Below are 54,873 nucleotides of genomic sequence, written 5' to 3'. Positions count from 1 at the left end.
GGCCCACGGTGAGGGTGGTGTTGGACACCCGCGCCTTGACGTTGCCCAGGCCCATCTTGCTCCACTGGCCGATCACATCGCCGTCGCTGTGGGTGAGCGTGCGGTTGTTGGGCCCGGCTACGGCGGCGCGGCCGCGTTCAAGGGCAATGGCGTTGTAGGCGGCGGCCTCGACGGCGAAGCCCACGGTGCCTTCGGTAAAGCCCGAACTGTAGTTGAGGATGGTGCCTTGCAGCCAGTTGTTGCGGCTGTGGGTGTCGTGGCGGCTGCCGTCGCTCTTGGAGTAGGACCACAGTGGGGCGCGGGTGGCGCGTTCGTGGGCATACCAGTTGCGGGTGCTGCCGGACAGGCTCTGGCCTTCGATGAAGCCCTTGGCCTCGGCTTGTTCACTACTGGACTTGAGCGTGGTTGGGACAAAGTCCTGGCTCATCGGTTCGGCCTGGGCCAGGGCGCAGAAGGCGCCGACGGACAAGGCCAGTGCGGTTTTCATGGTGTGTTTCAAGTGCAAAGCTCCCTTTCTATTCTTTTAGTTATCACCCGGGCCTTGTGGGCCGGGCCTGCAACGGTGACGCGGTACTGCAGGTATTCACCTGGGGTCGCCAGGTAAATCCGGGCTGCACGCGGCCGCGGGAGTGGGGTGCACTCCCGGCCAGACGATGCAGGGGTCAATCGATACTGACGCCGGAGAAAACGTTGCGTCCGAAGGGGCTGACCTTGAAATCCTTGACGTTGCTGCTCAGGGGCTGATTGACCGTGGAGTGGGCCACGGGCGTGATCGGTACCTGCTGCTTGAGGCGTTGCTGGGCTTGCTGGTAGAGGGCGCTGCGTTGTTCGCGGTCGGTGACCTGCTTGGCTTGCTTGACCAGGGCGTCGTACTGCGTGTCGCACCACAGCGAGTAGTTGTTGCTGCCGATGGCGTCGCAGCTGTAGAGGGTGCCCAGCCAGTTGTCGGGGTCGCCGTTGTCGCCGGTCCAGCCGATCAGGGCGATATCGTGTTCACCGCTTTTCATGCGCTTGAGGTATTCACCCCACTCGTAGCTGACGATGCGCACCTTGAAACCGAGCTTGCTCCAGTCGGCCTGGAGCATTTCGGCCATGAGCTTGGCGTTGGGGTTGTAGGGACGCTGCACGGGCATGGCCCAGAGGGTGATCTCGGTGCCTTCCTTGACCCCGGCCTGCTTGAGCAGGGCCTTGGCCTTTTGCGGGTCGAACGGTGCGTCCATGAGGGATTCGTCGTAGGACCACTGGGTGGGCGGCATGGCGTTGACCGCACGTTGCCCGGCGTCCTGGTAGACGGCCTGGATGATTGCCTGCTTGTTCACCGCCATGTCCATGGCCTGGCGTACTTCGAGGCGGTCGAAGGGCGGGTGCTGGGTGTTGTAGGCGATGTAGCCGAGGTTGAAGCCAGGCTGCTGCAGCACCTGCAGCTTGCCATCCTGCCTGAGTGCGGGCAGGTCGGCCGGGCGCGGGTGCAGGGTGATCTGGCATTCGTTGCGGCGCAGCTTCTGGATACGTACCGACGGGTCGATGTTGATGGAGAACACCAGGTTGTCGAGCTTCACCTGATCGGGCGCCCAATAGTCCTTGTTGCCCTTGTAGCGGATCTGCGCATCCTTCTGGTAGCGCTGGAACACGAACGGGCCGGTGCCGATCGGTTTCTGGTTGATGTCGCTCGGCCTGCCCTCGGCCAGCAGGTGTTCGGCGTATTCGGCGGAAAGGATCGCGGCGAACGCCATGGCGAGGTTCTGGATGAACGCGGCATCGACCTTGTTGAGGGTGAACACCACGGTCAGCGGTGCGGTCTTCTCGACCTTGGCGATGTTCTTGTCCAGCCCCATGCTGACGAAGTAGGGGAATTCGGTGGGGTAGGCCTTACGGAAAGGTTGTTCCCTGTCGAGCATGCGGTTGAAGGTGAACAGCACGTCGTCGGCGTTTAAATCGCGGGTGGGCTTGAAGGCCTTGTTACCGTGGAACTTCACCCCGGGCCGCAGGTGGAAGGTGTAGCGCAGGCCGTCGTCGGAGACCTGCCAGTCGGTGGCCAGGGCAGGATGCACGGCGGTGCCGCCGCGCTCGAACTCGACCAGGCGGTTGTAGATCGGTTCGGCGGCATCGTTGTCGGTGGCCGAGGTGTACTGGGCGGTGTCGAAGCCTGCCGGGCTGCCTTCGGAGCAGAACACCAGGTTGTTGGCCAGTGTCAACGGCGCGTGGCTCAGCAGGCCGAGTGCAAAGAGGGTGGAGCACAGCGTGGTAGTGCGCATGGCAATTCCTTTGTCCTGGTCTTTTCTGGCCGCGACAGGCAAAGCGCGGCGATGACATCCCGGCCCTGACGATAGAGTCGTCAAGGCGTGGGAGCCATGGTTCAGAAACTGATATGGGAGCGGGAGCATTCCGGCGACTGCGCTAGAAAAGTCCTACGCAACGCCCGGTCATGTAGTCGCCCCGCCGCAGACCTTGCGGACGGGGCGGTCATGGCCGTTACTTGTCCACGCTTACCCCATAGAAGGAGTTCAGGCCGAAGGGGCTGATCTTGAAGTCCTTCACGGACGTGCTCATGGGCTGATACACGGTGGAGTGGGCGATCGGGGTGATCGGCACCTGTTCCTTGAGGATGTGTTGCGCCTGCTTGTACAGCTCGGTGCGCTTGGCCTGGTCGGGGGTGGCCTTGGCCTGCTTGATCAGGTCGTCGTACGGCTTGTAGCACCACTTGGAGAAGTTGTTGCCGTCCATGGCGTCGCAGCCATAGAGGGTGCCCAGCCAGTTGTCCGGGTCACCGTTGTCGCCGCTCCAGCCAATCAGCATGGCACCCTGCTCGCCGCCCTTGGAGCGCTTGATGTACTCACCCCATTCGTAGCTGACGATCTTGGCCTTGATGCCGATCTTGGCCCAGTCGGATTGCAGCATCTCGGCCATCAGCTTGGCGTTGGGGTTGTAGGGGCGTTGCACCGGCATGGCCCACAGGGTGATCTCGGTGCCTTCCTTGATGCCGGCCTCCTTGAGCAGCTGCTTGGCCTTTTCGGGGTCGTACTTGGCATCCTTGATGGTGGTGTCATAGGACCACTGCGTTGGCGGCATGGCGTTGACCGCCAGCTGGCCGGCGCCCTGATAGACCGACTCGATGATCTGCTGCTTGTTCACCGCCATGTCCAGGGCTTCGCGCACCTTGAGTTGCGACAGCGGGTTGGGCTCGTTGCTGCCCTTGATCTTGTCCATCACGTTGTAGGCGATGTAGCCGAGGTTGAAGCCGGCCTGGTCGGGCATCTTCAGCTTCGGGTCCTGCTTCAACGGCTGGATATCGGCCGGGCGGGGGAACAGGGTGACCTGGCACTCGTTCTTCTTGAGCTTCTGCATGCGTACCGAGGCGTCGGTGCTGATGGCGAAGATCAGGTTGTCGATCTTCACGTCCTCGGGCTTCCAGTAGTCCTTGTTGCCCTTGTAGCGGATCTGCGCGTCCTTCTGGTACTTGCTGAACACGAACGGGCCGGTGCCGATGGGCTTCTGGTTGATATCGGCGGGCTTGCCTTGCTTGAGCAGCTGGTCGGCGTACTCGGCCGACTGGATCGAGGCGAAGCTCATGGCCAGGTTCTGGATGAACGCGGCGTCGACTTCGTTGAGGGTGAACTTCACGGTGTGGTCATCGACCTTCTCGACCTTGGCGATGTTCTTGTCCATGCCCATGTCGGTGAAGTACGGGAATTCAGTGGGGTAGGCCTTGCGGAACGGCTGGTCCTTGTCGAGCATGCGGTTGAAGGTGAACAGCACGTCGTCGGCGTTGAATTCGCGGGTCGGCTTGAAGTAGTCGGTGGTGTGGAACTTGACGCCTTCGCGCAGGTGGAAGACGTAGCTCTTGCCGTCGTCGGAAACATCCCACTTGGTGGCCAGGCCCGGAATCACCGCGGTGCCGCCACGCTCGAATTGCGTAAGCCGGTTGAAGATGGTTTCGGCGGAGGCGTCGAAGTCGGTTCCGGTGGTGTACTGGCCAGGGTCGAAACCGGCCGGGCTGCCTTCGGAGCAGAACACCAGGTTGGTCGCGGCGAGGGCGGAAGGAGCGCCGGCTAGCAAGCCTGCGCCGACCAGGAACGGAATGACTGCGTGTTTAAGCATGGTGGCCTCATTGTTGTCATTTTTTGAGTGAGGCGGCCTCGTGAGCCGACCTGCGGATACTTATGCAGGGGCTATTCCCAATGCAACACTCAGCAGAGTGGTTGGCGGCAAAACGTGGGACGGTCGTACATGGATGTCGCATTCATATAAGTTTGGCGAATGTTGATCGTTTGCGCGGTCTAAAAGGGCAAGAATTTCAAGATGTTTCGCACTTTTGGTGACAAGCGGATGCACCTGACTGGTGCGTAGGAATAGTCGGAAAGTGCTGTCCGTGGCGGATTTCATCGCCACGGACATCCACTTGGAGGGCTCAGGGCACCTGGACTTCGATCAGGCCATCGGCGCTCATGCTGACTTCGCTGGTACCGGCTTCGATATCCGGCGCTGGCGCCGCGGCTTCATCGGCCGCCTTGGCCATCATCGCCATCGGTGCGCTACGCAGGTACGGGCGTGGGTAGCCGCTGCTGTTGAGGTTCAGGCTGACCACCTTGTAGCCCTTGCCGCCGAGCGCTTCGGTGGCCAGCTGGGCACGGGCCTTGAACGCGGCCACGGCATCCTTGAGCAGCTCGTCTTCGCTGGTCTTGCGGGTGGCCGGGGCGATGGAGAAGTCCATGCCGCCCATCTTCAGGTCCTGCAGCAGTTCGCCGGTGAGCTTGGACAGGGCCGGGAAATCGGCACTTTCCAGGCGCAGCTCGGCGCGCTCACGCCAGCCGGTGATCTTCTGGCCCTTGGTGTCGTAGATCGGGTAGCTGTTGCGGCTGCCCTGGCTGATCTTCACGTCCTTCACGTCACGGGCCTGCTGCACGGCCTTGTTCATGGTTTCGGTGATCTGCTTGGCGAGCTTGCCCGGGTCGCTGTTCTGCGCTTCGCTGTACAGCGTCACGACCATCAGGTCGCGGGCGACTTCCTTGCTGACTTCGGCGCGCAGCGACACCTGGTTGTAGCGGGGCTCGTCGGCGGCCACGGCAGGCAGGCTGGCAAGCAGGCCGCAGGACAGGGCGAAGGCGGCTCCGCGACGGGAAATGTGCATGTGTAGCTCCTTGGCAATGAAAAGCGTGGCTGGAACGTTCGTGCCACGCATGGCCGATCAGACCGGGGACAGTGTAGTGGGTTCAAAAATGCCATCATGAATCTGTGACAAAGTGTGGCGCTTTGCCGCATCGCTGCAGCGAGGCGCCTGGCTTCGGTATACTCCAGCCGATTTTCCTGGAGCCTCATCGGGAGAGCTCATGCTCGCCGCCGCACATCCGCTGTCCGCTACACGCCAGAACCTCTGGCGCCTGACCTTCATCCGCATCCTCGTCCTGGCTGCCCAGGCCGGTTCCGTGGGCGTGGCCTACTGGACCGAGTTGCTGCCGCTGCCATGGTTCTCGCTGGTGGTCACCCTGGCCCTGTCGTCGCTGCTGTGCGCGTTCACCGCCGTGCGCTTGCGCCTGTCGCTGCCGGTCACCGAACTCGAGTACGCGCTGCAGCTGGCCTGCGACCTGCTGATCCACAGCGCGCTGCTGTACTACTCCGGTGGTTCGACCAACCCCTTCGTCTCTTATTACCTGGTACCGCTGGCGATCGCCGCCGTGACGCTACCGTGGATCTACTCGCTGGTGCTGTCGGGCATTGCCCTGGTGGCCTACAGCCTGCTGTTGGTGCAGTTCTACCCGCTGGAGACGTTGCCGCAGTCGCGCGACACCATGCAGGTCTACGGCATGTGGCTGAGCATCGCCCTGGCCGCCGCGGTGATCACCTTCTTCGCCGCACGCATGGCCGAGGAGTTGCGCCGCCAGGAGCACCTGCGCGCCGAGCGCCGTGAAGAGAGCCTGCGCGACGAACAACTACTGGCGGTGGCCACTCAGGCCGCCGGCGCAGCCCATGAGCTGGGCACGCCGCTGGCGACCATGAGCGTGCTGCTCAACGAGATGCGCCAGGACCACACCGATCCGCTGCTGCAGGAAGACCTGCAGATCCTTCAGGACCAGGTCAAGCTGTGCAAGGAGACGCTGCAGCAACTGGTGCGCGCCGCCGAGGCCAACCGCCGTCTGGCCATCGTCGAGCAGGACGTCACGGCCTGGCTCGACGAAGCGCTCAACCGCTGGCACCTGATGCGCCCGGAAGCCAGCTACCGTTTCCAGCGCCTGCGTGATGGCCAGGTACCACGGCTGGCGCCGCCGCCCGACCTGACCCAGGCCCTTTTGAACCTGCTGAACAATGCCGCCGATGCCTGCCCGGACGACCTGGAGGTGCGCCTGGACTGGGACGCCCAGGACATCGTCATCAGCATCCGCGACCATGGCCCCGGCATGCCGCCGGCCATTGCCGAAGCGATCGGCAAACCCTTTATTACCACCAAGGGCAAAGGCTTCGGCCTGGGCCTGTTCTTGAGCAAGGCCAGCGTGACGCGTGCGGGCGGTTCGGTGAAACTCTATAGTCATGAGCAGGGTGGCACCCTGACCGAATTGCGCCTGCCCCATGGCAAGCGAGGAGATGAATGATGAGCGAAGAAATCCAGGTCGAAGGCGAAGAACTGCCGCACCTGCTGCTGGTGGATGACGATGCCACCTTTACCCGGGTCATGGCGCGGGCCATGAGCCGCCGCGGTTTCCGCGTGAGTACCGCAAGCTCTGCCGAGGAGGGCCTGAAGCTGGCCGAGCAGGACCTGCCGGACTACGCCACGCTGGACCTGAAGATGGAAGGCGATTCGGGCCTGGTGCTGCTGCCCAAGCTGCTGGAGCTGGACCCGGAGATGCGCGTGGTGATCCTGACCGGTTACTCGAGCATCGCCACTGCGGTCGAAGCGGTAAAGCGCGGTGCCTGCAACTACCTGTGCAAGCCTGCCGACGCCGACGATGTGCTGGCTGCGCTGCTGTCGGAGCATACCGACCTGGATACCCTGGTGCCGGAAAACCCGATGTCGGTGGATCGCCTGCAGTGGGAGCACATCCAGCGCGTGCTGGGCGAGCACGAAGGCAATATCTCCGCCACCGCGCGGGCGCTGGGCATGCACCGGCGCACCTTGCAGCGCAAACTGCAGAAGCGCCCGGTCCGGCGATGACAGGGCATCAGAGGTATCGCGGGGCAAGTCGCGGCCGTACGCCGCTGCGACTTGCCCCGCGATCGTTCTACAAGGCTCTTACCCCCGAGCGGTCAACCCGCAGCGCCAGTTGCCCTGCACCAGCAGGCGCCTCGAACGTCACCAGCCCTCCCGTCGGCACCTTGGCCCGGCCAATGACCTTGCCATCACGCAGCAACTCCAGCGGCATGCCTGCCAGCGACTGACCCGAAGCCAGCTCCAGTTTGATCCTGATGTTCATCGGTGACCTCCTTGTCACGCATTGCGATCGATGTAAGTGGTTGCCACGCCGTCCAGGCTGGCGATCAGCTCCGGCGAGCCGCCGCGGAACTGGCGGAACAGGTTGCGCCCGCGCTGCTTACCGTCCAGTGGCACCTGTACGGTCGGGTGGAACTGTTTGCCCAGTTCGGCATAGGCGCTCCACGGCCCGATATAGGACTCGTTGAACTGCTCGCTCACGCTGAAGGCGTAACGCACCGAGTTGCCCCGCTGCCAGTTGAGGCCATCCGGCTCGGTGCTCTGCCAGCCGATGATGGCCGGTGATGCGCCCGGTGCCGCGATGAAACCGGTGGGCGTATTGGGCTTGTAGTCCTTGAGCAGCAGGTAGGTGCTCCAGCCCCACCAGTCGGCGATGCGCTCACGGTCGTTGAGGTTGTTGACGTCCTTGCGCCGCAACACGGTCTTGCCGTCCTGAAAATACAGCGGGGCAAAGTTGCCCGGCACCAGGTCCTGTTCGGCGGCGTGCAGATCCGGCGCCAGGCGCAGGGCTGCATAGTCCTTGGCCAGCGGCAGGCGGCCATCGACGAAGGCCTGGAACACCTCGTCGGCCGAGCGCTGCACGGCCCGGCCGACCTGGCGACGGTTGGCCACATCGACGCTGTCGAAGTAGCGCTTGTCGCCATAGGCGCGCCATTGCTCGCCTTCGGCGTTGCGCACCAGCAGGCCGTACTTGCTGTCTTCGTCGTGCATGAAGCGCGAAATCAGCGAGCCGACATCGCTCGGGGTGACGCTGTCGGCCAGTGCCTTGCGCGGCACCCGCACATGGCCGGCAGAGAACAGGTCGGTGAGGAAGTGATCGGCAAAGGCATTCATGGCGTAGGCCAGTTGCAGGTCACGTTCTTCACCGCTGGCATGGGCCTTCACGGCCTGCTGCAAGGCGGCGGCGTGGCCGGCCTGGTAGGCCAGCAATGCCCAGGGGCCGAAATGGTCCCAGTTGCTGGCGGCCAGCTTCAGGTAGCGGCCAAGCGGGAACAGGTCGGAAGCGAAACTGCCGCCGCCGGTGATGCGGTTCCAGCGCGCCGACAGGCTGTCGCCCAGGGCGTCGTAGGCTTCATGGGGCTGGCGGCCATCCTTGATGGCCTGGTTGGCGGCGGCGATTTCTTCCTGCATCACGGCAAGGATCTGCCCGGCCTCTTCCTTGGCCGCCGGCAGGCGGGCCAGGGAGTCGAAGGCCTGAGTGAAGCGTGTGATGCGTTCGGCTTCGCTGGCGCCATCGGCGATGGGCCGTTCGGGTACGCCATAGAAGTCGCCGCCCAGGGCGATGACCTGGCCGTAGGTCAGGCTCAGGCCGTTGGGCAGCGGCAGGGGCGACTGGTGGGCGGGGATGCCTGGCTGGCCAGCTTCATAACGCAGCAGGGTGTTGTCACCGATGGCGGTGTGCTCACCGCCTTCGAAGAACAGCTCGGGTTTGCCTTTGGGCGCTTGGCCTGTGCCTTGTGGCACGGCGAAGCGATGGTACTTGAGGGTGTGGTGGCCGTGCATGACCAGCATCAGTTGGCTGTCCTGGCCGGGGAGGGCGATACCCTGCGGGTCGAACAGTTGATCGAGGTCGGCAACGACCTGTTTGGCCTGGGCTTGGTTGGCCACGGGCGCGGTTTGCATTCCTGACATGATCAGCTCCTTGCGATGTCGGGATAATCCATTTTTAACTGTATGCATATACAGTATTTACCATCATATTCGGGAAATTTCCTACGTCAAGCTCAGTTTGTGTCGCCAACTGGCACCTTCGGTGGGCGCAAGGCCCTGGCACTGACGTATGATTAGCCCCCTAACGGCAACTCCCAGGATCAGGCTGCATGCTCGCCCTTCTTATCCAGACACTGAACATCACGGCGCCCGTGTTCGCCATGCTGTTCATGGGCGTGCTGCTCAAGCGCATCCGCGTGATCGACGACAACTTCAGCAAGGTCGCGTCATCGCTGGTGTTCAACGTGTGCATGCCGGCGCTGCTGTTCCTGGGCATCTACCACGCCGACCTGGCCACGGCGGTCAAGCCTGGGGTCATCCTCTACTTCATCGTTGCCACACTGGTGGGGTTCGGCCTGGCCTGGGGCCTGGCGATCTGGCGCTGCCCGCTGGCGGACCGCGGCATCTACACCCAGGGCGCATTTCGCGGCAACAATGGCGTGATCGGCCTGGCGCTGGCCGCCAGCCTGTATGGCGACTACGGCATCTCCCTCGGCGCGGTGCTGGCCGGGCTGGTCATCCTCATGTACAACTCGCTGTCGGCGGTGGTGCTGGCGGTGTACAGCCCGGACCTGAAGTCCGACCCGTGGAGCATCTGCAAGAGCATCCTCAGCAACCCGTTGATCATCAGCGTGCTGGTCGCAACGCCCATGGCCTATGGCCAGGTGCCGCTGCCCAACTGGCTGCTGACGTCTGCCGACTACCTGGCGCAGATGACCCTGCCGCTGGCGCTGATCTGCATCGGTGGCACCTTGTCGCTGGCGGCGCTGCGCGACAGTGGCAGGTTGGCGTTCGATGTGAGCCTGGTGAAGATGGTCTGGCTGCCGCTGCTGGGTACCCTGGGCGCCTGGCTGTGCGGTTTGCGCGGGGCCGAGCTGGGCATCCTGTTCCTCTACATCGGCAGCCCCACCGCAGCAGCGAGCTATGTAATGGCGCGGGCGGCCAACGGCAATCACGAACTGGCGGCCTCGATCATCGTGATCACTACACTGATGGCGGCCATCACGACCAATATCGGCATTTTCGTCTTGCAGTGGGGCGGCTGGATCTAGCGCTTCACTGCACATAAAACCAACAACACGGCCTCACCTAAAGGACACTTCATGCAAGACCAGAGCACGCCCGAGCGCTTGCAGCGCGGGCTGAAGAATCGCCATATCCAGCTGATTGCGCTGGGCGGTGCCATCGGCACCGGGCTGTTCCTGGGCATCGCCCAGACCATCCAGCTGGCCGGCCCCTCCGTGCTGCTGGGTTATGCCGTCGCCGGCCTGATGGCCTTCCTGATCATGCGCCAGCTTGGCGAGATGGTGGTCGAGGAGCCGGTGGCCGGCAGCTTCAGCCACTTCGCCCACCATTACTGGAGCGAGTTCGCAGGCTTCGTCTCGGGCTGGAACTACTGGGTGGTGTACGTGCTGGTCGGCATGGCCGAGCTCACTGCCGTGGGTATCTACGTGCAGTACTGGTGGCCGGACTTCCCCACCTGGGCCACGGCGGCGATCTTCTTCGTGGCCATCAACGCTATCAACCTGACCCAGGTGAAGGTGTATGGCGAGATGGAGTTCTGGTTCGCCCTGATCAAGGTGGTGGCCATCGTCAGCATGATCGGCTTTGGCGCCTGGCTGCTGGGCAGCGGCCACGGCGGGCCGGATGCCAGCGTCGCCAACCTGTGGCAATACGGTGGCTTCTTCCCCAATGGCGTGACCGGGCTGATCATGGCGCTGGCGGTGATCATGTTCTCCTTCGGCGGCCTGGAACTGGTCGGCATCACTGCCGCCGAAGCCGAAAACCCGCGCCAGAGCATCCCCAAAGCCACCAACCAGGTGGTGTATCGCATCCTGATCTTCTACATCGGTGCCCTGGCGGTGCTGCTGTCGCTGTACCCGTGGCAGAAGGTGGTGCAGGGCGGCAGCCCGTTCGTGATGATCTTCCACGAGCTGGACAGTGACCTGGTGGCGACCATCCTCAACGTGGTGGTGCTGACCGCCGCGCTGTCGGTGTACAACAGCTGTGTCTATGCCAACAGCCGCATGCTGTTCGGCCTGGCCTCCCAGGGTGATGCGCCGCGCCAGCTGCTCAAGGTCAGCCGCCGTGGCGTGCCGCTCACCGCATTGGGTGTGTCGGCGTTCGCCACGGGGATGTGCGTGCTGATCAACTACCTGATGCCCGGTGAAGCCTTCGGCCTGCTGATGGCCCTGGCCGTTTCGGCGCTGGTGATCAACTGGGCGAGCATCAGCATCACCCACCTGAAGTTCCGCAAGGCCAAGCTGGCCGCCGGCATCTCGCCGTTCTACCGCAGCTGGGGGCACCCGGTGAGCAACTACCTGTGCCTGGCGTTCATCGTGCTGATTCTGGTGGTGATGTACCTGACGCCACCGATCCGTATCTCGGTGATGCTGATCCCGGCGTGGATCCTGGTGCTGTGGGTGGCGTTCCGCATGAAGAAGGCCCGTCAGGCCAAGGCCTGACCTCACGTACCGCGTTGCTTGCTTCGCGGGTAAACCCGCTCCCACAGGGATGTGCAAAGCCTGTGGGAGCGGGTTTACCCGCGAAGAGGGCTATGGGTCCTCAGCTCTGGTAGCTGTCGATCACTTCCTGCGCCGCCCGGAATGCATCAATGGCCGCCGGCACGCCGGCATACACTGCGCAATGCAGTAACGCCTCGCGAATTTCCTCCACCGTGCAGCCATTGTTCAACGCCCCACGCACATGCCCTTTGAGCTCCTGCGGGCACTTGAGCGCGGTCAGTGTGGCCAGGGTGATCAGGCTGCGGGTTTTCAGCGGTAGCCCTTCACGTGTCCACACGCCACCCCAGGCATGTTCGTTGACGAAGTCCTGCAGCGGTTGGGTGAACTCGGTCGCATTGCCCAGGGCGCGGTCGACGAAGGCGTCGCCCATTACCTGGCGGCGAATGCTTTCGCCGGTCTGTTTCGCATCAGCCATGTTGTTTTCCTTAGTGTTGGCGGCGCCATGCGCGTAGCGTCGTATACAGCAACACGACGCCGAGCGCTGGCAGAACGTAGAACAGCATCAGGTTTTCCAGGCGCCCGGCCAAGGGCAGCCCGGTGGTGAAGGTCACCACGTGCAGGCCGTAGGCCAGGTACAGGCAGAGGAACACCAGGCCCTCGGCGCGGGTCACCCGAAAGCCCGAATAGAACACCGGCAGGCACAGCGCCGCGACGCCGAGCATCACCGGCAGGTCGAAGTCCAGGGCGTTGGGCGAAATCGACAGCGGTTCGGGCGCAACCACGGCAGTCAGCCCCAGCACCGCCAGCAGGTTGAACAGGTTGCTGCCGATCACCGTGCCCACCGCAACGTCGCGCTCGCCACGCAGTGCGGCAATCAGGGCGGCGGCCAACTCCGGCAGTGAAGTGCACACCGCGACCACGGTCAGGCCGATGACCCGTTCGGACAGCCCCAGGTCGGTGGCGACCTCGACGGCGGCCTGCAGCAGCAGGTGCCCAGCCAGGCTCAGCAGGCCGAGGCCCAGGAAGACCTGCAGCAATACGCCGCTCCAGAAGCGTCCGGCGCCTGGGGCCGGCGTATTGGCTGCCGGATAGGTGCGCGCATGGTGGCGCGACTGGTGCCAGAGCATCAGCAGGTAGCCGAGCAGGCCGAGCAACAACAGCGCACCTTCGACGCGGCCCAGCAGCCCATTGCCGGCCAGCAAATACACCAGGCCGCTGGCGGCGATCATCAAGGGAATGTCCAGGCGCACCAGCTGGCGCGACACGCGCAGCGGAATGATCAGCGCGGCCAGGCCGAGAATCACCAGCACGTTGAAGATATTGCTGCCGATTACGCTGCCCACTGCAACGTCAGGCGCGCCTTGATAGGCAGCCTGCAGGCTCACGGTGAGTTGCGGCGCGGTGCTGCCGAACGCCACCAGGCTCAGGCCGATGATCAGCGGGCGCACATGCAGCCGGGTGGCCAGGCGCAGCGCCGCGCGTACCAGCAGCTCGGCGCCGAGGATCAGCAGCAACAAGCCCAGGCCCAGTTGCAGCAGGCTGAAGGTGGGGAGGGTGGCCAGGTCGAAAATGGCGAGGGCTCCAGTCAGGTCAATCGCTCAGACCTTGTACCCGGACTCGCGCCGTTCCGCTACGGAGCATGCCGATTTTTTCCGCCGCGGCGCGTGACAGGTCGATCAGCCGGCCGCGTGTGTGCGGGCCGCGATCGTTGATGCGTACCACCACGCTGCGCTGGTTGGCGAGGTTGGTCACCAGCACCCGGCTGCCGAAGGGCAGGCTGCGGTGGGCGGCGGTGAGGCCGTGCTGGTTGAAGGGCTCGCCACTGGCGGTGCGTTTGCCGTGGTGGCGGCTGCCGTAATAGGAGGCGGTGCCGGTTTCGTTGTAACCGCGGGGGTCGATGTCGTGGCTGGCGCAGCCGGCCAGCAGGGAGAAGAGGGTGAGGGTGGTGAGGGATCGCTTCAGCAAATGGGATGCTCCGCTGTTGAGGCCGCTTTGCGGCCCTTTCGCGGCACGAGGCCGCTCCTACAGGGAAATGTGTAGCCTGTAGAAGCGGCCTTGTGCCGCGAACGAGGGCGAAGCCCTCGCCGCGCTTTCAGGTCACCCTTCGAGCTTGGCTTTGAGCAATTGGTTCACTTGCCCCGGGTTTGCCTTGCCCTTCGAGGCCTTCATCGCCTGGCCGACGAAGAAGCCGAACATCTTGCCGCGCTTGGCCTCATCGGCGGCGCGGTACTGTTCGACCTGTTCAGCGTTGGCGGCCAGCATCTCGTCGAGCACCTTCTCGATGGCGCCGGTGTCGGTCACCTGCTTGAGACCGTTGGCTTCGATCACCTCGTCGGCATTGCCTTCGCCTGCAGCCATCTTCTCGAACACGGTCTTGGCGATCTTGCCGCTGATGGTGTTGTCACGGATGCGCAGCAGCATGCCGCCCAGTTGCTCGGCGCTGACCGGCGACTGGTCGATCTCCAGGCCCAGCTTGTTCAGCAGGCTGCCCAGCTCGACCATGACCCAGTTGGCGGCCAGCTTGGCGTCGCCGCCAATCTTCACCACCTGCTCGAAGTAATCGGCCTGCTCGCGGCTGGAGGCCAGCACGTTGGCGTCGTAGGCCGACAGGCCGTACTGGCTCTGGAAGCGCTCGACCTTTTGCGGTGGCAGCTCCGGCAGGCCGGCGCGCACGCTGTCGAGGAACGCGGGCTCGATGACCACCGGCAGCAGGTCCGGGTCGGGGAAGTAACGGTAGTCGTTGGCTTCCTCCTTGCTGCGCATGGAGCGGGTCTCGTCCTTGTTCGGGTCGTACAGGCGGGTTTCCTGCACCACCTTGCCGCCGTCTTCGATCAGGTCGATCTGGCGCTGGATTTCGCTGTTGATCGCGCGCTCGATGAAGCGGAACGAGTTGACGTTCTTGATCTCGCAGCGGGTGCCGAACTCAACCTGGCCTTTCGGCCGGATCGACACGTTGCAGTCGCAGCGCAGCGAGCCTTCGGCCATGTTGCCGTCGCAGATGCCCAGGTAGCGCACCAGGGCATGGATTGCCTTGACGTAGGCCACGGCCTCTTTGGCGCTGCGCATGTCCGGCTCGGAGACGATCTCCAGCAGCGGCGTGCCGGCGCGGTTCAGGTCGATGCCGGTGGCGCCGTTGAAGTCTTCGTGCAGGCTTTTGCCGGCGTCTTCTTCAAGGTGTGCGCGGGTCACGCCAATGCGTTTGACGGTGCCGTCTTCCAGGGCGATGTCGAGGTGGCCCTTGCCGACGATCGGCAGGTCCATCTGGCTGATCTGGTAGCCCTTGGGCAGGTCAGGGTAGAAGTAGTTCTTGCGCGCGAACACGTTGCGCGGGCCGATTTCGGCATCGATCGCCAGGCCGAACATGCACGCCATGCGCACGGCTTCCTGGTTGAGCACCGGCAGTACGCCGGGCATGCCCAGATCGACCAGGCTGGCCTGGGTGTTCGGCTCGGAACCGAAGGTGGTGGCGCTGCCGGAGAAAATCTTCGACTGGGTGGCAAGCTGGGTATGAATTTCCAGCCCGATCACAACTTCCCATTGCATGTGTGAATTCCTCAGAAGCCGTTGGGGGCGCGGGTGTGCCAGTCGGTGACTTGCTGGTAACGGTGCGCGATGTTGAGCAGGCGGCCTTCCTGGAAATACGGGGCCAGCAGCTGCACGCCCACCGGCAGGCCATCGACGAAGCCGGCCGGCATCGACAGGCCCGGCAGGCCCGCGAGGTTGGCGGTGATGGTGTAGAAGTCTTCCAGGTAGGCGGCGACCGGGTCGTTGCTCTTGGCGCCGAGCTTCCAGGCCGGGTTTGGCGTGGTCGGGCCGAGGATCACGTCGACGTCGTGGAAGGCGGCCACGAAGTCGTTCTTGATCAGGCGGCGGATCTGCTGCGCCTTGACGTAGTAGGCATCGTAGTAGCCGGCCGACAGGGCGTAGGTGCCGACCATGATCCGGCGCTGCACTTCGGTGCCGAAGCCTTCACCGCGCGAGCGCTTGTACAGGTCGGTGAGGTCCTTGGGGTTTTCGCAGCGGTAGCCGAAGCGCACGCCGTCGAAACGCGACAGGTTGGAGGACGCTTCCGCCGGGGCGATCACGTAGTACGCCGGGATGGCGTGCTGCATGTTCGGCAGGCTGACGTGCTTGACCACGGCACCGAGCTTTTCCAGCTCCTTGACGCTGGCGTGTACCAGCTCGGCGATGCGCGGGTCGAGGCCGGCACCGAAGTATTCCTTCGGCACGCCGATGCGCAGGCCTTGCAGCGAGCCGTTCAGGTTGGCGCTGAAATCTGGCACAGGCTCGTCGACCGAGGTCGAGTCCTTGGCGTCGAAACCGGCCATGCCCTGCAGCAGCAGGGCGCAGTCTTCGGCGGTGCGGGCCAGTGGGCCGCCCTGGTCGAGGCTGGAGGCATAGGCAATCATGCCCCAGCGCGAAACACGGCCGTAGGTCGGCTTGAGGCCGGTCAGGTTGGTGAAGGCCGCCGGCTGGCGGATCGATCCACCGGTGTCGGTGCCGGTGGTGGCCGGCAGCAGGCGCGCGGCCACGGCCGCGGCGGAGCCGCCGGACGAACCGCCAGGCACGTGTTCCAGGTTCCACGGGTTCTTCACCGCGCCGTAGTGGCTGGACTCGTTGGCCGAGCCCATGGCGAACTCGTCCATGTTGGTCTTGCCCAGGGTGACCATGCCGGCTGCGGCCAGCTTGGCGACCACGGTGGCGTCATACGGGGCGGTGAAGTTGTCGAGCATCTTCGAACCGCAGCTGGTGCGGGTGCCGTTGGTGCAGAACAGGTCCTTGTGGGCGATCGGCGCGCCCAGCAGTGCACCGGTTTCACCGGCGGCGCGGCGGGCGTCGGCGGCGCGCGCCTGCTCCAGGGCCTTTTCTTCGGTGACGGTGATGAAGCTGTTGAGCTGCGGGTCGAGCTGCTTGATGCGCGACAGCAGCGCGCCGGTCAGTTCTGCCGAGGAGAACGACTTGTCAGCGAGGCCGCGGGCGATCTCGGCCAGAGTGAATTGATGCATGGCAGGCGCTATCCCTTAATCGATGACTTTCGGAACCAGGTACAGACCGTTCTCGGTCGACGGGGCGACGGCTTGATACTGGTCGCGCTGATTGCTCTCGGTGACCTGGTCGGGACGCAGGCGCTGGGTGGTTTCCAGCGGGTGGGCGAGGGGTTCGATGCCAGTGGTGTCGACGGCTTGCATCTGGTCGACCAGCCCGAGAATGCTGTTCAAGGCGTCGGTAATGCGTGGCAGCTCGCCTTCATTCAGGCCCAGGCGGGCCAGATGGGCGATCTTTTCCACGTCGGAGCGTTGCAGCGCCATGGGGATCTCCAGGGGGAACGATGAACGGAATTGTCCGCTAACAAAATGAGGAACATGTCAGGATTCTGGCGGTCAAAGGGCCGCGATCATCGGTAGGCATGCTCGGAAAAACAGCCAATTTAACATATTGGCTCCTTGCCCAAAATCCCTGCCATTGTTAGAGTTTGCCGCACTTTTTTACCCACGCTTTCCCCAGGGTCACTTTCCCATGTTCAAGAAACTGCGTGGCATGTTTTCCAGCGATCTGTCTATCGACCTGGGTACTGCCAACACCCTTATTTACGTGCGTGAGCGCGGTATCGTCCTGAATGAGCCCTCGGTTGTTGCCATCCGTACCCACGGCAACCAGAAAAGCGTCGTCGCTGTCGGTACCGAAGCCAAGCGCATGCTGGGCCGTACGCCCGGTAACATCGCGGCCATTCGTCCGATGAAAGATGGCGTCATCGCCGACTTCAGCGTTTGTGAAAAAATGTTGCAGTATTTCATCAACAAGGTTCACGAAAACAGCTTCCTGCAGCCCAGCCCTCGCGTGCTGATCTGCGTGCCGTGCAAGTCGACCCAGGTAGAGCGCCGCGCCATTCGCGAGTCGGCCCTGGGTGCCGGTGCCCGTGAAGTGTTCCTGATCGAAGAACCGATGGCCGCTGCCATCGGTGCCGGCCTGCCGGTCGAAGAAGCCCGCGGTTCGATGGTCGTCGATATTGGTGGTGGTACCACCGAAATCGCCCTGATCTCGCTCAACGGCGTGGTCTATGCCGAGTCCGTGCGTGTTGGCGGTGACCGTTTCGACGAAGCCATCGTCACCTATGTGCGCCGTAACTACGGCAGCCTGATCGGCGAATCCACCGCCGAGCGCATCAAGCAGGAAATCGGCACCGCCTACCCAGGCGGCGAAGTGCGCGAAGTCGACGTCCGTGGCCGTAACCTGGCCGAGGGCGTGCCACGTGCCTTCACCCTGAACTCCAACGAAGTGCTCGAAGCCCTGCAAGAGTCGCTGGCGACCATCGTCCAGGCGGTCAAGAGCGCCCTGGAACAGTCGCCACCGGAGCTGGCCTCGGACATCGCCGAGCGTGGCCTGGTGCTGACCGGTGGTGGCGCCCTGCTGCGCGACCTGGACAAGCTGCTGGCCCAGGAAACCGGCCTGCCGGTGATCGTCGCCGAAGACCCGCTGACTTGCGTCGCCCGCGGCGGTGGCCGTGCGCTGGAAATGATGGACAAGCACGCGATGGACCTGCTCTCCAGCGAGTGAGCCCTGACGCTGCTGTCACATCAACCCGGTTTACAGGTAGCACGCGCAGTGCTACCTGTATGCGCTGGGTTGGCGCCTGCAAGGGCGCCGTTTTCGTCAATCCGCAAGCAGGCCGGTGCGTTGCCCCATGTTCAGTGACCTCCTGAGCCGTCCGCGAGGAACGGCCCATTAAACCGCTTTTCTCCAAAGGCCCCTCGCTGGGCGTGCGCCTGCTCGTGCTGGTGGTGATGTCCGTCGCGCTGATGGTGGTCGACTCGCGTTTCGACCTGCTCAAGCCCGTGCGCAGCCAGATGGGCCTGGTGTTGATGGAATCCTACTGGATCACCGACCTGCCGCAGCGTATGTGGCAGGGTGTGGCCGGCCAGTTTGGCAGCCGCACCGAGCTGATTGCCGAGAACGAGAAACTCAAGACCGAAGCCTTGCTGCTGCAGGGGCGCTTGCAGAAGCTGGCGGCCCTGACCGAGCAGAACGTGCGCCTGCGTGAGCTGCTCAATTCCTCGGCGCTGGTCAACGAGAAGGTCGAGGTTGCCGAGCTGATCGGTGTCGACCCCAACCCGTTCACCCACCGCATCCTGATCAACAAGGGCGAGCGTGACGGCGTGTTCCTCGGCCAGCCGGTGCTCGATGCCCGTGGCCTGATGGGCCAGGTGGTCGAGCTGATGCCGTACACCTCGCGGGTGCTGCTGCTCACCGATACCACCCATAGCATTCCGGTGCAGGTCAATCGCAATGGCCTGCGCGCCATCGCCAGCGGTACTGGCAACCCGGAACGCCTGGAACTGCGCCATGTGGCCGACACCGCCGACGTCAAGGAAGGCGACCTGCTGGTCAGCTCCGGCATGGGCCAGCGCTTCCCAGCGGGCTACCCGGTGGCCACGGTCAACGAAGTGATCCACGATTCCGGCCAGCCGTTCGCCATCGTCCGCGCCATCCCGACCGCCGCGCTCAACCGCAGCCGCTACATGCTGCTGGTGTTCAGTGATCGGCGTACCCCGGAAGAGCGTGCAACGGAAGCGGCGATTGCCCAGGAAGAAGCCGACCGCCAGGGCGCCAACCATGGCCAGGCCCCTGTGGCCCCGACAACGCCACCGGCGGCCAATGCCACGCAGCCTGCGCCAGCTGCCGCCCCGGCACCTGCCGCAAACGCTACGGCCCCGGCTCACCCGGCCGCAGCGCCCGCTCAACCCCGGAGGCAATAATGGCCAGCACCCGTAGCAGAAACGGCTGGGCCATCTGGCTGACCTTTGCCGTCGGCCTGTTGCTCAGCGTCTCGCCGATGCCGCAGTTCATGGAAGTATTCCGGCCCATGTGGCTGGCGTTGCTCCTGGCGTTCTGGACCCTCACCGTGCCCACCAAGGTCGGCATGACCACCGCCTTCGTGCTGGGCCTGGCAGAAGACGTGCTGTACGGCACGTTGCTGGGGCAGAACGCACTTATCCTGACCCTCATCACGTTCCTCGTACTGTCGCTGCAGCAGCGCCTGCGCATGTTCCCCATGTGGCAGCAGAGCCTGGTGATCCTGGTGATCTTCGGCATCGCCCAGCTGATCCAGCTGTGGCTCAGCGCCCTGACCGGCAACCGCCTGCCAACGCTGGCGCTGGTCTGGTCGGCGGTGATCAGTGCCTTGCTCTGGCCGTGGGTCAGCTTCGCCCTGCGCGGTTTGCGCGTGCGTTTGCACATTCATTGATGTAGCGCTGCCACTGACAGGGAGATGTCCACATGCCTCACCTTTACCTGGCCTCCGGCTCGCCGCGCCGCCGTGAACTGCTGACACAGATCGGCGTGCCGTTCACGGTCGTCAGTGCCCCCATCGATGAAACCCCACTTCCCGGCGAAGCCCCGGCCGCTTATGTCGAGCGCCTGGCCCAGGCCAAGGCGGTGGCCGGTTTCGGCCACACCGACGGTAACGGCGTGGTGCTGGGGGCGGACACCACGGTGGTGCTCGATGGTGAGATTCTTGGCAAGCCGCAAGATCGAGAAGATTTTTTGGCCATGCTCGGCGACCTGTCCAAGCGCGAGCACCAGGTGCTCACCGCCGTGGCCCTGACCGATGGCCAACGCAGTGTCAGCCGCTGCGTCAGCACCAGCGTGCGCTTTCGCGCCATCTCCTTCGAAGAAGCCCTGCGCTATTGGGAAAGCGGCGAGCCGCATGACAAGGCCGGGGGCTATGCCATCCAGGGCCTGGGTGCGGTGTTCGTCAGCGGTATCGAAGGCAGCTATTCGGCCGTGGTCGGCCTGCCCCTGAGCGAGACCGCCGAGCTGCTGGAGCAATTCGCCATTGCTGTCTGGCAGCCGCATGAGGGTTCGACACCGCGCTAGCCAGCCACACCGCAGCGATCCATCATTACCGAAAACCTTGACGAGAGCCTGCCATGAGTGAAGAGATCCTGATCAACATCACCCCGATGGAGTCACGCGTGGCAGTGGTGGAGAACGGTGTCCTGCAGGAGGTGCACGTAGAGCGCACCCAGCGCCGCGGCATCGTCGGCAATATCTATAAAGGCAAGGTGGTACGGGTGTTGCCGGGCATGCAGGCGGCGTTCGTCGATATCGGCCTGGAGCGGGCCGCGTTCATCCATGCCTCGGAGATTTCCCTGCGCGAAGGCTCGGCGGTAGAGACCATCACTGCGCTGGTGCATGAAGGGCAGGCACTGGTGGTGCAAGTGACCAAGGACCCCATCGGCTCAAAGGGCGCACGCCTGACCACCCAGCTGTCGATCCCGTCGCGCTACCTGGTGTACATGCCACGCAGCAGCCATGTCGGTATCTCGCTGAAGATCGAGGAAGAAGCCGAGCGTGAGCGCCTTAAACAGGTGGTCACCGATTGCATGGCCCAGGAAGAAATGAAGGACGCCGGCGGGTTCATCCTGCGCACCGCCGCCGAAGGTGCGCGCGCCGAGGACATTCTCCAGGACATCCGCTACCTGCGCCGCCTGTGGGAGCAGATCGGTTCGCAGATCAAGACCTGTGGCGCCCCCACGGTGATCTATGAAGACCTGGGCCTGGCGCTGCGTACGTTGCGCGACCTGGTCAACGCCAAGATCGAGAAGATCCGCATCGATTCGCGGGAAACCTTCCAGAAGACCACGCAGTTCGTCGGCGAGCTGATGCCGGAGATCGCCGACCGCCTCGAGCACTACCCGGGCGAGCGGCCGATTTTCGACCTGTATGGCGTCGAGGATGAAATCCAGCGTGCCCTGGAGCGCAAGGTGCCGCTCAAGTCCGGTGGTTACCTGGTGGTTGACCCGGCGGAAGCCATGACCACCATCGACGTCAACACCGGCGCCTTCGTTGGCCATCGCAACCTCGAAGAGACGATTTTCAAGACCAACCTCGAAGCGGCCACGGCCATTGCCCGCCAGCTACGCCTGCGCAACATCGGCGGGATCATCATCATCGACTTCATCGACATGGAAGACGAAGAACACCAGCGCCAGGTATTGCGAACGCTGGAAAAGCAGCTGGAGCGCGACCACGCCAAGACCAACATCATCGGCATCACCGAGTTGGGCCTGGTGCAGATGACCCGCAAGCGCACCCGCGAGAGCCTCGAACAGGTGCTGTGCGAGCCGTGCGCTGCCTGCCAGGGGCGCGGCAAGCTGAAGACGCCCGAGACCATCTGCTACGAGATCTTCCGCGAGATTCTTCGCGAAGCCCGTGCCTACCAGGCCGAGGGCTATCGGGTACTGGCCAACCAGAAGGTGGTCGACCGGCTGTTGGACGAAGAGTCGGGTAATGTCGCGGAACTCGAGGCCTTCATCGGGCGAACCATCCGCTTCCAGGTCGAGTCCATGTATTCCCAGGAACAATACGATGTGGTGCTGCTCTGACCGTCACTGAACGCAGCTGCCCCAGGGACGGGCTGGCAAAGCGCTATTCACCGGCCATAGTTAGTGGACGACTTGGAGGGCCTTGGCCATGGAGCGTCTGACCCGCGTTCTGGGCGCCTTGACCCGCTGGGGGTTGGCAATTTGCGCCCTGCTGGCGGTGCTGGTGGCGCTGTATGTCAGCCTCGGCCGGCAACTGATACCGTTGGTCGCCGAATACCGTGTGGATGCCGAGCTCAAGGCCGAACAGGCCTTGGGCCTGCCTGTGCATGTGGGTGCGCTGGAAGGCCGTTGGAGCGGCTTGGCCCCGGTGCTGCGGGTGCGCGATCTGCAATTGGGTGAAGGCGCTGGCGCCTTGCGCCTGGACGACGTCAAGCTGGTGCCGGACCTGTGGGCCAGCCTCAAGGCGCGCGAACTGCGCCTGGCGCGCATCCAGCTCGGTGGTTTGCAGTTGATCCTGCGCGAAAACCAGCAGGGCGCCTGGGCCCTGGAGGGCTTGCCGCACAAGGACGATGCGCCACTCGACCCGGCGGATGCGCTCAAGCGCCTGCGCCAGTTGGGCCGGATCGACCTGTTCGACAGCCAGGTCACCCTGCACCCCTGGCAGCGCGAACCGCTCACCCTCACCTATGTCAGCCTCGGCCTGCAGGCCGGTGCCTCGCGCCAGCGCCTGGACCTGCGCGCCACCTTGCCCGATGGCCAGCCGCTGGCCGTTAGCCTGCGCAGCCGGGCCTCCGCCAAGGCCTGGCGCGATGGCCAGGTCGAAGCCTACCTCAGCCTGCCGCAGAGTGACTGGGCGCGGTGGCTGCCGCCGCAACTGCTGGGCCAGTGGCAAGCCGATACCCTGCGGGCTGGGGGGGAGTTCTGGGTCGACTGGAGCAAGGGCCAGTTGCAACACGCCGTGGTGCGCCTCAATGCACCGCAACTCAAGGGGGCCTACAGCGAGCGTAAGGCGGTCGCCCTCGACAACGTGGCGTTGTCGGCCTGGTTCCAGCGCCGCAACGACGGTTTCGACGTTGCTGTGGATTCGCTTGCCGCGAACATGGGCAAGACCCGTTGGGAGTCCCACCTGCAGTTGGCGCAGCGCACAGGGCAGACCCCGGCCGAGGAGTCCTGGCAGGTCCAGGCCGATCGCCTCGACCTGACACCGCTGACGCCGCTGATCGACGCCCTGGCGCCGCTACCGGACAACCTCAGGACCGTGGTCGATGCCCTCAAGGTCACCGGTGCCTTGCGCAATGTACGCCTGGACATCCGCCCCAAGGCCGAAGGCGACCAGCGTGTGCAGTTCGCCGCCAACCTGGAGAAGGTTGGTTTTGACGCCTATCACGGAGCACCTGCGGCGGGTAATGTCAGCGGCGCCATCAGCGGTGACCTGGGCCAGGGTGAGCTACGCCTGGATACCGAGGCGTTCATGCTGCACCTGTACCCGATCTTCGCCAAACCCTGGCACTACCAGCAGGCCAACGCCCGCCTGACCTGGAAACTCGACAAGGAAGGCTTCACGCTGATCGCCCCCTACATCAAGGTGCTGGGCGAGGAAGGCAAGATCGCGGCCGATTTCCTGATCCGGCTGCTGTTCGAAGAGGGCCGTGAGGACTACATGGACCTGCGTGTCGGCATGACCGAGGGTGATGGCCGCTACACCGCCAAGTACCTGCCCGAGGTGCTCAGCCCGGCACTCGACGAATGGCTGCGCAGTGCCATCGTCAAGGGCAACGTCGACGAAGGCTACTTCCAGTACCAGGGCTCGCTCAACCATGGCGCGCCGCCACATGCCCGCGACATCAGCCTGTTCTTCAAGGTGCATGACGCAGCCCTGGACTTCCAGCCGGGCTGGCCGCAGGTGCAGCAGGTGGACGGCGAGGTGTTCATCGAAGACAGCGGTGTTCGCGTCAATGCCCAGCGCGGCATGTTGCTGGACACCAAGGTCAGTGATGTGCGCGTCAATATTCCCCACGTCGACGCGGGGCAGCACAGCCACCTTTACCTGGATGGCGACTTCGACGGCAGCCTCGGCGACGGCCTGAAAATTCTCAAGGACGCACCCATAGGCACGGGGGCGATCTTCGCCGGCTGGGAAGGCGAGGGGCCGCTCAAGGGAAAGGTCAAGCTGGACATTCCCCTGGAACATGGCCAGCGGCCCAAGGTGCTGGTGGACTTCGCAACCGCCAACGCCACGCTGAAGGTGGCGCCACCAGCCCTGGAGCTGAGCCGCCTCAAAGGCGATTTCAGCTTCGATTACGACAAGGGGCTGAGCGGCAAGGACATCGCCCTGCAGGCATTCGGCAAACCGGTCACGGCGCAGATCGCCGCGGAAGGCAAGAATGGCCAGATCCAGAGCCGCATCACCGCCAGCGGCCAGGTGGGCCTCAAGGCGCTGACCGACTGGTTGCAGTTCCAGCAGGCGCTGCCCGCGTCGGGTGACCTGCCGTATCAGTTGCAATTGATGCTGGGCAGCCAGGATAACCGGCTGAGCGTCAACTCTTCGCTCAAGGGCCTGGCCATCGACCTGCCGGCGCCCTTCGGCAAGGCCGCCGCGGATACCCGCGACAGCCGCTTCAGCCTGACATTGCAAGGCCCGGAGCGGCGCATCGACGCGGCTTATGCAGACCTGGCCCGCTTTGCCTACGTGGCGCCTGCCGACAAGCTCACTCAGGGCCGCGGCGAGTTGTTGCTGGGCAGCGGCGAGGCCAGCCCGCCCAGTGGCCAGGGCTTGCGTGTGCGCGGGCGGCTCGAAGCGCTGGACCTGGCCCCCTGGCAGGCGCAGATGTCGCGCCTGGCCGGGCAGGACCCGGGCGGCAGTGCACGGCAGAACCTGCAGAGCGTCGACCTGAGTATCGGCCAGCTCAAGGCGTTCGGCATGGACCTCAACCAGGCCGTGGTGCGCCTGGCGCGCGGAGGCCCGGCCTGGGACCTGCGCCTGGACAGCAAGGAAGTGATTGGCAATGCACGCATTCCCGATGCCAAGGGCGTGCCGCTGAACATCCGCCTGCAGTCACTGCGCCTGCCGCCCGCCGACCCGAACGAGGCCCAGCCGGAGAACGCCCCGGACCCGCTGGCCAGCGTCGACCCGCGCAATGTGCCGCCGCTGGACCTGACCATCGACAAGCTGTACCGGGGCGACGACCTGTTCGGCAGCGCCACCCTGAAACTGCGCCAGGCGCCCCGTGGTATCGCCCTCAGCGACGTCGATCTGGACCTCAAGGGCCTGCACATCGATGGCAGTGGCGGTTGGGAGGGTGAGCCCGGCCGCACGTCGAGCTGGTACAAGGGCCGCCTGGACGGCAAGGACCTGGGCGATGTGCTCAAGGCCTGGGGCTTCGCCCCCACCGTGACCAGCCGCGACTTCCGCATGGACGTGGACGGCCGCTGGCCCGGTTCGCCGGCCTGGGTGAGCCTCAATCGCTATTCGGGCAGCCTCGACGCGGCGCTGCGTTCTGGCCAGTTCGTCGAAGTCGAAGGCAGTGCCCAGGCCCTGCGGGTGTTCGGCCTGCTCAACTTCAACTCGATTGGCCGGCGCCTGCGCCTGGACTTCTCCGACCTGTTCAGCAAAGGCCTGGCCTATGACCGGGTGAAAGGCCTGCTGGTGGCGAGCGAGGGGGTGTACGTGACCCGCGAGCCGATCACCGTCACTGGCCCGTCGAGCAACTTCGAGCTCGATGGCACCCTGGACCTGGCGCGCGACCGGGTCGACGCCAACCTGATGGTGACGCTACCGGTGACCAACAACCTGCCGCTGGCCGCGCTGATCATCGGTGCGCCGGCGGTGGGCGGGGCGCTGTTCCTGGTCGATCGCCTGATCGGCGACCGTGTGGCGCGTTTCGCCAGCGTGCATTACCGCGTCGAGGGCCCGGTGAAAGAGCCTAAAATCACCTTTGTGAAACCTTTTGATAAATAACCCGGGGTTGCAATGAAGTCAGCGGTGATCCAGATGGTCAGCCAGGACGATGTGCTGGCCAACCTGCAACGGGCCGGTGCGCTGCTCGAGCAGGCGGCTGCGGGCGGTGCGCGGCTGGCGGTGCTGCCGGAGAACTTCGCGGCCATGGGCCGGCGCGACGCCGCCGCCATCGGGCGGGCCGAAGCCCTGGGCGAGGGCCCGATCCTGCCGTGGTTGAAACGCACGGCCCGCGACCTCAAGTTATGGATTGTCGCCGGCACACTGCCGCTGCCACCGGTCGGCCAGCCCGAGGCAAAATCCCACGCCTGCTCGCTGCTGATCGATGAGCACGGCGAGATCGCCGCGCGCTACGACAAGCTGCACCTTTTCGATGTGGATGTGGCCGACAACCGTGGCCGCTACCGCGAGTCGGACGACTACGCCCATGGCAGCCAGGTGGTGGTGGCCGACACGCCAGTGGGGCGGCTGGGGTTGTCGGTGTGCTACGACCTGCGCTTTCCCGAGCTGTACAGCGCCCTGCGCGCTGCCGGCGCCGAGCTGATCAGTGCGCCAGCGGCGTTCACCGCGGTGACCGGCGCGGCGCACTGGGAAGTGCTGATTCGTGCGCGGGCCATCGAGACCCAGTGCTATGTACTGGCCGCCGCCCAGGGCGGCATGCATCCAGGGCCGCGGGAAACCCACGGCCAGGCGGCGATCGTCGACCCTTGGGGGCGAATCGTCGCGCAACAGGCGCGCGGCGAAGCGGTATTGCTGGCTACGCGCGACAGCGAAGAACAGGCGTCCATACGGGCGCGCATGCCGGTGGTTACCCACCGGCGCTTTTTCCCGCAGGACGCCTTGCGGCCTGCGCACACCTCGGAGTGACTATGAGCCAGATGTTATCCACCGTCAGTGAGCAGCTCCTGGCCCCGGGCGGATTGACCCTCGACAGCCTGCAGACGGTGCTGGGTGAGTTGGCGGGCCCCGGTATCGATGCGGCAGACCTGTATTTCCAGGGCCAGATCTCGGAAACCTGGGCGCTGGAAGACGGCATCGTCAAAGAAGGCAGCTTCAACCTCGACCAGGGCGTGGGCGTACGTGCCCAGTCCGGTGAAAAAACCGGTTTCGCCTACAGCAACGCGATCAACCTTGAAGCCCTGACTTCTGCCGCCCGCGCCGCCCGTTCGATCTCCCGCGCCGGGCAGAACGGCAAGGTGCAGGCGTTCCGCAGCCAGGACGTGACCGCGCTGTACGCACAGGACAACCCTTTGGACGTGCTCAGCCGCGCCGAGAAAGTCGAGCTGCTCAAGCGCGTCGATGCCGCCACCCGTGCGCTCGATCCGCGGATCCAGCAGGTCAGCGTGAGCATGGCCGGGGTGTGGGAGCGCATCCTGATCGCCGCCGCCGATGGCAGCCTGGCGGCCGACATTCGGCCGCTGGTGCGTTTCAACGTCAGCGTGATCGTCGAGCAGAACGGCCGTCGCGAGCGCGGCGGGCAGGGCGGTGGCGGGCGTACCGACTACCGCTATTTCACCGAAGAGCGGGTGATGGGTTATGCCCGCGAGGCACTGCGCCAGGCGTTGGTCAACCTCGAAGCGATCCCTGCGCCGGCGGGTACCCTGCCAGTGGTGCTGGGCTCGGGCTGGTCCGGCGTGCTGCTGCACGAAGCGGTCGGCCATGGCCTGGAAGGCGACTTCAACCGCAAGGGCAGCTCGGCGTTCAGCGGGCGCATCGGTGAGAAGGTGGCGTCGAGCCTGTGCACCATCGTCGATGATGGCACCCTGGAAGGGCGCCGCGGTTCGCTGAGCGTCGACGACGAAGGCACCCCCACCGAGTGCACCACGCTGATCGAGAACGGCATCCTCAAGGGCTACATGCAGGACAAGCTCAACGCCCGCCTGATGGGCATGGCGGTGACCGGTAACGGCCGTCGCGAATCCTACGCCCACCTGCCGATGCCGCGCATGACCAACACCTACATGCGTGCCGGCGACAGCGACCCGCAGGAGATCATCGCCTCGGTGAAGAAGGGCATCTATTGCGCCAACCTTGGCGGTGGCCAGGTGGACATCACCAGTGGCAAGTTCGTGTTCTCCACCAGCGAGGCCTACCTGATCGAGGACGGCAAGATTACCGCGCCGGTCAAGGGCGCCACGCTGATCGGCAATGGCCCGGAGGCGATGAGCCGGGTGTCGATGGTCGGTAATGACCTGGCGCTGGACAGCGGTGTGGGGACGTGCGGGAAGGATGGGCAGTCGGTGCCGGTGGGCGTTGGCCAGCCGACCTTGAAGCTGGATGCCATTACCGTGGGCGGTACTGGGGCTTGAGGGCTTTGGGGACCGCTTTGCGGTCCTTTCGCGGCACAAGGCCGCTCCTACAGTTGTACGCGTTCCCTGTAGGAGCGGCCTTGTGCCGCGATAGGCTGCGCAGCAGCCCCAAAAAAGGAGGCTCAGCGCAGGCCGCGCTGGGTCTCGTCGAGCTCGCGGATGTACTTGAACACTTTACGCATGGCAGCAGGCGGCTTGTTCCGCGCCTTTTCGTGCTGGGCGTGACGGATCAGCGAGCGCAGTTGCTGGCGGTCGGTGTCGGGGTACTCGTTGACGAAGCGCTCGAGGTCCTCGTCGTTACCGTCGATCAGGCGGTCGCGCCAGCGCTCCAGGTTATGGAAGCGCTCGTTGTACTGACGGGTCGAGCTGTCGATCTGGTCGAGCACGGCATGGATGGCGTCCAGGTCCTGCACGCGCATCAGCTTGCCGACGAACGACATGTGGCGTTTACGGGCACCGTGCGCCACGTGCTTGCTGGCCTCGGCCAGCGCCTTGCGCAGCTCGTCGGTCAGCGGCAGGCGCGCCAGGGTGTCGGCCTTGAGGGTGGTGAGGCGCTCACCGAGTTCGACCAGCGCATGCAGCTCGCGCTTGATCTGGGTTTTGCTTTTTTCGCCATCGAAGGCGTCGTCGTAAGAATCAACCATGGGGGCCGTCCGCAAGAAATCGCCGCCATGATAACCAGTCGGGGGCCGCTTGTCCGGCCCGGTCGTAGAATGACCCAAGCCGTACGCAGAATTTTCAGTGGAGAGAACCATGAGTGCAGTCCAGAGCGTAGGCCCCAAGGACCTGCCGGCGTTGCAGGAACAGGTCGAAGCGATCGTCGCCGAAGCGCGCCGCCAGGGCGCCAGCGCCTGCGAAGTGGCGGTGTCGCTGGAGCAGGGCCTGTCCACCAGTGTGCGCCAGCGCGAAGTCGAGACCGTCGAGTTCAACCGCGACCAGGGCTTCGGCATCACCCTCTACGTTGGCCAGCGCAAGGGCTCGGCCAGCACCTCGGCCAGCGGCCCTGAGGCGATCCGCGAGACGGTCGCGGCGGCACTGGCCATCGCCAAGCATACGTCCGAAGACGATTGCTCGGGCCTGGCCGATGCGGCGCTGATGGCCCGCGAGATGCCCGACCTCGATCTGTACCACGACTGGGACATCGAGCCGGAAAAAGCCATCGAGATGGCGTTGGCCTGCGAGGCTGCCGCCTTCGATGCTGACCCGCGCATCCTCAATGCCGATGGCACCACCCTCAATACCCACCAGGGCGTGCGGGTGTACGGTAACAGCCATGGCTTTATCGGCGGCTATGCCTCCACCCGCCACAGCCTGAGCTGCGTGATGATCGCCGAGGGTGGCGGGCAGATGCAGCGTGACTACTGGTACGACGTCAATCGCCAGGGCCAGCTGCTGGCCGACCCGCGCAGCATTGGCCAGCGTGCCGCGCAGCGCGCCGCCAGCCGCCTGGGGGCCCGACCGGTGCCAACCTGCGAAGTGCCGGTGCTGTTCAGCGCCGAGCTGGCGGGCGGGCTGTTCGGCAGCTTCCTGTCGGCGATCTCCGGCGGCAACCTGTACCGTAAGTCGTCGTTCCTCGAAGGCACCCTCGGCCAGCGGCTGTTCCCTACCTGGCTGACCCTGGATGAGCGCCCGCACCTGCCCCGAGCGCTGGGCAGCGCCTCGTTTGACGGTGACGGCCTGGCCACCTACGCCAAGCCGTTCGTCGACAAGGGGGAGCTGGTGTCGTACATCCTCGGCACCTATTCCGGACGCAAGCTGGGGCTGCCGAGTACCGCCAACTCCGGCGGCGTGCACAACCTGTTCGTCACCCATGGGGTCGAGGACCAGGCGGCGTTGATCCGCCGCATGGGGCGCGGCCTGCTGGTCACCGAGCTGATGGGGCATGGCCTGAACATGGTCACCGGGGATTATTCCCGTGGTGCGGCGGGCTTCTGGGTAGAGAACGGCGAGATCCAGCATGCGGTGCAGGAAGTGACCATCGCCGGCAATATGAAAGACATGTTCCAGCAAATCGTGGCGATTGGCAGCGATATTGAAACGCGTAGCAATATCCACAGTGGCTCTGTGCTGATCGAGCGGATGACCGTGGCGGGTAGCTGACCTGCCGCTCCCACGCGGCTGATTGCAAAGCCAGATAAAAGACCCGGCCATCGTGTCGGGTTTTTATTTGCCTTTCGGCTACCTTGAATTGATTCTATTTATCAATTAATAATGAATATCATTACCCAGTCACCCGGCGATGATCTTCATGAAAACCGTCCTCCACGAACTGCCCTACCTGGAAAACTGGCGCTGGCTCAGCCGGCGTATTCGTTGCGCCCTGGAGCCCGACGAGCCACGCCTGATCGAGCACTACCTGGCCGAAGGCCGTTACCTGGTGTGCTGCACCGAGACCTCGCCATGGACGGTGGCAATGACGTCTTTCCGCCTGCTGCTGGATACCGCCTGCGACCGCATGCTGCCCTGGCACTGGCGCTGCCTGTGCCTCGACCAGGCGTGGCGGCCGTTGCTCGACCTGCGCAACCTCGACCGCCAGGCGCATAACGAGCGCTGGCAACCCTTTGCGATGCAACTGGCCACCTGTGTGCTGTTGCCGTCGATTTCTCCCGAAGAACTGATGCAAGGACTTGAAGATGAGTGATACCCGTATCGAGCGTGACAGCATGGGTGAACTGCAGGTGCCGGCCCAGGCCCTGTACGGCGCCCAGACCCAACGCGCGGTCGACAACTTCCCGGTCAGCGGCAAGCCGATGCCGGCCCAGTTCATCCGTGCCCTGCTGCTGGCCAAGGCGGCCGCGGCCAAGGCCAACGTCGAACTGCAGCAGCTGAGCCCGGAGCAAGGGGGGGCGATCGTCAAGGCCGTGGAGCAGCTGCTGGCCGAGGATTTCATCCAGCATTTCCCGGTGGATGTGTTCCAGACCGGCTCCGGCACCAGTTCGAACATGAACGCCAACGAGGTGATCGCCACCCTGGCCAGCCGTGTGCTCGGCGAGCAGGTCAACGCCAACGATCACGTCAACTGCGGCCAGAGCAGCAACGACATCATCCCTACCACCATTCACGTCAGCGCCGCCCTGGCCCTGCATGAGCAGCTGCTGCCGGCCCTGCGCCACCTGGTCCAGGTGATCGAGGCCAAAGCCGTCGAAGTGCACAAGTACGTCAAGACCGGCCGCACCCACCTGATGGATGCCATGCCGGTGCGCATGAGCCAGGTGCTCGAGGGCTGGGCGGCGCAGATCAAAGGGGCCCAGGCCCATGTCGAGGCCACGCTGCCAAGCGTGCAGGCGCTGGCCCAGGGTGGCACCGCCGTTGGCACCGGGATCAATGCCCACCCGCAGTTCGCGGCTGGCTTCGCTCGCCAGTTGAGCGGCCTTACCCAGGTCGAGTTCACCCCAGGCCAGAACCTGTTCGCCCTGATCGGTTCCCAGGACACCGCCGTGGCGTTGTCCGGCCAGCTCAAGACCACCGCCGTGGCGCTGATGAAGATCGCCAACGACTTGCGCTGGATGAACTCCGGCCCGCTGGCCGGCCTCGGTGAAATCGAGCTGCAGGGCCTGCAGCCGGGTTCGTCGATCATGCCGGGCAAGGTCAACCCGGTGATCCCGGAGGCCACCGCGATGGTCGCGGCGCAAGTGATCGGCAACGACGCCACCATTGCCGTGGCCGGGCAGTCGGGCAACTTCGAGCTCAATGTGATGCTGCCGGTGATCGCCCGCAACCTGCTGGAAAGCATCGAGCTGATGGCCAACGTCAGCCGCCTGCTGGCCGACAAGGCTATCGCGACGTTCAAGGTCAATGAAGGCAAGCTCAAGGAAGCGTTGTCGCGCAACCCGATCCTGGTCACCGCGTTGAACCCGATCATCGGTTACCTCAAGGCTGCCGAAATCGCCAAGACCGCCTACAAGCAGGGGCGCCCGGTGATCGACGTGGCGCTGGAGCACACCGACCTGTCCCGCGACCAGCTCGAAGCACTGCTGGACCCGGAAAAACTCACCGCCGGCGGCATCTGAGCCAAGGCTGCCCAGGAGGCACGTCATGCAGCACTGGAGACGCACCACGCAAAACGCCAATCGCCTGTTCGACCAGGGCGAGCTGGTCGATGCCCGGGAACACTACCTGCAGGCGCTGGCCCTGGCCCAGGTGCTGTTCGAGCGCTGGCATGACGTCGATGAGGCGGTGGCCGCGCTGGTCATCGCCCATCACAACCTGGCCGACCTGCACCTGCGGCTTAACCAGCCGCACGAAAGCGCCGACTACCTGTGCGCTGCGCACCAGGCATTGCTCCAGGCCAGCCAGGAGCAACGCCTGCCACAGGCGCTGCGCGATGCCGCGTTGCGCCACAGCGCGCGCACCTACACCGAATTGCTGAGCTTCATCGCCGAATACGGCCAGTACCCGCGCACCGAGCGCCTGCTCAATCGCCAGGCGCCGGCTACCAGCGAACTGGTCGCGCAAACGGACCTCACGCTTCGTACACCTGCTCACGGAATCCACTGACATGCCCCATACCTTGCCTGCACTGCCTTATGCCTACGATGCGCTGGAGCCGCACATCGATACTCAGACCATGGAGATCCACCACAGCAAGCACCACCAGACCTACATCAACAACCTCAATGCCGCCATCGAAGGCACCGAGTGGGCCGAATGGCCGGTGGAACAGCTGGTGGGCGCGGTCAAGCAGTTGCCCGAGCAGCTGCAAGGGGCAGTGATCAACCAGGGCGGCGGTCATGCCAACCACACGCTGTTCTGGACCGTCATGTCGCCCAAGGGCGGTGGCGAACCCCAGGGTGAGGTGGCCAAGGCCATTGATGCCCAGTTGGGTGGTTTCGCGGCATTCAAGGACGCCTTCACCAAGGCTGCGCTGAGCCGCTTCGGCAGTGGCTGGGCCTGGCTCAGCGTCACGCCGGCGAAAACACTGGTGGTGGAAAGCAGCGGCAACCAGGACAGCCCGCTGATGCACGGCAACACGCCGATCCTGGGGCTCGACGTGTGGGAGCATGCCTACTACCTGAAGTACCAGAACCGTCGCCCCGAATACATTGGTGCTTTCTACAATGTGGTCGACTGGGCCGAAGTGGAACGCCGCTACCTTGAAACCCTGAAGTGAGTCGAACCGGTATGCGCTCCGAGGTGATGTCTGTCAGCAGTGTGCGCCTGTTCCGCCTGGCGCTTGGGACCTTGCTGTTGCTGGTTGGCACCGCGCTGCTGGTGGCGCGCGGCATCGCCTGGCTGGACCTGGAACCGCGCATGCTGCGCGCCCTGGAGGGCGGTGCATTGTGCGCACTAGGCACGGCATTGGGCGCGGTACCGGTGTTGGTGATTCGCAACATGCCGGTGGCGCTGGCCGATACCTTGCTCGGCTTTGGCGCCGGGGTAATGCTGGCCGCCACCGCGTTCTCGCTGATCATCCCGGGGCTGGAGGCGGCCCAGGCCATCGGCTACAGCCCCTGGGGCGCCGGTGGCTTGATCAGCGGCGGCCTGCTGTTCGGCGCGTTGTGCCTGTTTCTGGTCGACCTCAGGGTTTCCGGGGCGTCTCCCGAAGCGCTGGTCGGTACCGGGCAGCAGCCAGTGATCGCTGCGCGGATCTGGCTGTTCGTCATTGCCATCATCGCCCACAACATTCCCGAAGGCATGGCCATTGGCGTGTCTGCCGGGGGCGGCATGGCCGATGCCGACAGCCTGGCCATGGGCATTGCCCTTCAGGATGTGCCAGAAGGCTTGGTGATTGCGCTGGTGTTGGCGGGCGCCGGGATGCCGCGCTTCAAGGCGTTCCTGATCGGTGCCGCGTCCGGGCTGGTCGAGCCCTTGGCGGCGGTGATCTGCGCCTGGTTGGTGAACATTGCCGAACTGCTGTTGCCGTTGGGCCTGGCCTGCGCGGCGGGGGCGATGTTGCTGGTGGTGACCCAGGAGATCATTCCCGAGTCACGCAGCAATGGGCATCATCGCCTGGCGAGCCTGGGGCTGTGCGTGGGCTTCTGCCTGATGATGGTGATGGATACGGCGATGTCCTGAGTGTCAGGCGAAAATCACTTCCACCCGGCCTTCGCGCCGGGTCTGGGGGGCTTCCTTGATCACGATCTGCACGTCCCGGCCCAGGCGGGCGAGGCAGTCAATCATCTTGCTTTCGCTGATGCCACGGAATTTGCCGCGGGTCAGGGCGGAGACCTTGGGTTGGCTCAGGCCAAGCAGCTCTGCAGCCTGCAGTTGAGTGAGCTGGCGTGCCTTGATGATGCTGCAGATCTTGCTGGCCAGGCGGGCCTTGACCAGCATCTCGCTGGCGTCGGCGCTGTGCAGGTCGGCATAGACGTTATCTGTGCCTTCTTCGATTTCAATCATGTGTTATCCCCTTCGAGTGAGCCTGTGCCAGCTTCAAGCGGGCATGGATCAAATCCACGTCATGCTTTGAGGTTTTGATGCCGCTGCGGGACTTCTTCTGGAAACAGTGCAGCACGTAAACCGCTTCGACCAGGCTGATGGTGTAGACCGCACGATAGGTGTCGCCGTGATGGTCTTCGACCACCTCGAGCACACCGCCGCCTGAAAACCCCTTAAGCACCTTTGCCTGGCAGTGCTTGCCGCCTTCCTGAGCCTGATACAGAGCAAAACCGAAAACATCCTGGTCATCAGCTGGGAGTGCCTGGATATCCTTTCGGGAGCTGCCAACCCAGAACAGGCGTTTGAAATTCTTGATCGCTTCCATGAGATCGCCTCGAATCTATACCCATATTGGTATAGAGACAATCGCAGGATCTCACACGCCGACAATTGGTAGCGAATGTTACGCGGGGAGAATTACTCGCCTTCGTCGAAGAAGTTGTTGATCAGCGCCACCAGCGCTTCAAGGGCGTCGTTGTCCTGCTCGCCTTCGGTGAGCAGATGCACCTGGGTGCCCTTGCCGGCGGCGAGCATCATCACCGCCATGATGCTCTTGCCGTCCACCAGTTTGTCCGGTGCGCGGCCGACCCGTACCTGGCAGGGGAAGCGCCCGGCCACGCCGACGAACTTGGCTGCCGCCCGGGCATGCAGGCCCAGCTTGTTGATGATGGTGATTTCGCGGGCGGGCATCGTGGGGCGGATCCTGTGGGCTAGAGGTCGCGGTGGCGAACCTGGACGTTTTTCAGGGATTGCTGGAGCACCTGGCCGAGCCGTTCGGTGATGTACACCGAGCGGTGGTGGCCGCCAGTGCAGCCGATGGCGATGGTGACGTAAGCACGGTTGCTGGCGGCGAAGCGAGGCAGCCATTTGAGCAGGTAGCTGGAGATGTCCTGGAACATCTCGTCGACGTCCGGCTGGGCGGCCAGGTAGTCGATCACCGGCTGTTCGAGCCCGGAGTGATCACGAAGTTCCGGTTTCCAGTAGGGGTTGGGCAGGCAGCGCACGTCGAACACCAGGTCGGCATCCACCGGCATGCCACGCTTGAAACCGAAGGATTCGACCAGGAAGGCGGTGCCAGGCTCCGGCTGGTTGAGCAGGCGCAGCTTGATCGAGTCACGCAGCTGGTAAAGATTCAGGCGGGTGGTGTCGATCTTCAGGTCAGCCAGGTCGGCGATGGGGCCCAGCAGCTCGCTTTCCACCCGGATGGCCTCGGCCAGCGAACGGTTGGCGTTGGTCAGCGGGTGGCGGCGACGGGTTTCGGAAAAGCGTTTGAGCAGTGTTTCTTCGTCAGCGTCCAGATACAGGACATCGCACTGGATATGCCGGGCACGTGCCTCTTCCAGCAGTTCCGGGAAGCGTGTCAGGTGGCTGGGCAGGTTGCGCGCATCGATGGAAACAGCCACTTTGGGCTGTTGCAACTCGGTGTTGATCAGCGCGTTTTCCGCCAGCTGCGGCAACAACCCGGCAGGCAGGTTGTCGATGCAGTAGTAGCCGTTGTCTTCTAGCACGTCGAGGGCGGTGCTCTTACCCGAGCCGGAGCGGCCGCTGACGATGATCAGGCGCATGTTCAGGCCTCGTTCTGGACGTCCAGGACCACCTGGTAGAGCGCTTCGTTGCTGCTGGCAGCACGCAGGCGCTTACGCACATCCTCGCGATCGAGCATGCTGGCGATCTGGCGCAGCAATTCAAGGTGCGCATCGGTCGCGGCTTCAGGGACCAGCAGGACGAACAGCAGGTCCACGGGCGCGCCATCGATGGCGTCGTAGTCGATGGGGGCTTCCAGGTGCAGCAGGGCACTGACGGGCGCTGTGCAGCCCTCGAGCCTGCAGTGGGGAATGGCGATGCCATTGCCAAAACCGGTGGAGCCGAGTTTCTCGCGGGCAATCAGCTTCTCGAAGACGTCTTGCATCTCGAGCTCTGGGATTTGCTCGGCAATTACAGTGGCGACCTTTTCGAGGGCGCGCTTCTTACTGCCGCCCGGCACGTTCACAAGGGAACGGCCGGGGGTCAGGATGGTTTCAAGTCGGATCATGGATGAGGGGGATCAGCGGGCGGCTGCGCCTTGCAGCAGGCTTTGCTGTTTTTCCTTGTGTTTTTTCAGTTGGCGGTCGAGCTTGTCGGCAAGCGCGTCGATCGCAGCATACATGTCTTGGTGTTCGGCATTGGCAACGACTTCGCCACCGGGTATCTGGAGCGTGGCTTCAACCTTCTGCTGCAGCTTCTCGACTTTCATGATCACCGTCACGTTGGTGATCTTGTCGAAATGACCCTCCAGTCGGGCGAGCTTCTCGAGCACGTAATCGCGCAGTGGTTGGGTGACTTCTACATGCTGTCCACTGATGTTGACTTGCATACAGCTTCTCCTTTGTTGCCCGTGCATAAAGAGGCAGGTATTGCACCTGCCACTGAAACGCTATGGCTTGCCCAGGGGCTACATCAGTCGCTTGCGCTCACTCGAAGGCGCTATGCCCAACGATTCGCGGTACTTGGCGACGGTGCGACGGGCTACCTGGATGCCTTGTGCCTCCAGTAAACCAGCGATCTTACTGTCACTCAATGGCTTTTTCTGATTTTCCGCCGCGACCAGCTTCTTGATGATTGCGCGGATTGCCGTGGACGAGCATTCGCCGCCTTCGGAGGTGCTCACGTGGCTCGAGAAAAAGTATTTCAGCTCGTAGATGCCACGCGGGGTGTGCATGTATTTCTGGGTGGTGACCCGGGAAATGGTCGACTCATGCATGCCCACCGCCTCGGCGATGTCGTGCAGCACCAATGGCTTCATGGCTTCGTCACCGTGGTCCAGGAAGCCACGCTGGTGTTCGACGATCTGGGTCGCCACTTTCATCAGGGTTTCGTTGCGGCTTTGCAGGCTCTTGATGAACCAGCGCGCTTCCTGCAACTGGTTGCGCATGAAGGTGTTGTCGGCGCTGGTGTCGGCACGGCGCACGAAGCCTGCGTACTGCGGGTTGACCCGCAGGCGCGGTACGGCTTCCTGATTGAGCTCGACCAGCCAGCGCTCGCTGTCCTTGCGCACGATAACGTCAGGCACGACATATTCGGGTTCGCTCGACTCGATCTGTGAGCCAGGGCGTGGGTTGAGCGTCTGCACCAGCTCGATGACCTGGCGCAGTTCGTCTTCCTTGAGCTTCATGCGGCGCATCAGCTGGCTGTAGTCACGGCTGCCGAGCAGGTCGATATAGTCGTTGACCAGGCGCTGGGCTTCGCTCATCCACGGCGTCGAGGCTGGCAGCTGGCGCAGTTGCAAGAGCAGGCATTCGCCCAGCGTGCGGGCGCCGATGCCGGCGGGTTCGAACTGCTGGATGCGGTGCAGCACGGCCTCTACCTCGTCCAGCTCGATATCGAGCTCGGGGTCGAAGCCGGCGCAGATTTCCTCGAGGGTGTCTTCCAGGTAGCCCTGGCCGTTGATGCTGTCGATCAGGGTGACGGCAATCAACCGGTCGGTGTCGGACATCGGCGCGAGGTTGAGCTGCCAGAGCAGGTGGCTCTGCAGGCTCTCGCCCACGGAGGTGCGGGTGGTGAAGTCCCACTCGTCATCATCGTTGCTGGGCAGGCTGCTGGCGCTGGTCTGGTAGATGTCTTCCCAGGCGGTGTCGACAGGCAGTTCGTTGGGAATGCGCTCGGCCCACTCGCCTTCTTCCAGGGTCTCGGTGTTGCCAGTGGTTTCCTGGAAGCTGGTGTCCTGGGCTTCGGCGACCGGTTTGCTCTCGGCGTTGTCCGCCATCGGGTCGCTGTTGTCGAAGTCGTCGCCGTCTTCCTGGCGTTCGAGCATCGGATTGGATTCCAGCGCCTCCTGGATTTCCTGCTGTAGGTCCAGGGTGGAAAGCTGAAGCAGACGAATGGCCTGTTGCAACTGCGGGGTCATCGTCAGTTGCTGGCCCATTTTTAGGACGAGCGATGGTTTCATGGCAGGGGCTTAATACCTTGTTAGCCGGCGCACATGCGCCATCTACTACCTGTAGGGCGCTGGGCGCCGATTTTAAGCAAGTTCTTATGCAACTCGTATGCCTGAAATTCTAGCGCTTGCCTAGAGCACAGTAACACTTAAGCCCTGATCGGGCCGGTGCGCCAGTGCTCCAGGCGGGCCCTGGATCAGAGGCGGAACTCGTGACCCAGGTAGACCTCCTTGACCAACTGGTTGGCCAGGATGGTCTCGGCATCGCCCTCGGCGATCAGTTGACCATCGTTGACGATGTAGGCCGTTTCACAAATATCGAGCGTCTCGCGAACGTTGTGGTCGGTGATCAGCACGCCGATCCCCTTGTTCTTGAGGTGGTGGATGATCTGCTTGATGTCGCCCACCGAGATCGGGTCGACGCCCGCGAACGGTTCGTCCAGCAGGATGAACTTGGGCGCGGTGGCCAGGGCGCGGGCGATCTCCACACGGCGGCGTTCACCACCGGAGAGGCTCATGCCGAGGTTGTCGCGGATGTGGCTGATGTGGAACTCCTGCAGCAGGCTTTCCAGCTCCTTGCGGCGGCCGTCGCGGTCGAGGTCCTTGCGGGTCTCGAGGATGGCCATGATGTTGTCGGCCACCGACAGCTTGCGGAAGATCGAGGCTTCCTGCGGCAGGTAGCCGATGCCGGCCTGGGCGCGGCCATGCATGGGCTGGTGGCTGACATCAAGGCTGTCGATCAGTACCCGGCCCTGATCGGCCTGGACCAGGCCGACGATCATGTAGAAGCAGGTGGTCTTGCCGGCACCGTTGGGGCCGAGCAAACCGACGATCTGGCCGCTGTCGATGGACAGGCTGACGTCGCGAACGACTTGTCGGCCCTTGTAGCTCTTGGCCAGGTGCTGGGCTTTGAGGGTTGCCATTTACTCGGCCTTTTTCTTCGGTTGAATGACCATGTCGATACGCTGACGTGGTGCAGTCACATTGCCGCCGCGGCCGGCGGTCGCCACCTGGGTCTTGGTGTTGTAGACGATCTTCTCGCCTTCGGTGGTGTTGCCTTCGTTCTCGACCTTGGCGCGGTCGGTCAGAATGACCAGTTCTTTTTGCGCCTGGTACTGGATGGTCACGGCCCAGCCTTTCATCTTGTCCGGCTTGGCGGCGCTCTGTTGCTGTTCGAAGTAGGCCAGGTTGCCCACCGAGGTGACCACGTCGATGTCGCCGTTGGCGGCGCGGGTCATGGTCACGGTGTTGCCTTTGATCATCATCGAACCCTGGGTGATGATCACGTCGCCGGTGTAGGTGGCCACGCCCTGCTTGTCGTCCAGGTGCGCGTTGTCGGCCTGGATGCGGATTGGCTGGTCACGGTCGTTCGGCAGGGCGAAGGCGCTCGCGCTTCCCAGTGCTACGCCCAGGCTGAGCAGAAGGGGGATGGTTTTAACGAGCCTCATACTGTCCTCTTACGTTAGAGAGCAGGTCCACCCTGCCTTCTTTCAAATACGCTTTCATTCCTTTGCCCGTAGTCGTGCCACCGGCGCCGTCGATTCTAACGGCTTGCTCGGTCTGCGCATATTGCTTCTGCGGGAACACGGTCATGCGTGTGCTGGTAATGATGGTTTCACGTTGCTTTTCGTCGGTGCGGGCAACCCGCACATTGTCGATCAGTTCAACTTCGGTGCCGTCCGGGTTGACCTCGGCGCGCGCGCTCTGCACATGCCAGGGGTACTCGGTACCACGGTACATGTGCAGGTCGGGGGTGGTCACCAGGGTGACTTCGCTGGCCTTCAGGTGCTCGACCTTGTCCGCGGTCATTTCGTATTGCAGCTTGCCGTCAGGCAAAAACTGCACGCTGTGGGCGTTGATCGCGTAGTAGTCGATGGCGCTCTCGTCGGTCTGGGCGACCGGCTTGTCGAGGAAGCTCTCGGGGCTGATGTTCCAGTAGCCCACGGCCACCAGCACGGCGGCTATCACGCCAAGCAGCGCGAAATTTCGGATCTTCTTGCTGAACATGGTGGGCCTTACAGATAGTGGGCGTTGGCAGCGTCCAGGGTGCCCTGGGCCTGCATGATCAGTTCGCAGAACTCACGGGCGGCACCTTCGCCACCGCGTGCCTGGGTGACGCCATGGGCGTGCTGGCGAACGAACGGTGCGGCATTGTGTACCGCCATGCCCAGGCCTACCCGGCGAATCACCGGCAGGTCGGGCAGGTCGTCACCCAGATAGGCGACCTGTTCGTAGCTTAGATTGAGTTCGGCAAGCAGGCCGTCCAGCACCACCAGTTTGTCCTCGCGGCCCTGGAACAGGTGCGGAATGCCGAGGTTCTTCGCCCGGCGCTCGACCACCGGGGTCTTGCGCCCGCTGATGATCGCCGTGGTGACGCCAGCGGCCATGAGCATCTTGATGCCGTGGCCGTCGAGGGTGTTGAAGGTCTTGAACTCGCTGCCGTCTTCGAGGAAGTACAGGCGGCCATCGGTGAGCACGCCGTCGACGTCGAACACCGCCAGTTTGATGGCCTTGGCGCGTTGCATGAGGTCCTGGTTCATTTACATCACTCCGGCGCGCAGCAGGTCGTGCATGTTCAGGGCGCCGGTCGGCCGGTCGCTCTGATCGACAACGACCAGTGCGCTGATCTTGTGGTCTTCCATGATCTTGAGGGCCTCGGCGGCGAGCATCTCGGCGCGCGCGGTCTTGCCATGCACGGTCATGACTTCATCGATGAGGGTCTTGTGCACGTCGATATTGCGATCGAGGCTGCGGCGCAGGTCGCCGTCGGTGAAGATCCCGGCCAGCGTGCCGTCCTGCTCCAGCACCACGGTCATGCCCAGGCCCTTGCGTGACATTTCGATCAGCGCGTCTTTAAGCAGGGTGCCGCGCTGCACCTGGGGCAGTTCGTCGCCGGCATGCATCACGTTCTCGACCTTCAGCAACAAGCGGCGGCCCAGTGCCCCGCCAGGGTGGGAGAAGGCGAAGTCTTCGGCGGTGAAACCGCGTGCTTCGAGCAGGGCGATGGCCAGTGCATCACCCAGGGCCAGCGAGGCGGTGGTGGAAGAGGTCGGCGCCAGGTTGAGCGGGCAGGCCTCCTGGGCGACGCTGGCGTCCAGATTGACCTCGGCGGCCTGCGCCAGCGGCGAGTCCGGATTGCCGGTCAGGCTGATCATCTGGATGCCCAGGCGCTTGATCAGCGGCAGCAGGGTAACGATTTCGGCGGTGCTGCCCGAGTTGGACAGGGCCAGGATGACATCGTCGCGGGTGATCATGCCCATGTCGCCATGGCTGGCTTCGGCCGGGTGCACGAAAAATGCCGGCGTGCCGGTGCTGGCAAGGGTGGCGGCGATCTTGTTGCCGATATGCCCGGACTTGCCCATGCCGACCACGACCACGCGGCCCTTGCTCGCCAGGATCAGCTCGCAGGCCTTGACGAAATCACCGTCGATGCGGGCCAGCAGTGCCTGCACTGCCTCGAGTTCCAGGCGCAAAGTGCGCTGGGCGGATTGGATCAGCTCGCTGGATTGGCTCATGTCGAAAACGCAATGCCTGATGAAAAGGCGGCGATTATAGCCGCAATGTGTGAAAGGCTCATCCATTCGATTGTCGTAAGAAGCGACTGCAAGGCTGTCGTCTACCTGAACAGCCCTATTCGCGGCCTTGGGGACGTACCGTCTGCGGTGCTATAGTTCGCCGCTGTTCGGCCCGCCAGGGACCAGTGTGCCTTCAAGATGAGGGCAGGCGTCCATGAAGACGAGGCTGCATTGCAAGGAGTCTAGATGAGTGTGGATAGCGCCTGCGCGGTCGAGCTGAAGGGCGTCACCTTCAAGCGTGGTTCGCGCAGCATTTTCAGCAACGTGGACATACGCATTCCCCGCGGCAAGGTCACCGGCATCATGGGGCCATCGGGGTGCGGCAAGACGACATTGCTGCGCCTGATGGGCGCACAGTTGCGCCCGTCCAGCGGGGAAGTCTGGGTCAATGGCCAGAATCTGCCTGCGCTGTCACGGGGCGACCTGTTCGATGCGCGCAAGCAGATGGGTGTGCTGTTCCAGAGTGGCGCCCTGTTCACCGACCTTGATGTCTTCGAGAACGTTGCCTTCCCGCTGCGCGTGCACACCGAGCTGCCGGACGACCTTATTCGTGACATCGTCCTGATGAAATTGCAGGCCGTGGGCCTGCGCGGTGCCATCGACCTGATGCCCGACGAGCTCTCCGGCGGCATGAAGCGCCGCGTGGCGCTGGCCCGGGCGATTGCCCTCGACCCACAGATCCTCATGTACGACGAGCCGTTCGTCGGGCAGGACCCGATCGCCATGGGTGTGCTGGTGCGCCTGATCCGCCTGCTCAACGACGCCCTGGGCATCACCAGCATCGTGGTTTCGCACGACCTGGCGGAAACCGCCAGCATTGCCGACTACATCTATGTCGTGGGCGATGGTCAGGTGCTGGGGCAGGGTACGCCTGCCGAGCTCATGGGCTCGGACAACCCGCGTATCCGCCAGTTCATGAAGGGCGATCCGGACGGCCCGGTACCCTTCCACTTCCCTGCGCCCGATTACCGCGCCGATTTGCTGGGGGCGCGTTGATGCGCAAGAAATCCTTACTCGAACGTATCCGTCTGTTCGGCCGTTCGGCCATCGATGTGCTGGCCGTGCTGGGCCGCTCCTGCCTGTTCCTCGGCCACGCGCTGAGCGGTCGGGGCGGTGTCGGCGGCGGCTTCCAGTTGCTGGTCAAGCAGCTTTATTCGGTGGGTGTGCTGTCGCTGGCGATCATCGTCGTGTCCGGGGTGTTCATCGGCATGGTGCTGGCGCTGCAGGGCTACAGCATCCTCGCCCGCTATGGCTCGGAGCAGGCAGTGGGACAGATGGTTGCCCTGACCCTGCTGCGCGAGCTCGGCCCGGTGGTGACTGGCCTGCTGTTCGCCGGCCGCGCGGGTTCCGCGCTGACGGCCGAAATCGGCAACATGAAATCCACCGAGCAGTTGTCGAGCCTGGAAATGATCGGTGTCGACCCGCTCAAGTACATCGTCGCCCCGCGCCTGTGGGCCGGCTTCATCTCGCTGCCGCTGCTGGCGCTGATCTTCAGCGTGGTGGGCATCTGGGGTGGTTCGTGGGTGGCGGTCGACTGGCTGGGCGTCTACGAAGGCTCGTTCTGGGCCAACATGCAGAACAGCGTTTCTTTCACCGACGACGTGATCAACGGGCTGATCAAGAGCCTGGTGTTTGCCTTCGTCGTCACCTGGATCGCCGTATTCCAGGGGTATGACTGCGAGCCCACCTCAGAAGGGATCAGCCGTGCCACTACCAAGACCGTGGTCTATGCCTCGTTGGCAGTCCTGGGTCTGGACTTTATTCTGACCGCCTTGATGTTTGGAGATTTCTGATGCAAAACCGCACCCTGGAAATCGGTGTCGGCCTGTTCCTCCTGGCCGGGGTTCTGGCGCTGCTGCTGCTGGCCCTGCGTGTCAGCGGGCTGTCGGCCAGCCCGAGCAGCGACACGTACAAAGTTTATGCGTACTTCGACAATATCGCCGGTTTGACGGTCAGAGCTAAAGTGACCATGGCCGGCGTGACCATCGGCAAGGTCACGGCTATCGATCTGGACCGCGATTCGTATACCGGTCGGGTCACGTTGCAGCTGGACAAGAACGTCGACAACCTGCCGACCGACTCCACTGCCTCGATCCTGACCGCCGGCCTGCTGGGCGAGAAGTACATTGGCATCAGCGTGGGCGGCGAAGACGCGGTTCTGAAAGACGGCAGCACCATCCACGACACCCAGTCGGCGTTGGTGCTGGAAGACCTGATCGGCAAGTTCCTGCTCAATACGGTGGGCAAGGAACCCAAAGAAGCGCAACCGGCTAATTAAGGAGTTTCCATGATTTCGATCCTGCGACGTGGCCTGCTGGTTCTGCTGGCGGCCGTTCCCCTGTTGGCCATGGCGGCGCCGGGGCAGTCCGCCCGTGATGTCATCCAGGGCACCACGACCCAGCTGCTGAGCGACCTCAAGGCCAACAAGGCGCAGTACAAGGCCAACCCTGAGGCGTTCTACGCCGCACTCAACAGCAACCTTGGCCCGGTGGTCGATGCCGACGGCATCTCCAAGAGCATCATGACCGTCAAGTATTCGCGCAAGGCCACCCCGGAGCAGATGCAGCGCTTCCAGGAGAACTTCAAGCGCAGCCTGATGCAGTTCTATGGCAACGCCTTGCTCGAGTACAACAACCAGGGCATCACCGTCGACCCGGCCAAGGCCGAGGACGGCGATCGCACCAGCGTCGGCATGAAAATCACCGGCAACAACGGTGCGGTCTATCCGGTGCAGTACACCATGCAGAAGCTCGATGGCGAGTGGAAAGTGCGCAACGTCATCGTCAACGGCATCAACATCGGCAAGTTGTTCCGCGACCAGTTCGCCGACGCCATGCAGCGCAACGGCAACAGCCTGGACAAGACCATCGACGGCTGGGCCGGCGAGGTGGCCAAGGCCAAGGAAGCCGCCGACAACTCGCCGGATAAGGAAGTCAAATGAGCGATGCCGTCGTGAGCATGCCCGAGCCCGGCGTGGTTTGCCTGGCCGGGGTGCTCGACTACCGCAGCGGTCCGGCCCTGCGCAAGCAGGGCAAGGCATTGATCGCCGCCAGTGGCGAGCCACGGCTGGTGATCGACTGCAGTGCGGTGGTCAAGTCGAGCAGCGTTGGCCTGGCCCTGCTGCTGGCCTTCATGCGTGATGCCCAGGCGGCTGGCAAGGCCTGCGAATTGCGCGGCATGCCAGCCGACATGCGGGAAATTGCCGGGGTCTATGACCTCGATGAAGTGCTGGCCGGTTGATGGCTTGCACGAAGGTGAAGGCCCCTCGGTCAGCGAGCCCCGTCATGGGCTTCGCAGGCGAGGGGCTTTTTTGTATGATGGCCGACCCGCGCGCGTTGGGCGCCGATCGAGGTTGAGCATGCAGGCCGTAGAAGTCAAAAGCTTTCTGGAAGAGAAATTGCCGGGATCCCGGGTCGAAGTTGAAGGCGAAGGCTGCAACTTCCAGTTGAACGTGATCAGCGACGAGCTGGCCGGCCTGAGCCCGGTCAAGCGTCAGCAGGCGATCTATGCTCACCTCAATCCGTGGATCGCCAACGGCGCCATTCACGCGGTAACCATGAAATTCTTCAGCAGCGCAGCCTGGGCTGAGCGCACCTGAGCCAACTTGGCGGCGAGACACAAATGGACAAACTGATTATCACTGGCGGCCCACGCCTCGATGGCGAAATCCGCATCTCCGGTGCCAAGAACGCGGCCCTGCCGATTCTGGCGGCGACCCTGCTGGCCGACGGCCCGGTCACCGTTGGCAACCTGCCACACCTGCACGACATCACCACCATGATCGAGCTGTTCGGTCGCATGGGCATCGAGCCTGTGATCGACGAAAAGCTGGCCGTGGAGATCGACCCGCGCACCATCAAGACCCTGGTTGCGCCGTACGAGCTGGTCAAGACCATGCGTGCCTCGATCCTGGTGCTCGGCCCGATGGTCGCCCGTTTCGGTGAGGCCGAAGTGGCCCTGCCTGGCGGCTGTGCCATCGGCTCGCGCCCGGTTGACCTGCACATCCGCGGCCTGGAAGCCATGGGCGCGAAGATCGAGGTCGAAGGCGGCTACATCAAGGCCAAGGCGCCCGAGGGCGGCCTGCGCGGTGCGCACTTCTTCTTCGATACCGTCAGCGTGACCGGTACCGAGAACATCATGATGGCCGCAGCACTGGCCAAAGGGCGCAGCGTACTGCAAAACGCCGCTCGCGAGCCTGAAGTGGTCGACCTGGCCAACTTCATCAACGCCATGGGCGGCAAGGTTCAAGGCGCGGGTACCGACACCATCACCATCGATGGCGTCGAGCGCCTGCACTCGGCCAGCTACCGCGTCATGCCCGACCGCATCGAGACCGGTACCTACCTGGTCGCCGCCGCCGTGACCGGCGGTCGCGTCAAGGTCAAGGACACCGATCCGACCATCCTTGAAGCCGTGCTGGAAAAACTCAAGGAAGCTGGTGCCGACATCACCACTGGTGAAGACTGGATCGAGCTGGACATGCACGGCAAGCGTCCCAAGGCCGTCAACCTGCGTACCGCTCCGTACCCGGCGTTCCCGACCGACATGCAGGCGCAGTTCATTTCGCTCAACGCCATCGCCGAAGGCACTGGCGCAGTGATCGAGACCATCTTCGAAAACCGCTTCATGCACGTCTACGAGATGCACCGCATGGGCGCGCAGATCCAGGTCGAAGGCAACACCGCCATCGTCACTGGCGTCAAGGCGCTCAAGGGTGCTCCGGTGATGGCCACCGACCTGCGCGCTTCCGCCAGCCTGGTGCTGTCGGCGCTGGTCGCCGAGGGTGACACCCTGATCGACCGCATCTACCACATCGACCGTGGTTACGAGTGCATCGAAGAAAAACTGCAGATGCTGGGCGCGAAGATCCGTCGCGTACCGGGCTAACAGCCCGCAGGCGCACGGAGGCGCCTACCGAATCGAATACCGGCCAGGCTCATCGCCTGGCCGGCTGTAGCCGCTTAAGGACCGACGTTTCCCATGTTGACCATCGCGCTATCCAAAGGCCGTATTCTCGACGATACCCTGCCACTGCTGGCCGAGGCCGGTATCGTGCCGACCGAGAACCCGGACAAGAGCCGCAAGCTGATCATCCCCACCACGCAGGACGACGTGCGCCTGCTCATCGTGCGGGCCACCGACGTGCCGACCTATGTCGAGCATGGCGCCGCCGACCTCGGTGTAGCCGGCAAGGACGTGCTGATGGAATACGGCGGCCAGGGCCTGTACGAGCCACTGGACCTGCAGATTGCCCAATGCAAGCTGATGACCGCTGGCGTCACCGGCGCACCTGAGCCCAAAGGCCGTCTGCGCGTGGCGACCAAGTTCGTCAACGTGGCCAAGCGTTATTACGCCGAACAGGGCCGCCAGGTCGACATCATCAAGCTGTACGGCTCCATGGAGCTGGCCCCGCTGATCAACCTCGCCGACAAGATCATCGACGTGGTCGACACCGGCAACACCCTGCGTGCCAACGGCCTGGAGCCTCAGGACCTGATCGCCACGATCAGCTCGCGCCTGGTGGTCAACAAGGCCTCCATGAAAATGCAGCACGCCCGCATTCAAAGCCTGATCGACACCCTGCGCAACGCCGTCGAATCGCGACACCGCGGCTGACTTCTGCGCGCGACCTTCGCTGTCGCGCCCGTCTATCCGCGTCATAGCCTTCTTTCTCAGGTGCCCGCGCGGATGGACTGGTAGCCTTGGGCGCCTGAGCATTCGCTAATAAAACGAGGCCCTCGCCATGACCGTGTCCACTGCAATTGCCCGTCTCAACGCCGCTGACCAGGATTTCGCCCGACATCTGGATCATCTGCTGAGCTGGGAAAGTGTGTCCGATGACGCGGTCAACCAGCGCGTGCTCGACATCATCAAGGCCGTGCGCGAGCGCGGTGACGCGGCACTGGTTGAATTCACCCAGCGCTTCGACGGCGTCGACGCCAAGACCATCGATGACCTGATCCTCGACCGTGCCCGCCTGGAGCTGGCGCTGACCCGCATCACCCCAGTGCAGCGTGAAGCGCTGGAGAAAGCCGCCAACCGCGTGCGTATGTACCACGAGCGACAGAAGCAGGACTCCTGGCAGTACACCGAAGCCGACGGCACCGTGCTCGGCCAGAAAGTCACCCCGCTGGACCGTGCTGGTCTGTATGTGCCGGGCGGCAAGGCGTCGTACCCCTCGTCGGTGCTGATGAACGCGATTCCAGCCAAGGTCGCCGGTGTCGCTGAAGTGGTGATGGTGGTGCCGACCCCGCGTGGCGAGGTCAATGAGCTGGTGCTGGCCGCCGCCTGCATTGCCGGCGTTGACCGCGTGTTCACCGTGGGTGGCGCCCAAGCCGTTGCCGCCCTGGCCTATGGCACCGAGAGCGTGCCGCAGGTGGACAAGATCGTCGGCCCGGGCAACATCTACGTGGCCACCGCCAAGCGCCACGTGTTCGGCCAGGTCGGTATCGACATGATCGCCGGCCCGTCGGAGATCCTGGTGGTGTGCGATGGCCAGACCGACCCGGACTGGATCGCCATGGACCTGTTCTCCCAGGCCGAGCACGACGAAGATGCCCAGGCCATCCTGGTCAGCCCGGATGCCGAGTTCCTCGATCGCGTTGCCGCCAGCATCGACAAGTTGCTGCCGACCATGGAGCGCGCCGAGATCATCGAAAAGTCGATCAACGGCCGTGGCGCGCTGATCCAGGTGCGCGACATGCAACAGGCCATCGAAGTGGCCAACCGCATCGCCCCCGAGCACCTGGAGTTGTCGGTGGCCGACCCGCAGGCCTGGTTGCCGCAGATCCGCCATGCCGGCGCGATCTTCATGGGCCGCCACACCAGCGAGGCGCTGGGCGACTACTGCGCCGGCCCCAACCACGTACTGCCGACCTCCGGCACCGCGCGCTTCTCTTCGCCACTGGGCGTGTATGACTTCCAGAAGCGCTCGTCGATCATCTTCTGTTCCGAAGAGGGCGCGTCCGAGCTTGGTCACACCGCCTCCGTACTGGCCCGTGGCGAGTCGTTGACCGCCCACGCCCGCAGCGCCGAATACCGCATCCTCACCGAGAAGGGGAATTGAGCATGAGTCGTTTCTGGAGTCCCTTCGTCAAGGACTTGGTGCCTTACGTGCCGGGCGAGCAGCCCAAGCTGGCCAAGCTGGTCAAGCTCAACACCAACGAGAACCCCTATGGCCCTTCGCCCAAGGCGCTGGAGGCCATGCGTGGCGAGCTGAATGACAGCCTGCGCCTGTACCCGGACCCGAATAGTGACCGGCTCAAGCAGGCGGTGGCCGAGTATTACGGCGTCACCCCGGCGCAGGTGTTCGTCGGCAACGGATCGGACGAGGTGCTGGCGCACATCTTCCACGGCCTGTTCCAGCACGATGCACCGTTGCTGTTCCCGGACGTCAGCTACAGCTTCTACCCGGTGTATTGCGGCCTGTACGGCATCCCGTACGAGCCGGTGGCGCTGGACGAGCAGTTCCAGATTCGCGTTTCGGACTACAACAAGCCAAACGCCGGGATCATCTTCCCCAACCCGAATGCGCCGACCGGTTGCCTGCTGCCGCTCGAGGCCGTGGAGCAGCTGCTGAAGGCCAACCGTGATTCGGTGGTGGTGGTGGACGAGGCGTACATCGACTTCGGTGGCGAGACGGCTATCAGCCTGGTCGACCGCTACGACAACCTGCTGGTGACCCAGACCCTGTCCAAGTCGCGCTCGCTGGCTGGCCTGCGGGTTGGCCTGGCGGTGGGGCATCCGGACCTGATCGAGGCGCTGGAGCGGATCAAGAACAGCTTCAACTCCTACCCGTTGGACCGTGCCGCGATTGTCGGGGCAGCGGTGGCGTTCGAGGATCGTGCTTACTTTGACGAGACGTGCCGCAAGGTGATCGACAGCCGTGAGGTGTTGGTTTCGGCGTTGCAGGCGCGGGGGTTCGAGGTGTTGCCTTCGGCGGCGAACTTCATCTTTGCCCGGCATCCGCAGCAGGATGCGGCGGGGATTGCGGCGCGGCTGCGGGAGCAGGGGGTTATTGTGCGGCACTTCAAGCAGGAGCGGATTGCGCAGTTCTTGCGGATTACGGTTGGGACGCCGGAGATGAATCAGGCGTTGCTTGATGCGCTTGATTGATTTGGGTTGCTGTTGATATTGGGGCGAGTTGGGGGTGTTGGTTATCTCCTGATTCGCCCTTTGTTGTTGTTGTTGTTGTTGTTGTTGTTGTTGTTGTTGTTGTTGTTGTTTTGAAAGTTTTATGCGCATTCATTTGCGATGTCGACGCGAAGTCACCTTTCCGCCCTTACGGCGGCTTACTTTTTTTCTTGGAAAAAAGTAAGCAAAAACCGCTCGCTCCCATCATACGGCCCCTGCGCTGCGCTCCGGGGTCCCTTCGCTCCGGCGTCCTCCGGGCCCGCGCGGCCTCCGACTTGCTGCGCAAGTCTACATCTCGCGCCTTCGGCTACGCCGAAGGGTGCTGCGCACCAGGGCCCTCCAGACGCCTGCGCTCAGCCTCCTGAAGTCGCGAAGTTAGGGGCGGCGCCTAGGCTGGCTTTAGCTGTCGCTAGTTGGGTTAAGTGGGAACTCTGGATTGCAATCGCTGGCAAGCCAGCTCCCACAGGGTAGTGCGAAAACTTCAGGCTTGCGCTGTACCTGTGGGAGCCGGCTTGCCGGCGATAGGGCCAGAACAAACAACACATCAACAACAGTCAAACTTAAATAGCAATATTACTGCTGTTGATCTGCTCTTGATCTGTTTTTGCTTTTGCTTCTAAGCGCGCAATAGTCCAGGCAACACAAATTGCGACTTCAGGAGGCCGCGCGGGCCCGGAAGGCGCCGGAGTCGAGGGGACCCCGGAGCGCAGCGCAGGGGCCGTATGATGGGAGCAGGCGGCTTTGGTTACTTTGGCCAAGACCAAGGTAAGCCGCCGTAAGGGCGGAAAGGTGACTATAAGTCGACATCGCCGCCGAATGCGCATACATCTATCAAAACCAACACCCTGAAACCCGAACCCGCACCCGAACCCCAAACCTTGCCACCCCCACCCCAACCCGCTATCGTCCCACTACCCAAAAATTCATCCGATGACTGGACGTCCCCAGGTGACCCCCCTGATCAAACGCTCCCTGGTCGAACAAGCCGTCGACCAGCTCCGCGACCGCATCGCCCAAGGCACCTGGGCAATCGGCCAGCGCCTGCCCACCGAGCCCGAGCTGGCCAGCGACCTAGGCATCAGCCGCAACACCGTACGCGAAGCCATGCGCGTCCTGGCCTTCAGCGGCCTGGTCGAGATCCGCCAGGGCGACGGCAGTTACCTGCGCACCGCCCAGGACCCCCTGCAAGCCGTGCAGGCCATGGCCCGTTGCACCGTCGAACACGCCCGCGAAACCCGCCATATCCTTGAAGCCGAGGCCATCGGCCTGGCGGCTCTGCGCCGCACCGAACAGGACCTGCGTGAGCTGCGCGAAGCCCTGCAGCACAGCGCGGCGCACTTCCAGGGTGACGTGGACGCCTACGTCGAATGCGATATCAACTTCCACCAGCGCCTGGTGGATGCCGCCCACAACCCGGCACTCAGCGAACTCTACCGCTACTTTTCCGGCGTCGCGGCCGCCGCCCTGCAGCACAACATGACCACCGTCCCCCGTTGCCAGGCGGTGTTCGACCTGCATGGGCAGATCCTCGACGCCCTCGAACAACGCGACCCGGACCTGGCCAAGCGCCTGAGCCGAACCCTTATCGAATCCTGACCGGGAGACGGCCATGGCCGAACCTATGACCCGCGACATCAATCCCCGCGAGGCGGAGCTCGACGAACTGTTGATCGACGCCGAGGCTGACGACGAGCAAGTGCAGCAACAGCCGGTGCTGCTGCGCCGGCCCTGGCTGCTGTTGCTGGGCCTGGTGCTGGTGGCGCTCAACTTGCGCCCGGCCCTGTCGAGCATGGCACCGGCACTGGGCCAGGTTTCCCAAAGCCTGGGCCTGAACGCCTCGCAGGCGGGCTTGCTGACCACCTTGCCGGTGCTGTGCCTGGGGTTGTTCGCACCCCTGGCGCCGATCCTGGCGCGGCGCTTTGGCAGCGAGCGGGTGATCCTCGGGATTCTCCTCACCCTGGCCCTGGGCATCCTGGTGCGCAGCGCACTGGGCGTGACGGGGGTGTTCCTCGGCAGCCTGATGGCGGGGGCCAGCATTGGCATCATCGGCGTGCTGCTGCCAGGTATCGTCAAGCGCGACTTCCCACAGCATGCCGGCACCCTGACCGGGGTCTACACCATGGCCTTGTGCCTCGGGGCGGCGCTGGCCGCCGGCGCAACCGTGCCGCTGAGCCAGCACTTCGATGACAGCTGGGCGCTGGGCCTGGGCTTCTGGATGCTGCCGGCGCTGGTGGCGATGCTGGTATGGCTGCCCCAGGCCCGCCAGGGCCATGGCCTGCACAAGGTGGCGTATCGGGTGCGTGGGCTGTGGCGTGATCCGCTGGCCTGGCAGGTGACGCTGTACATGGGCTTGCAGTCGTCGCTGGCCTACATCGTCTTCGGCTGGCTGCCCTCGATCCTGGTGGGCCGCGGCCTCAGCCCGACCGAGGCAGGCCTGGTGCTGTCGGGTTCGGTGCTGGTGCAGCTGATCAGCTCACTGAGCGCGCCGTGGCTGGCAACCCGTGGCAAGGACCAGCGCCTGGCCATCGTGGTGGTGATGCTGGTGACCCTGGCCGGCCTGTTCGGCTGCCTCTACGCGCCAATCGACGGGCTGTGGGGCTGGGCAGTACTGCTGGGGCTGGGGCAAGGCGGTACCTTTGCCCTGGCCTTGACCCTGATCGTGTTGCGCTCGAAAGATGCGCACGTGGCTGCCAACCTGTCGAGCATGGCCCAAGGGGTGGGGTACACCCTGGCATCCACCGGGCCCTTCGCCGTCGGCCTGGTGCATGACCTGACCGGGGGCTGGGATGCGCTGGGCTGGATCTTCGCGGTACTGGGCGTGGGCGCCATCGCGTTCGGCCTGGGCGCCGGGCGGGCCTTGCATGTGCAGGTCAGCAGCGAGCGGGTGTAGACCACGCCGCCCGTGATCATCATTCACGGCGCGAATGGGCATGGTGCTGGTGGTGGCCAGGCAGTATCGTGCGGGTTCCGTAAATGCGCAGGATCACCCCATGAGCGACGCCAACAGCGCCCTGATCACCCGTTTCTACCAGGCCTTCCAGCGCCTGGATGCCGAGGCCATGGTGGCCTGCTACAGCGATGACATCGCGTTCAGCGACCCGGTGTTCGGCACTCTGCGCGGCCAGGATGCCGGCGATATGTGGCGCATGCTCACCCGCCGTGCCAAAGACTTCACCCTGACATTCGACAACGTTCGCGGCGATGCAAGCGGTGGCGCTGCGCACTGGGTGGCGACCTACCTGTTCAGCCAGACCGGGCGGGTGGTGGTCAACGATATCCAGGCGCGTTTCGTGATCCGTGACGGGCTGATCTGCCAGCACGACGACAGCTTCGACCTGTGGCGCTGGTCGCGCCAGGCGTTGGGCATGCCGGGGGTGTTGCTGGGCTGGTCGCCCATGCTGCAGAACAAGGTTCGCCAGCAGGCGTTCAAAGGGTTGCGGGCGTTCCAGCAGGCGCGTTGAGCGGGTAAGCTGGCGGCCATCTTCAGCTGAATCGAATCGAGCCGTGAGCGAGACACCTTCCACCGCCGAGTACAAACCCTGGTACGTCTACCTTGTACGGGCAGCCAATGGTTCGCTGTACTGCGGCATCAGCGATGATCCGCAGCGGCGTTTCATCAAGCACCAGAAGGGGCAGGGCGCACGTTACTTCAAGACCAGCCCGGCGCAGGCGCTGGTGTATGTGGAGCAGTGGCCCGACAAAGGCGAGGCGCTGCGCCAGGAGCGGCTGGTGAAGAAGCTGCGCAAGCAGGCCAAGGAGGCGCTGGTGGCCTCCTATTGCGAAACCACAACCCTCTGAATTGTGGGAGCGGGTTTACCCGCGAACACCGGCACAGCCGGTGCCATCCACCCTGTGCCCTGCTTCGCGGCGGCTCGGCGCACCGATGAACCCGCTCTCACAGGTCAGTCGCCTCAGTCCTTGCGCCGCTTCAGCTGATCCACCAGCTGTGTCGGCAGCCCCTTGATCACCAGCGTCCCCGCTTCCTCGTCATACTCGATCTTCGAGCCCAGCAGGTGCGACTCGAAGCTGATCGACAGCCCTTCGGCGCGCCCGGTGAAACGGCGGAACTGATTGAGTGTGCGTTTATCGGCGGGGATTTCCGGCGACAGGCCGTAGTCACTGTTGCGGATGTGATCGAAGAACGCCTGCGGGCGGTCCTCGTCGATCAGGCTGGACAGTTCTTCGAGCCCCATCGGCTCGCCCATCTTGGTCTGCGAGGTGGCGTAGTCGACCAGGGTCTGGGTCTTTTCCCGGGCGGACTCTTCCGGCAGGTCTTCCTTTTCGACGAAATCGCTGAAGGCCTTGAGCAGGGTGCGGGTCTCGCCCGGGCCGTCGACGCCTTCCTGGCAGCCGATGAAATCACGGAAGTAATCCGAGACTTTCTTGCCGTTCTTGCCCTTGATGAACGAGATGTACTGCTTCGAGTTCTGGTTGTTCTTCCACTCGGACAGGTTGACCCGTGCCGCCAGGTGCAGCTGGCCAAGGTCCAGATGGCGCGATGGGGTTACGTCGAGTTCGGCGTTCACCGCCACGCCTTCGCTGTGATGCAGCAGGGCGATTGCCAGGTACTCGGTCATGCCTTGCTGGTAATGGGCGAACAAGACGTGGCCGCCGGTGGACAGGTTGGACTCTTCCATCAGCTTCTGCAGGTGCTCGACGGCGATGCGGCTGAAGCTGGTGAAGTCCTTTT

At 63.9% G+C, this 54,873-nt stretch carries 58 protein-coding genes (2 of these 58 running past the window's edge); 32 read left to right on the top strand and 26 right to left on the bottom strand.

Annotation, left to right across the window (positions count from 1 at the left end; genetic code table 11):
* The 4 genes from L6D77_RS10075 to L6D77_RS10060 form a co-directional block, all read right to left on the bottom strand.
* Window positions 1–487: the 5' end (the start) of an OprD family porin gene (locus L6D77_RS10075; protein WP_232883089.1), read on the bottom strand. Its footprint begins 881 nt before the window's first position; only the first 487 of its 1,368 coding nucleotides appear in the window; its start codon is at window positions 485–487; its stop codon lies beyond the left edge, outside the window.
* 175 nt (window positions 488–662) lie between these two features.
* Window positions 663–2,255, bottom strand: coding sequence for an ABC transporter substrate-binding protein (locus L6D77_RS10070; RefSeq protein ID WP_232883090.1), 1,593 nt, complete (start codon window positions 2,253–2,255; stop codon window positions 663–665).
* 217 nt (window positions 2,256–2,472) lie between these two features.
* Window positions 2,473–4,098 (bottom strand): ABC transporter substrate-binding protein, encoded by a 1,626-nt coding sequence (locus tag L6D77_RS10065; RefSeq protein ID WP_232883091.1) that lies wholly within the window; start codon window positions 4,096–4,098, stop codon window positions 2,473–2,475.
* A gap of 310 nt (window positions 4,099–4,408) precedes the next feature.
* Window positions 4,409–5,128, bottom strand: a complete 720-nt coding sequence (locus L6D77_RS10060) for an SIMPL domain-containing protein (RefSeq protein WP_232883092.1) — start codon at window positions 5,126–5,128, stop codon at window positions 4,409–4,411.
* 199 nt (window positions 5,129–5,327) lie between these two features.
* On the opposite strand from L6D77_RS10060, the gene L6D77_RS10055 reads away from it, so the two are divergent.
* Entirely contained in the window at window positions 5,328–6,584 is a 1,257-nt protein-coding gene (locus tag L6D77_RS10055) for an ATP-binding protein (protein ID WP_110993463.1), read from the top strand.
* Window positions 6,584–7,144, top strand: coding sequence for a response regulator transcription factor (locus L6D77_RS10050; protein WP_153787422.1), 561 nt, complete (start codon window positions 6,584–6,586; stop codon window positions 7,142–7,144). The genes L6D77_RS10055 and L6D77_RS10050 overlap by 1 nt, the downstream gene beginning before the upstream one ends.
* A 67-nt stretch (window positions 7,145–7,211) precedes the next feature.
* Here L6D77_RS10050 and L6D77_RS10045 read toward each other — a convergent pair whose 3' ends face one another.
* Both L6D77_RS10045 and L6D77_RS10040 read right to left on the bottom strand, forming a co-directional pair.
* Entirely contained in the window at window positions 7,212–7,403 is a 192-nt protein-coding gene (locus L6D77_RS10045) for a hypothetical protein (protein ID WP_232883093.1), read from the bottom strand.
* A 14-nt stretch (window positions 7,404–7,417) separates the two neighbouring features.
* Complete coding sequence (locus tag L6D77_RS10040) at window positions 7,418–9,052, bottom strand: phospholipase (RefSeq protein WP_232883094.1); 1,635 nt, start codon at window positions 9,050–9,052, stop codon at window positions 7,418–7,420.
* A 188-nt stretch (window positions 9,053–9,240) separates the two neighbouring features.
* Here L6D77_RS10040 and L6D77_RS10035 point away from each other — a divergent pair, with 188 nt between their 5' ends.
* Both L6D77_RS10035 and L6D77_RS10030 read left to right on the top strand, forming a co-directional pair.
* A complete protein-coding gene (locus L6D77_RS10035; protein WP_232883095.1) occupies window positions 9,241–10,182 on the top strand; it encodes an AEC family transporter in 942 nt (313 codons plus the stop codon).
* Window positions 10,183–10,233: 51 nt separating this feature from the next.
* On the top strand, window positions 10,234–11,595 hold the full coding sequence (locus L6D77_RS10030) for an amino acid permease (RefSeq protein ID WP_232883096.1): 1,362 nt from the start codon (window positions 10,234–10,236) through the stop codon (window positions 11,593–11,595).
* A gap of 100 nt (window positions 11,596–11,695) precedes the next feature.
* On the opposite strand, the gene L6D77_RS10025 is transcribed toward L6D77_RS10030, so the two are convergent.
* From L6D77_RS10025 to gatC, 6 genes are all read right to left on the bottom strand, one after another.
* Window positions 11,696–12,070 carry a carboxymuconolactone decarboxylase family protein gene (locus L6D77_RS10025; protein WP_232883097.1) on the bottom strand — a complete coding sequence of 125 codons (375 nt, stop codon included), beginning with the start codon at window positions 12,068–12,070 and terminating at the stop codon, window positions 11,696–11,698.
* A 10-nt stretch (window positions 12,071–12,080) separates the two neighbouring features.
* Window positions 12,081–13,124, bottom strand: a complete 1,044-nt coding sequence (locus L6D77_RS10020; RefSeq protein ID WP_232883173.1) for a calcium/sodium antiporter — start codon at window positions 13,122–13,124, stop codon at window positions 12,081–12,083.
* Window positions 13,125–13,185: 61 nt separating this feature from the next.
* Window positions 13,186–13,560 (bottom strand): septal ring lytic transglycosylase RlpA family protein, encoded by a 375-nt coding sequence (locus tag L6D77_RS10015; RefSeq protein WP_232883098.1) that lies wholly within the window; start codon window positions 13,558–13,560, stop codon window positions 13,186–13,188.
* Window positions 13,561–13,692: 132 nt separating this feature from the next.
* Window positions 13,693–15,138 (bottom strand): Asp-tRNA(Asn)/Glu-tRNA(Gln) amidotransferase subunit GatB, encoded by a 1,446-nt coding sequence (gatB, locus tag L6D77_RS10010; protein WP_232883099.1) that lies wholly within the window; start codon window positions 15,136–15,138, stop codon window positions 13,693–13,695.
* A gap of 11 nt (window positions 15,139–15,149) precedes the next feature.
* Entirely contained in the window at window positions 15,150–16,601 is a 1,452-nt protein-coding gene (gene gatA, locus L6D77_RS10005) for an Asp-tRNA(Asn)/Glu-tRNA(Gln) amidotransferase subunit GatA (protein WP_232883100.1), read from the bottom strand.
* Between the two features lie 15 nt (window positions 16,602–16,616).
* Window positions 16,617–16,904 carry an Asp-tRNA(Asn)/Glu-tRNA(Gln) amidotransferase subunit GatC gene (gene gatC, locus L6D77_RS10000; protein WP_110993452.1) on the bottom strand — a complete coding sequence of 96 codons (288 nt, stop codon included), beginning with the start codon at window positions 16,902–16,904 and terminating at the stop codon, window positions 16,617–16,619.
* Window positions 16,905–17,112: 208 nt separating this feature from the next.
* Between gatC and mreB the strand changes: the two genes are divergently transcribed.
* The 8 genes from mreB to tldD all read left to right on the top strand — a co-directional run bounded on the left by mreB (window position 17,113) and on the right by tldD (window position 28,184).
* Entirely contained in the window at window positions 17,113–18,150 is a 1,038-nt protein-coding gene (mreB, locus tag L6D77_RS09995) for a rod shape-determining protein MreB (RefSeq protein ID WP_003255163.1), read from the top strand.
* Window positions 18,151–18,317: 167 nt separating this feature from the next.
* The gene (gene mreC / locus L6D77_RS09990; RefSeq protein WP_275094585.1) at window positions 18,318–19,349 is read left to right on the top strand and encodes a rod shape-determining protein MreC; all 1,032 of its coding nucleotides are present in this window, start codon (window positions 18,318–18,320) and stop codon (window positions 19,347–19,349) included.
* Window positions 19,349–19,837, top strand: coding sequence for a rod shape-determining protein MreD (mreD, locus tag L6D77_RS09985; protein ID WP_110993450.1), 489 nt, complete (start codon window positions 19,349–19,351; stop codon window positions 19,835–19,837). The genes mreC and mreD overlap by 1 nt, the downstream gene beginning before the upstream one ends.
* Window positions 19,838–19,869: 32 nt before the next feature.
* Window positions 19,870–20,469 carry a Maf family protein gene (locus tag L6D77_RS09980; RefSeq protein WP_232883101.1) on the top strand — a complete coding sequence of 200 codons (600 nt, stop codon included), beginning with the start codon at window positions 19,870–19,872 and terminating at the stop codon, window positions 20,467–20,469.
* 53 nt (window positions 20,470–20,522) lie between these two features.
* Window positions 20,523–21,980 carry a ribonuclease G gene (rng, locus tag L6D77_RS09975; RefSeq protein WP_232883102.1) on the top strand — a complete coding sequence of 486 codons (1,458 nt, stop codon included), beginning with the start codon at window positions 20,523–20,525 and terminating at the stop codon, window positions 21,978–21,980.
* Between the two features lie 88 nt (window positions 21,981–22,068).
* Window positions 22,069–25,878, top strand: a complete 3,810-nt coding sequence (locus L6D77_RS09970) for a YhdP family protein (RefSeq protein WP_232883103.1) — start codon at window positions 22,069–22,071, stop codon at window positions 25,876–25,878.
* 12 nt (window positions 25,879–25,890) lie between these two features.
* On the top strand, window positions 25,891–26,742 hold the full coding sequence (locus L6D77_RS09965; RefSeq protein ID WP_232883104.1) for a carbon-nitrogen hydrolase family protein: 852 nt from the start codon (window positions 25,891–25,893) through the stop codon (window positions 26,740–26,742).
* A 2-nt stretch (window positions 26,743–26,744) separates the two neighbouring features.
* Window positions 26,745–28,184, top strand: a complete 1,440-nt coding sequence (gene tldD, locus L6D77_RS09960) for a metalloprotease TldD (RefSeq protein ID WP_232883105.1) — start codon at window positions 26,745–26,747, stop codon at window positions 28,182–28,184.
* A gap of 122 nt (window positions 28,185–28,306) precedes the next feature.
* On the opposite strand, the gene yjgA is transcribed toward tldD, so the two are convergent.
* Window positions 28,307–28,828, bottom strand: coding sequence for a ribosome biogenesis factor YjgA (gene yjgA, locus L6D77_RS09955; RefSeq protein ID WP_110993444.1), 522 nt, complete (start codon window positions 28,826–28,828; stop codon window positions 28,307–28,309).
* Window positions 28,829–28,937: 109 nt separating this feature from the next.
* On the opposite strand from yjgA, the gene pmbA reads away from it, so the two are divergent.
* The 6 genes from pmbA (at window position 28,938) to L6D77_RS09925 (ending at window position 34,199) form a co-directional block, all read left to right on the top strand.
* Window positions 28,938–30,284 carry a metalloprotease PmbA gene (gene pmbA, locus L6D77_RS09950; protein WP_232883106.1) on the top strand — a complete coding sequence of 449 codons (1,347 nt, stop codon included), beginning with the start codon at window positions 28,938–28,940 and terminating at the stop codon, window positions 30,282–30,284.
* A gap of 139 nt (window positions 30,285–30,423) precedes the next feature.
* Complete coding sequence (locus tag L6D77_RS09945; protein ID WP_153787407.1) at window positions 30,424–30,825, top strand: FagA protein; 402 nt, start codon at window positions 30,424–30,426, stop codon at window positions 30,823–30,825.
* Window positions 30,818–32,194 (top strand): class II fumarate hydratase, encoded by a 1,377-nt coding sequence (locus tag L6D77_RS09940; RefSeq protein ID WP_232883107.1) that lies wholly within the window; start codon window positions 30,818–30,820, stop codon window positions 32,192–32,194. Before L6D77_RS09945 ends, L6D77_RS09940 begins: the two co-directional genes overlap by 8 nt.
* 25 nt (window positions 32,195–32,219) lie before the next feature.
* Entirely contained in the window at window positions 32,220–32,681 is a 462-nt protein-coding gene (locus L6D77_RS09935; protein ID WP_232883108.1) for a DUF2753 domain-containing protein, read from the top strand.
* A 1-nt stretch (window position 32,682) separates the two neighbouring features.
* A complete protein-coding gene (locus tag L6D77_RS09930) occupies window positions 32,683–33,294 on the top strand; it encodes a superoxide dismutase (RefSeq protein WP_232883109.1) in 612 nt (203 codons plus the stop codon).
* An 11-nt stretch (window positions 33,295–33,305) separates the two neighbouring features.
* Entirely contained in the window at window positions 33,306–34,199 is an 894-nt protein-coding gene (locus L6D77_RS09925) for a ZIP family metal transporter (protein ID WP_125861410.1), read from the top strand.
* A 3-nt stretch (window positions 34,200–34,202) separates the two neighbouring features.
* On the opposite strand, the gene L6D77_RS09920 is transcribed toward L6D77_RS09925, so the two are convergent.
* The 12 genes from L6D77_RS09920 to L6D77_RS09865 all read right to left on the bottom strand — a co-directional run bounded on the left by L6D77_RS09920 (window position 34,203) and on the right by L6D77_RS09865 (window position 41,990).
* Window positions 34,203–34,523, bottom strand: coding sequence for a helix-turn-helix domain-containing protein (locus L6D77_RS09920; RefSeq protein WP_232883110.1), 321 nt, complete (start codon window positions 34,521–34,523; stop codon window positions 34,203–34,205).
* A complete protein-coding gene (locus L6D77_RS09915) occupies window positions 34,516–34,887 on the bottom strand; it encodes a type II toxin-antitoxin system RelE/ParE family toxin (RefSeq protein ID WP_232883111.1) in 372 nt (123 codons plus the stop codon). Before L6D77_RS09915 ends, L6D77_RS09920 begins: the two co-directional genes overlap by 8 nt.
* Before the next feature lie 92 nt (window positions 34,888–34,979).
* Window positions 34,980–35,252, bottom strand: a complete 273-nt coding sequence (locus L6D77_RS09910; RefSeq protein ID WP_125860083.1) for an HPr family phosphocarrier protein — start codon at window positions 35,250–35,252, stop codon at window positions 34,980–34,982.
* 20 nt (window positions 35,253–35,272) lie between these two features.
* Entirely contained in the window at window positions 35,273–36,127 is an 855-nt protein-coding gene (rapZ, locus tag L6D77_RS09905) for an RNase adapter RapZ (protein ID WP_232883112.1), read from the bottom strand.
* Window positions 36,128–36,129: 2 nt separating this feature from the next.
* Window positions 36,130–36,594 carry a PTS IIA-like nitrogen regulatory protein PtsN gene (gene ptsN, locus L6D77_RS09900; RefSeq protein WP_232883113.1) on the bottom strand — a complete coding sequence of 155 codons (465 nt, stop codon included), beginning with the start codon at window positions 36,592–36,594 and terminating at the stop codon, window positions 36,130–36,132.
* A gap of 12 nt (window positions 36,595–36,606) precedes the next feature.
* Window positions 36,607–36,915 carry a ribosome hibernation-promoting factor, HPF/YfiA family gene (hpf, locus tag L6D77_RS09895; protein ID WP_110993432.1) on the bottom strand — a complete coding sequence of 103 codons (309 nt, stop codon included), beginning with the start codon at window positions 36,913–36,915 and terminating at the stop codon, window positions 36,607–36,609.
* 78 nt (window positions 36,916–36,993) lie between these two features.
* Window positions 36,994–38,487, bottom strand: coding sequence for an RNA polymerase factor sigma-54 (locus L6D77_RS09890; RefSeq protein WP_236170042.1), 1,494 nt, complete (start codon window positions 38,485–38,487; stop codon window positions 36,994–36,996).
* Window positions 38,488–38,672: 185 nt separating this feature from the next.
* Window positions 38,673–39,398: an LPS export ABC transporter ATP-binding protein gene (lptB, locus tag L6D77_RS09885; protein WP_011532417.1), complete on the bottom strand. Its 726-nt coding sequence runs from the start codon at window positions 39,396–39,398 to the stop codon at window positions 38,673–38,675.
* Window positions 39,399–39,923 carry a lipopolysaccharide transport periplasmic protein LptA gene (lptA, locus tag L6D77_RS09880; protein ID WP_232883115.1) on the bottom strand — a complete coding sequence of 175 codons (525 nt, stop codon included), beginning with the start codon at window positions 39,921–39,923 and terminating at the stop codon, window positions 39,399–39,401.
* Window positions 39,910–40,482, bottom strand: a complete 573-nt coding sequence (gene lptC / locus L6D77_RS09875; protein WP_232883116.1) for an LPS export ABC transporter periplasmic protein LptC — start codon at window positions 40,480–40,482, stop codon at window positions 39,910–39,912. Before lptC ends, lptA begins: the two co-directional genes overlap by 14 nt.
* A gap of 8 nt (window positions 40,483–40,490) precedes the next feature.
* Window positions 40,491–41,015, bottom strand: a complete 525-nt coding sequence (locus L6D77_RS09870; RefSeq protein ID WP_232883117.1) for a KdsC family phosphatase — start codon at window positions 41,013–41,015, stop codon at window positions 40,491–40,493.
* Window positions 41,016–41,990 (bottom strand): KpsF/GutQ family sugar-phosphate isomerase, encoded by a 975-nt coding sequence (locus tag L6D77_RS09865; protein WP_232883118.1) that lies wholly within the window; start codon window positions 41,988–41,990, stop codon window positions 41,016–41,018.
* A gap of 246 nt (window positions 41,991–42,236) precedes the next feature.
* Between L6D77_RS09865 and L6D77_RS09860 the strand changes: the two genes are divergently transcribed.
* The 14 genes from L6D77_RS09860 to L6D77_RS09795 all read left to right on the top strand — a co-directional run bounded on the left by L6D77_RS09860 (window position 42,237) and on the right by L6D77_RS09795 (window position 53,981).
* Window positions 42,237–43,046 carry an ATP-binding cassette domain-containing protein gene (locus tag L6D77_RS09860; protein WP_110993425.1) on the top strand — a complete coding sequence of 270 codons (810 nt, stop codon included), beginning with the start codon at window positions 42,237–42,239 and terminating at the stop codon, window positions 43,044–43,046.
* Complete coding sequence (gene mlaE / locus L6D77_RS09855) at window positions 43,046–43,843, top strand: lipid asymmetry maintenance ABC transporter permease subunit MlaE (RefSeq protein ID WP_232883119.1); 798 nt, start codon at window positions 43,046–43,048, stop codon at window positions 43,841–43,843. The genes L6D77_RS09860 and mlaE overlap by 1 nt, the downstream gene beginning before the upstream one ends.
* Window positions 43,843–44,328, top strand: coding sequence for an outer membrane lipid asymmetry maintenance protein MlaD (mlaD, locus tag L6D77_RS09850; RefSeq protein WP_232883120.1), 486 nt, complete (start codon window positions 43,843–43,845; stop codon window positions 44,326–44,328). The genes mlaE and mlaD overlap by 1 nt, the downstream gene beginning before the upstream one ends.
* Window positions 44,329–44,337: 9 nt before the next feature.
* Complete coding sequence (locus tag L6D77_RS09845; protein WP_232883121.1) at window positions 44,338–44,991, top strand: MlaC/ttg2D family ABC transporter substrate-binding protein; 654 nt, start codon at window positions 44,338–44,340, stop codon at window positions 44,989–44,991.
* Entirely contained in the window at window positions 44,988–45,290 is a 303-nt protein-coding gene (locus L6D77_RS09840) for an STAS domain-containing protein (protein ID WP_232883122.1), read from the top strand. The genes L6D77_RS09845 and L6D77_RS09840 overlap by 4 nt, the downstream gene beginning before the upstream one ends.
* 118 nt (window positions 45,291–45,408) lie before the next feature.
* Window positions 45,409–45,648: a BolA family protein gene (locus L6D77_RS09835; protein WP_110993420.1), complete on the top strand. Its 240-nt coding sequence runs from the start codon at window positions 45,409–45,411 to the stop codon at window positions 45,646–45,648.
* A gap of 23 nt (window positions 45,649–45,671) precedes the next feature.
* Window positions 45,672–46,937: a UDP-N-acetylglucosamine 1-carboxyvinyltransferase gene (gene murA, locus L6D77_RS09830; protein ID WP_232883123.1), complete on the top strand. Its 1,266-nt coding sequence runs from the start codon at window positions 45,672–45,674 to the stop codon at window positions 46,935–46,937.
* A 93-nt stretch (window positions 46,938–47,030) separates the two neighbouring features.
* Window positions 47,031–47,666: an ATP phosphoribosyltransferase gene (hisG, locus tag L6D77_RS09825; protein WP_023630427.1), complete on the top strand. Its 636-nt coding sequence runs from the start codon at window positions 47,031–47,033 to the stop codon at window positions 47,664–47,666.
* A gap of 127 nt (window positions 47,667–47,793) precedes the next feature.
* The gene (gene hisD, locus L6D77_RS09820; RefSeq protein ID WP_232883124.1) at window positions 47,794–49,116 is read left to right on the top strand and encodes a histidinol dehydrogenase; all 1,323 of its coding nucleotides are present in this window, start codon (window positions 47,794–47,796) and stop codon (window positions 49,114–49,116) included.
* 2 nt (window positions 49,117–49,118) lie between these two features.
* A complete protein-coding gene (hisC, locus tag L6D77_RS09815; RefSeq protein ID WP_232883125.1) occupies window positions 49,119–50,165 on the top strand; it encodes a histidinol-phosphate transaminase in 1,047 nt (348 codons plus the stop codon).
* A 948-nt stretch (window positions 50,166–51,113) separates the two neighbouring features.
* The gene (locus tag L6D77_RS09810; RefSeq protein WP_232883126.1) at window positions 51,114–51,779 is read left to right on the top strand and encodes a FadR/GntR family transcriptional regulator; all 666 of its coding nucleotides are present in this window, start codon (window positions 51,114–51,116) and stop codon (window positions 51,777–51,779) included.
* Window positions 51,780–51,792: 13 nt separating this feature from the next.
* A complete protein-coding gene (locus tag L6D77_RS09805) occupies window positions 51,793–53,073 on the top strand; it encodes a CynX/NimT family MFS transporter (RefSeq protein ID WP_232883127.1) in 1,281 nt (426 codons plus the stop codon).
* Window positions 53,074–53,173: 100 nt separating this feature from the next.
* Window positions 53,174–53,644, top strand: coding sequence for a nuclear transport factor 2 family protein (locus tag L6D77_RS09800; protein WP_232883128.1), 471 nt, complete (start codon window positions 53,174–53,176; stop codon window positions 53,642–53,644).
* 43 nt (window positions 53,645–53,687) lie between these two features.
* The gene (locus tag L6D77_RS09795) at window positions 53,688–53,981 is read left to right on the top strand and encodes a GIY-YIG nuclease family protein (protein WP_232883129.1); all 294 of its coding nucleotides are present in this window, start codon (window positions 53,688–53,690) and stop codon (window positions 53,979–53,981) included.
* A gap of 113 nt (window positions 53,982–54,094) precedes the next feature.
* On the opposite strand, the gene yejK is transcribed toward L6D77_RS09795, so the two are convergent.
* On the bottom strand, window positions 54,095–54,873 hold the 3' portion of the coding sequence (gene yejK, locus L6D77_RS09790; protein ID WP_232883130.1) for a nucleoid-associated protein YejK. 229 nt of this gene lie beyond the right edge of the window; 779 of the gene's 1,008 nt are visible here — the last part of the coding sequence; its start codon lies beyond the right edge, outside the window; it ends in the stop codon at window positions 54,095–54,097.

The organism is Pseudomonas parasichuanensis (genome assembly GCF_021601385.1).
Lineage (GTDB): Bacteria > Pseudomonadota > Gammaproteobacteria > Pseudomonadales > Pseudomonadaceae > Aquipseudomonas > Aquipseudomonas parasichuanensis.
Note: the sequence above shows the minus strand (reverse complement) of the source record. Positions and strands in the feature narration are given on the sequence as shown.

What these genes read in the sequence shown, in the direction of transcription:
- L6D77_RS09935 (WP_232883108.1), top strand. Translation starts at nt 32,220, where the DNA reads ATGCAGCACTGGAGACGCACCACGCAAAACGCCAATCGCCTGTTCGAC.
- L6D77_RS09840 (WP_232883122.1), top strand. Translation starts at nt 44,988, where the DNA reads ATGAGCGATGCCGTCGTGAGCATGCCCGAGCCCGGCGTGGTTTGCCTG.
- L6D77_RS09980 (WP_232883101.1), top strand. Translation starts at nt 19,870, where the DNA reads ATGCCTCACCTTTACCTGGCCTCCGGCTCGCCGCGCCGCCGTGAACTG.
- L6D77_RS09925 (WP_125861410.1), top strand. Translation starts at nt 33,306, where the DNA reads ATGCGCTCCGAGGTGATGTCTGTCAGCAGTGTGCGCCTGTTCCGCCTG.
- L6D77_RS09800 (WP_232883128.1), top strand. Translation starts at nt 53,174, where the DNA reads ATGAGCGACGCCAACAGCGCCCTGATCACCCGTTTCTACCAGGCCTTC.
- rng (WP_232883102.1), top strand. Translation starts at nt 20,523, where the DNA reads ATGAGTGAAGAGATCCTGATCAACATCACCCCGATGGAGTCACGCGTG.
- mlaD (WP_232883120.1), top strand. Translation starts at nt 43,843, where the DNA reads ATGCAAAACCGCACCCTGGAAATCGGTGTCGGCCTGTTCCTCCTGGCC.
- L6D77_RS09940 (WP_232883107.1), top strand. Translation starts at nt 30,818, where the DNA reads ATGAGTGATACCCGTATCGAGCGTGACAGCATGGGTGAACTGCAGGTG.
- lptA (WP_232883115.1), bottom strand. Translation starts at nt 39,923, where the DNA reads ATGAGGCTCGTTAAAACCATCCCCCTTCTGCTCAGCCTGGGCGTAGCA.
- L6D77_RS10025 (WP_232883097.1), bottom strand. Translation starts at nt 12,070, where the DNA reads ATGGCTGATGCGAAACAGACCGGCGAAAGCATTCGCCGCCAGGTAATG.
- L6D77_RS09845 (WP_232883121.1), top strand. Translation starts at nt 44,338, where the DNA reads ATGATTTCGATCCTGCGACGTGGCCTGCTGGTTCTGCTGGCGGCCGTT.
- lptC (WP_232883116.1), bottom strand. Translation starts at nt 40,482, where the DNA reads ATGTTCAGCAAGAAGATCCGAAATTTCGCGCTGCTTGGCGTGATAGCC.
- gatA (WP_232883100.1), bottom strand. Translation starts at nt 16,601, where the DNA reads ATGCATCAATTCACTCTGGCCGAGATCGCCCGCGGCCTCGCTGACAAG.
- L6D77_RS09865 (WP_232883118.1), bottom strand. Translation starts at nt 41,990, where the DNA reads ATGAGCCAATCCAGCGAGCTGATCCAATCCGCCCAGCGCACTTTGCGC.
- L6D77_RS09805 (WP_232883127.1), top strand. Translation starts at nt 51,793, where the DNA reads ATGGCCGAACCTATGACCCGCGACATCAATCCCCGCGAGGCGGAGCTC.
- yjgA (WP_110993444.1), bottom strand. Translation starts at nt 28,828, where the DNA reads ATGGTTGATTCTTACGACGACGCCTTCGATGGCGAAAAAAGCAAAACC.
- L6D77_RS09965 (WP_232883104.1), top strand. Translation starts at nt 25,891, where the DNA reads ATGAAGTCAGCGGTGATCCAGATGGTCAGCCAGGACGATGTGCTGGCC.
- L6D77_RS09835 (WP_110993420.1), top strand. Translation starts at nt 45,409, where the DNA reads ATGCAGGCCGTAGAAGTCAAAAGCTTTCTGGAAGAGAAATTGCCGGGA.
- L6D77_RS10035 (WP_232883095.1), top strand. Translation starts at nt 9,241, where the DNA reads ATGCTCGCCCTTCTTATCCAGACACTGAACATCACGGCGCCCGTGTTC.
- mreD (WP_110993450.1), top strand. Translation starts at nt 19,349, where the DNA reads ATGGCCAGCACCCGTAGCAGAAACGGCTGGGCCATCTGGCTGACCTTT.
- hisD (WP_232883124.1), top strand. Translation starts at nt 47,794, where the DNA reads ATGACCGTGTCCACTGCAATTGCCCGTCTCAACGCCGCTGACCAGGAT.
- L6D77_RS09930 (WP_232883109.1), top strand. Translation starts at nt 32,683, where the DNA reads ATGCCCCATACCTTGCCTGCACTGCCTTATGCCTACGATGCGCTGGAG.
- L6D77_RS09890 (WP_236170042.1), bottom strand. Translation starts at nt 38,487, where the DNA reads ATGAAACCATCGCTCGTCCTAAAAATGGGCCAGCAACTGACGATGACC.
- L6D77_RS10045 (WP_232883093.1), bottom strand. Translation starts at nt 7,403, where the DNA reads ATGAACATCAGGATCAAACTGGAGCTGGCTTCGGGTCAGTCGCTGGCA.
- L6D77_RS10060 (WP_232883092.1), bottom strand. Translation starts at nt 5,128, where the DNA reads ATGCACATTTCCCGTCGCGGAGCCGCCTTCGCCCTGTCCTGCGGCCTG.
- pmbA (WP_232883106.1), top strand. Translation starts at nt 28,938, where the DNA reads ATGAGTGCAGTCCAGAGCGTAGGCCCCAAGGACCTGCCGGCGTTGCAG.
- L6D77_RS09915 (WP_232883111.1), bottom strand. Translation starts at nt 34,887, where the DNA reads ATGGAAGCGATCAAGAATTTCAAACGCCTGTTCTGGGTTGGCAGCTCC.
- gatC (WP_110993452.1), bottom strand. Translation starts at nt 16,904, where the DNA reads ATGGCGCTGCAACGCTCCGACGTGGAAAAGATCGCCCATCTGGCCCGC.
- lptB (WP_011532417.1), bottom strand. Translation starts at nt 39,398, where the DNA reads ATGGCAACCCTCAAAGCCCAGCACCTGGCCAAGAGCTACAAGGGCCGA.
- tldD (WP_232883105.1), top strand. Translation starts at nt 26,745, where the DNA reads ATGAGCCAGATGTTATCCACCGTCAGTGAGCAGCTCCTGGCCCCGGGC.
- L6D77_RS09970 (WP_232883103.1), top strand. Translation starts at nt 22,069, where the DNA reads ATGGAGCGTCTGACCCGCGTTCTGGGCGCCTTGACCCGCTGGGGGTTG.
- L6D77_RS09860 (WP_110993425.1), top strand. Translation starts at nt 42,237, where the DNA reads ATGAGTGTGGATAGCGCCTGCGCGGTCGAGCTGAAGGGCGTCACCTTC.
- L6D77_RS10050 (WP_153787422.1), top strand. Translation starts at nt 6,584, where the DNA reads ATGAGCGAAGAAATCCAGGTCGAAGGCGAAGAACTGCCGCACCTGCTG.
- mreB (WP_003255163.1), top strand. Translation starts at nt 17,113, where the DNA reads ATGTTCAAGAAACTGCGTGGCATGTTTTCCAGCGATCTGTCTATCGAC.
- gatB (WP_232883099.1), bottom strand. Translation starts at nt 15,138, where the DNA reads ATGCAATGGGAAGTTGTGATCGGGCTGGAAATTCATACCCAGCTTGCC.
- rapZ (WP_232883112.1), bottom strand. Translation starts at nt 36,127, where the DNA reads ATGCGCCTGATCATCGTCAGCGGCCGCTCCGGCTCGGGTAAGAGCACC.
- L6D77_RS09945 (WP_153787407.1), top strand. Translation starts at nt 30,424, where the DNA reads ATGATCTTCATGAAAACCGTCCTCCACGAACTGCCCTACCTGGAAAAC.
- hisG (WP_023630427.1), top strand. Translation starts at nt 47,031, where the DNA reads ATGTTGACCATCGCGCTATCCAAAGGCCGTATTCTCGACGATACCCTG.
- L6D77_RS09810 (WP_232883126.1), top strand. Translation starts at nt 51,114, where the DNA reads ATGACTGGACGTCCCCAGGTGACCCCCCTGATCAAACGCTCCCTGGTC.
- murA (WP_232883123.1), top strand. Translation starts at nt 45,672, where the DNA reads ATGGACAAACTGATTATCACTGGCGGCCCACGCCTCGATGGCGAAATC.
- L6D77_RS09910 (WP_125860083.1), bottom strand. Translation starts at nt 35,252, where the DNA reads ATGCCCGCCCGCGAAATCACCATCATCAACAAGCTGGGCCTGCATGCC.
- L6D77_RS10040 (WP_232883094.1), bottom strand. Translation starts at nt 9,052, where the DNA reads ATGTCAGGAATGCAAACCGCGCCCGTGGCCAACCAAGCCCAGGCCAAA.
- L6D77_RS10065 (WP_232883091.1), bottom strand. Translation starts at nt 4,098, where the DNA reads ATGCTTAAACACGCAGTCATTCCGTTCCTGGTCGGCGCAGGCTTGCTA.
- L6D77_RS10055 (WP_110993463.1), top strand. Translation starts at nt 5,328, where the DNA reads ATGCTCGCCGCCGCACATCCGCTGTCCGCTACACGCCAGAACCTCTGG.
- L6D77_RS10030 (WP_232883096.1), top strand. Translation starts at nt 10,234, where the DNA reads ATGCAAGACCAGAGCACGCCCGAGCGCTTGCAGCGCGGGCTGAAGAAT.
- L6D77_RS09870 (WP_232883117.1), bottom strand. Translation starts at nt 41,015, where the DNA reads ATGAACCAGGACCTCATGCAACGCGCCAAGGCCATCAAACTGGCGGTG.
- mlaE (WP_232883119.1), top strand. Translation starts at nt 43,046, where the DNA reads ATGCGCAAGAAATCCTTACTCGAACGTATCCGTCTGTTCGGCCGTTCG.
- L6D77_RS10070 (WP_232883090.1), bottom strand. Translation starts at nt 2,255, where the DNA reads ATGCGCACTACCACGCTGTGCTCCACCCTCTTTGCACTCGGCCTGCTG.
- hpf (WP_110993432.1), bottom strand. Translation starts at nt 36,915, where the DNA reads ATGCAAGTCAACATCAGTGGACAGCATGTAGAAGTCACCCAACCACTG.
- ptsN (WP_232883113.1), bottom strand. Translation starts at nt 36,594, where the DNA reads ATGATCCGACTTGAAACCATCCTGACCCCCGGCCGTTCCCTTGTGAAC.
- hisC (WP_232883125.1), top strand. Translation starts at nt 49,119, where the DNA reads ATGAGTCGTTTCTGGAGTCCCTTCGTCAAGGACTTGGTGCCTTACGTG.
- L6D77_RS09920 (WP_232883110.1), bottom strand. Translation starts at nt 34,523, where the DNA reads ATGATTGAAATCGAAGAAGGCACAGATAACGTCTATGCCGACCTGCAC.